General features: G+C 59.0%; 46 protein-coding genes and 1 pseudogene. 29 read left to right on the forward strand and 18 right to left on the reverse strand.

Going from position 1 to position 57,671, the window contains the following annotated elements; translation table 11 throughout:
* Positions 1-180 precede the first annotated feature (180 nt).
* The 4 genes from AAA021_RS06630 to AAA021_RS06645 all read right to left on the reverse strand — a co-directional run bounded on the left by AAA021_RS06630 (position 181) and on the right by AAA021_RS06645 (position 6,196).
* Positions 181-1,212: a 3-deoxy-7-phosphoheptulonate synthase gene (locus AAA021_RS06630; protein WP_022094323.1), complete on the reverse strand. Its 1,032-nt coding sequence runs from the start codon at positions 1,210-1,212 to the stop codon at positions 181-183.
* A gap of 306 nt (positions 1,213-1,518) precedes the next feature.
* Positions 1,519-3,384 carry an ABC transporter ATP-binding protein gene (locus tag AAA021_RS06635; protein WP_349088540.1) on the reverse strand — a complete coding sequence of 622 codons (1,866 nt, stop codon included), beginning with the start codon at positions 3,382-3,384 and terminating at the stop codon, positions 1,519-1,521.
* Positions 3,384-5,750 carry an ABC transporter ATP-binding protein gene (locus AAA021_RS06640; protein WP_349088542.1) on the reverse strand — a complete coding sequence of 789 codons (2,367 nt, stop codon included), beginning with the start codon at positions 5,748-5,750 and terminating at the stop codon, positions 3,384-3,386. The genes AAA021_RS06635 and AAA021_RS06640 overlap by 1 nt, the downstream gene beginning before the upstream one ends.
* Positions 5,747-6,196, reverse strand: a complete 450-nt coding sequence (locus tag AAA021_RS06645; RefSeq protein ID WP_349088544.1) for a MarR family transcriptional regulator — start codon at positions 6,194-6,196, stop codon at positions 5,747-5,749. Before AAA021_RS06645 ends, AAA021_RS06640 begins: the two co-directional genes overlap by 4 nt.
* Before the next feature lie 248 nt (positions 6,197-6,444).
* On the opposite strand from AAA021_RS06645, the gene AAA021_RS06650 reads away from it, so the two are divergent.
* The 11 genes and pseudogenes from AAA021_RS06650 (at position 6,445) to yihA (ending at position 20,717) form a co-directional block, all read left to right on the forward strand.
* The gene (locus AAA021_RS06650; RefSeq protein ID WP_006234857.1) at positions 6,445-7,194 is read left to right on the forward strand and encodes an SDR family NAD(P)-dependent oxidoreductase; all 750 of its coding nucleotides are present in this window, start codon (positions 6,445-6,447) and stop codon (positions 7,192-7,194) included.
* 108 nt (positions 7,195-7,302) lie between these two features.
* A complete protein-coding gene (locus AAA021_RS06655) occupies positions 7,303-8,322 on the forward strand; it encodes a 2-keto-3-deoxygluconate permease (protein ID WP_349088546.1) in 1,020 nt (339 codons plus the stop codon).
* A gap of 466 nt (positions 8,323-8,788) precedes the next feature.
* Positions 8,789-11,167 (forward strand): annotated as a pseudogene (gene pflB / locus AAA021_RS06660) (formate C-acetyltransferase); the annotation flags it as partial.
* Positions 11,168-11,478: 311 nt separating this feature from the next.
* Positions 11,479-12,489 carry a LacI family DNA-binding transcriptional regulator gene (locus AAA021_RS06665; RefSeq protein WP_225093894.1) on the forward strand — a complete coding sequence of 337 codons (1,011 nt, stop codon included), beginning with the start codon at positions 11,479-11,481 and terminating at the stop codon, positions 12,487-12,489.
* Between the two features lie 184 nt (positions 12,490-12,673).
* The gene (locus AAA021_RS06670) at positions 12,674-14,056 is read left to right on the forward strand and encodes a family 43 glycosylhydrolase (protein WP_117743236.1); all 1,383 of its coding nucleotides are present in this window, start codon (positions 12,674-12,676) and stop codon (positions 14,054-14,056) included.
* A gap of 45 nt (positions 14,057-14,101) precedes the next feature.
* Positions 14,102-15,553 carry a PTS transporter subunit EIIC gene (locus AAA021_RS06675; RefSeq protein WP_040358954.1) on the forward strand — a complete coding sequence of 484 codons (1,452 nt, stop codon included), beginning with the start codon at positions 14,102-14,104 and terminating at the stop codon, positions 15,551-15,553.
* Positions 15,554-15,654: 101 nt separating this feature from the next.
* Positions 15,655-17,097: a glycoside hydrolase family 32 protein gene (locus tag AAA021_RS06680; protein ID WP_349088549.1), complete on the forward strand. Its 1,443-nt coding sequence runs from the start codon at positions 15,655-15,657 to the stop codon at positions 17,095-17,097.
* Positions 17,098-17,372: 275 nt separating this feature from the next.
* A complete protein-coding gene (locus AAA021_RS06685) occupies positions 17,373-18,227 on the forward strand; it encodes a DegV family protein (protein ID WP_349088551.1) in 855 nt (284 codons plus the stop codon).
* Positions 18,228-18,401: 174 nt separating this feature from the next.
* Positions 18,402-19,220: a pyruvate formate-lyase-activating protein gene (gene pflA, locus AAA021_RS06690; protein WP_117766536.1), complete on the forward strand. Its 819-nt coding sequence runs from the start codon at positions 18,402-18,404 to the stop codon at positions 19,218-19,220.
* Positions 19,221-19,346: 126 nt separating this feature from the next.
* Positions 19,347-20,087 carry a 5'-methylthioadenosine/S-adenosylhomocysteine nucleosidase gene (gene mtnN / locus AAA021_RS06695; RefSeq protein ID WP_117766538.1) on the forward strand — a complete coding sequence of 247 codons (741 nt, stop codon included), beginning with the start codon at positions 19,347-19,349 and terminating at the stop codon, positions 20,085-20,087.
* 39 nt (positions 20,088-20,126) lie between these two features.
* On the forward strand, positions 20,127-20,717 hold the full coding sequence (gene yihA, locus AAA021_RS06700; RefSeq protein WP_006234871.1) for a ribosome biogenesis GTP-binding protein YihA/YsxC: 591 nt from the start codon (positions 20,127-20,129) through the stop codon (positions 20,715-20,717).
* 258 nt (positions 20,718-20,975) lie between these two features.
* Here the strand turns inward: yihA and thrB are convergent, their stop codons facing one another.
* Complete coding sequence (gene thrB / locus AAA021_RS06705; protein WP_271747773.1) at positions 20,976-21,857, reverse strand: homoserine kinase; 882 nt, start codon at positions 21,855-21,857, stop codon at positions 20,976-20,978.
* A gap of 203 nt (positions 21,858-22,060) precedes the next feature.
* Positions 22,061-23,578 (reverse strand): threonine synthase, encoded by a 1,518-nt coding sequence (gene thrC / locus AAA021_RS06710; RefSeq protein ID WP_349088553.1) that lies wholly within the window; start codon positions 23,576-23,578, stop codon positions 22,061-22,063.
* Between the two features lie 104 nt (positions 23,579-23,682).
* Here thrC and AAA021_RS06715 point away from each other — a divergent pair, with 104 nt between their 5' ends.
* From AAA021_RS06715 to AAA021_RS06725, 3 genes are all read left to right on the forward strand, one after another.
* On the forward strand, positions 23,683-25,071 hold the full coding sequence (locus tag AAA021_RS06715; protein ID WP_349088555.1) for an aspartate kinase: 1,389 nt from the start codon (positions 23,683-23,685) through the stop codon (positions 25,069-25,071).
* Positions 25,072-25,245: 174 nt separating this feature from the next.
* Complete coding sequence (locus AAA021_RS06720) at positions 25,246-26,271, forward strand: aspartate-semialdehyde dehydrogenase (protein ID WP_349088557.1); 1,026 nt, start codon at positions 25,246-25,248, stop codon at positions 26,269-26,271.
* A gap of 400 nt (positions 26,272-26,671) precedes the next feature.
* Positions 26,672-27,250, forward strand: a complete 579-nt coding sequence (locus tag AAA021_RS06725) for a methylated-DNA--[protein]-cysteine S-methyltransferase (protein ID WP_349088560.1) — start codon at positions 26,672-26,674, stop codon at positions 27,248-27,250.
* Positions 27,251-27,561: 311 nt separating this feature from the next.
* Here the strand turns inward: AAA021_RS06725 and AAA021_RS06730 are convergent, their stop codons facing one another.
* Entirely contained in the window at positions 27,562-28,200 is a 639-nt protein-coding gene (locus AAA021_RS06730) for a GyrI-like domain-containing protein (RefSeq protein ID WP_349088561.1), read from the reverse strand.
* A 270-nt stretch (positions 28,201-28,470) separates the two neighbouring features.
* Here AAA021_RS06730 and AAA021_RS06735 point away from each other — a divergent pair, with 270 nt between their 5' ends.
* Positions 28,471-29,172, forward strand: coding sequence for an ABC transporter ATP-binding protein (locus AAA021_RS06735; protein ID WP_055310763.1), 702 nt, complete (start codon positions 28,471-28,473; stop codon positions 29,170-29,172).
* Between the two features lie 5 nt (positions 29,173-29,177).
* Positions 29,178-31,943, forward strand: coding sequence for an ABC transporter permease (locus AAA021_RS06740; RefSeq protein WP_349088562.1), 2,766 nt, complete (start codon positions 29,178-29,180; stop codon positions 31,941-31,943).
* 539 nt (positions 31,944-32,482) lie between these two features.
* Here AAA021_RS06740 and AAA021_RS06745 read toward each other — a convergent pair.
* Together AAA021_RS06745 and AAA021_RS06750 are read right to left on the reverse strand one after the other, a co-directional pair.
* Complete coding sequence (locus AAA021_RS06745; RefSeq protein ID WP_349088564.1) at positions 32,483-33,562, reverse strand: ATP-dependent 6-phosphofructokinase; 1,080 nt, start codon at positions 33,560-33,562, stop codon at positions 32,483-32,485.
* Positions 33,563-33,702: 140 nt separating this feature from the next.
* Positions 33,703-34,788, reverse strand: a complete 1,086-nt coding sequence (locus AAA021_RS06750; RefSeq protein WP_349088565.1) for a carcinine hydrolase/isopenicillin-N N-acyltransferase family protein — start codon at positions 34,786-34,788, stop codon at positions 33,703-33,705.
* A 161-nt stretch (positions 34,789-34,949) separates the two neighbouring features.
* Here AAA021_RS06750 and AAA021_RS06755 point away from each other — a divergent pair, with 161 nt between their 5' ends.
* The 3 genes from AAA021_RS06755 to AAA021_RS06765 all read left to right on the forward strand — a co-directional run bounded on the left by AAA021_RS06755 (position 34,950) and on the right by AAA021_RS06765 (position 37,421).
* A complete protein-coding gene (locus AAA021_RS06755; RefSeq protein ID WP_349088566.1) occupies positions 34,950-36,335 on the forward strand; it encodes a M18 family aminopeptidase in 1,386 nt (461 codons plus the stop codon).
* 218 nt (positions 36,336-36,553) lie between these two features.
* A complete protein-coding gene (locus AAA021_RS06760) occupies positions 36,554-36,934 on the forward strand; it encodes a hypothetical protein (RefSeq protein ID WP_161115069.1) in 381 nt (126 codons plus the stop codon).
* Positions 36,927-37,421 (forward strand): PIN domain-containing protein, encoded by a 495-nt coding sequence (locus AAA021_RS06765; RefSeq protein WP_349088567.1) that lies wholly within the window; start codon positions 36,927-36,929, stop codon positions 37,419-37,421. Before AAA021_RS06760 ends, AAA021_RS06765 begins: the two co-directional genes overlap by 8 nt.
* Before the next feature lie 232 nt (positions 37,422-37,653).
* Here the strand turns inward: AAA021_RS06765 and AAA021_RS06770 are convergent, their stop codons facing one another.
* The 3 genes from AAA021_RS06770 to AAA021_RS06780 all read right to left on the reverse strand — a co-directional run bounded on the left by AAA021_RS06770 (position 37,654) and on the right by AAA021_RS06780 (position 40,441).
* Positions 37,654-38,589, reverse strand: coding sequence for a D-2-hydroxyacid dehydrogenase (locus AAA021_RS06770; protein WP_349088568.1), 936 nt, complete (start codon positions 38,587-38,589; stop codon positions 37,654-37,656).
* Between the two features lie 132 nt (positions 38,590-38,721).
* Positions 38,722-39,609: a type I methionyl aminopeptidase gene (gene map, locus AAA021_RS06775; RefSeq protein ID WP_349088570.1), complete on the reverse strand. Its 888-nt coding sequence runs from the start codon at positions 39,607-39,609 to the stop codon at positions 38,722-38,724.
* 55 nt (positions 39,610-39,664) lie between these two features.
* Complete coding sequence (locus AAA021_RS06780; RefSeq protein ID WP_349088571.1) at positions 39,665-40,441, reverse strand: radical SAM protein; 777 nt, start codon at positions 40,439-40,441, stop codon at positions 39,665-39,667.
* 225 nt (positions 40,442-40,666) lie between these two features.
* Here AAA021_RS06780 and AAA021_RS06785 point away from each other — a divergent pair, with 225 nt between their 5' ends.
* The 7 genes from AAA021_RS06785 (at position 40,667) to AAA021_RS06815 (ending at position 46,792) form a co-directional block, all read left to right on the forward strand.
* Positions 40,667-41,464 (forward strand): alpha/beta hydrolase, encoded by a 798-nt coding sequence (locus AAA021_RS06785; protein ID WP_349088573.1) that lies wholly within the window; start codon positions 40,667-40,669, stop codon positions 41,462-41,464.
* Between the two features lie 211 nt (positions 41,465-41,675).
* Positions 41,676-43,556, forward strand: coding sequence for an HD domain-containing phosphohydrolase (locus tag AAA021_RS06790; protein ID WP_349088574.1), 1,881 nt, complete (start codon positions 41,676-41,678; stop codon positions 43,554-43,556).
* 23 nt (positions 43,557-43,579) lie between these two features.
* Positions 43,580-43,936 carry an Hpt domain-containing protein gene (locus AAA021_RS06795; protein ID WP_349088575.1) on the forward strand — a complete coding sequence of 119 codons (357 nt, stop codon included), beginning with the start codon at positions 43,580-43,582 and terminating at the stop codon, positions 43,934-43,936.
* A gap of 230 nt (positions 43,937-44,166) precedes the next feature.
* Positions 44,167-44,727, forward strand: a complete 561-nt coding sequence (locus tag AAA021_RS06800; RefSeq protein WP_349088576.1) for a hypothetical protein — start codon at positions 44,167-44,169, stop codon at positions 44,725-44,727.
* An 8-nt stretch (positions 44,728-44,735) separates the two neighbouring features.
* On the forward strand, positions 44,736-45,065 hold the full coding sequence (locus AAA021_RS06805; RefSeq protein ID WP_089572320.1) for a helix-turn-helix domain-containing protein: 330 nt from the start codon (positions 44,736-44,738) through the stop codon (positions 45,063-45,065).
* 144 nt (positions 45,066-45,209) lie between these two features.
* Positions 45,210-45,971, forward strand: coding sequence for an ATP-binding cassette domain-containing protein (locus AAA021_RS06810; protein ID WP_349088578.1), 762 nt, complete (start codon positions 45,210-45,212; stop codon positions 45,969-45,971).
* Positions 45,968-46,792 (forward strand): hypothetical protein, encoded by an 825-nt coding sequence (locus tag AAA021_RS06815; RefSeq protein ID WP_349088579.1) that lies wholly within the window; start codon positions 45,968-45,970, stop codon positions 46,790-46,792. The genes AAA021_RS06810 and AAA021_RS06815 overlap by 4 nt, the downstream gene beginning before the upstream one ends.
* A 914-nt stretch (positions 46,793-47,706) precedes the next feature.
* Here AAA021_RS06815 and AAA021_RS06820 read toward each other — a convergent pair.
* The 6 genes from AAA021_RS06820 to AAA021_RS06845 form a co-directional block, all read right to left on the reverse strand.
* A complete protein-coding gene (locus tag AAA021_RS06820; protein WP_349088581.1) occupies positions 47,707-48,516 on the reverse strand; it encodes a gamma-glutamyl-gamma-aminobutyrate hydrolase family protein in 810 nt (269 codons plus the stop codon).
* A gap of 87 nt (positions 48,517-48,603) precedes the next feature.
* Positions 48,604-49,368 carry an amino acid ABC transporter ATP-binding protein gene (locus AAA021_RS06825; protein WP_117746439.1) on the reverse strand — a complete coding sequence of 255 codons (765 nt, stop codon included), beginning with the start codon at positions 49,366-49,368 and terminating at the stop codon, positions 48,604-48,606.
* Positions 49,369-49,404: 36 nt separating this feature from the next.
* Entirely contained in the window at positions 49,405-50,238 is an 834-nt protein-coding gene (locus tag AAA021_RS06830) for an amino acid ABC transporter permease (RefSeq protein WP_022094658.1), read from the reverse strand.
* Positions 50,235-50,894, reverse strand: a complete 660-nt coding sequence (locus AAA021_RS06835; protein WP_006234894.1) for an amino acid ABC transporter permease — start codon at positions 50,892-50,894, stop codon at positions 50,235-50,237. Before AAA021_RS06835 ends, AAA021_RS06830 begins: the two co-directional genes overlap by 4 nt.
* Before the next feature lie 138 nt (positions 50,895-51,032).
* Complete coding sequence (locus tag AAA021_RS06840) at positions 51,033-52,028, reverse strand: glutamate ABC transporter substrate-binding protein (RefSeq protein WP_349088583.1); 996 nt, start codon at positions 52,026-52,028, stop codon at positions 51,033-51,035.
* A 458-nt stretch (positions 52,029-52,486) separates the two neighbouring features.
* Complete coding sequence (locus AAA021_RS06845) at positions 52,487-54,268, reverse strand: 1-deoxy-D-xylulose-5-phosphate synthase (protein WP_349088629.1); 1,782 nt, start codon at positions 54,266-54,268, stop codon at positions 52,487-52,489.
* Between the two features lie 227 nt (positions 54,269-54,495).
* Between AAA021_RS06845 and AAA021_RS06850 the strand changes: the two genes are divergently transcribed.
* From AAA021_RS06850 to AAA021_RS06860, 3 genes are all read left to right on the forward strand, one after another.
* Positions 54,496-55,032, forward strand: a complete 537-nt coding sequence (locus AAA021_RS06850) for an HD domain-containing protein (RefSeq protein WP_349088584.1) — start codon at positions 54,496-54,498, stop codon at positions 55,030-55,032.
* A 3-nt stretch (positions 55,033-55,035) separates the two neighbouring features.
* Positions 55,036-56,055, forward strand: coding sequence for a putative ABC transporter permease (locus AAA021_RS06855; protein ID WP_349088586.1), 1,020 nt, complete (start codon positions 55,036-55,038; stop codon positions 56,053-56,055).
* Positions 56,056-56,253: 198 nt separating this feature from the next.
* Positions 56,254-57,531 carry an ammonium transporter gene (locus AAA021_RS06860; RefSeq protein WP_349088587.1) on the forward strand — a complete coding sequence of 426 codons (1,278 nt, stop codon included), beginning with the start codon at positions 56,254-56,256 and terminating at the stop codon, positions 57,529-57,531.
* Positions 57,532-57,671 lie beyond the last annotated feature (140 nt).

Consider the following 57,671-nt stretch of genomic DNA (forward strand, 5'->3'; position numbering starts at 1 on the left):
CCATTGTGGCTCTTGACAGCGGATTGGGTCATATGAGCGAAAGCCCGCCAGAGCGAGCAAGGTGCCTTAAAACGAGGCGGCATTGACCTTCTGGTCATGCCGCCGAAGTTGAAAGGCAGATTGCCGCCCTTGCGGGTTTGCAGCGTCGAGCCGTTACGGCGTTTGGTAAAACGCCGTAACCTACACCCGTTCCGCGATCTCGTGGATGAGGTAGTCGGTCTTTTCCCAGCCCAGGCACGGGTCGGTGATCGACTTGCCAAAGACGCCGCCGTCGACCGGCTGGTTGCCGTCCTCCAGGTAGGACTCGATCATAAAGCCCTTGACCAGCTTAGAGATGGACTCGTTACGGCGGCAGCTGTCGAGCACCTCCTTGCAAATGCGGTACTGCTCCAGCGGGCGCTTGCCCGAGTTGTCGTGGTTGCAGTCGATGACCGCCGCCGGGTTGGCGTAGCCGGCGTGCTCGGTATAGCGCTCGGCCAGGCGCTCCAGGTGCTCGTAGTGGTAGTTGGGGTAGGTGCGCCCATCGAGACCGATGTAGCCACGCATAACGGCGTGTGCGAGCGGGTTGCCGTCGCACTCGACCTCCCAGTTGCGGAAGATGAAGCTCTGGTGCGCCTGGGCGGCGTAAATTGAGTTGAGCATAACGGTGGTAGAGCCGGCAGTGGGATTCTTCATGCCGACGGGTACCGAAATGCCGCTCGACACCAGACGGTGCTCCTGGTTCTCTACCGAGCGTGCGCCCACGGCGACATAGCTCAGCAGGTCAACGAGGTATTGGTAGTTGGACGGATAGAGCATCTCGTCGGCGGTGAAGAAACCCGTTTCCTCAATAACGCGCAGGTGCATATGGCGGATGGCCTTGACGCCCTCGAGCAGGTCGTCGGGAGCCTCGGGGTTGGGGTTGTGCAGCAGGCCCTTGTAGCCGGTGCCCTTGGTGCGCGGCTTGTTGGTGTAGACGCGCGGAATGATGATGAGCTTGTCCTTGACCTCTTCGGCGGTCTTGGCCAGTCGGTTCATATACTCGAGCACCGAATCCTCGCGGTCGGCAGAGCACGGGCCGATGATGAGCACCTTACGTGCGTCCTCGCCGGTAAAGACTTTGGCGACCTCGGCGTCAAATGCCTGCTTTTTGGCGGTAAGCTCGGCAGAAAGTGGCATTTCCTCGCGGATCTCCATGGGGATCGGCAGCCTGCGTTTGAATTCCATGGCCATAGGGGCCTCCTCAATCTATAGAAAGAGCAATAAGCGTATTCTCGAATGCTCGGCATTATCCGCTGTCGCACGCTAAAGTGCAAGCCCTTGCCACCCCGAAACCTACCAAAAAGGGACAGGTTTATTTTGGCAGGTTTTATCTGGGCAAACGTTGACGGGCCCCAGAATGGAATGATGTCACGTGGCTTGGGAGAGGCCGTCGATCGAGTTCCAGGGGAGGCGGTTCGAGGCCGCAGAACAAAATACGGGGGCGCAGGTTGTCCTGCGCCCCCGTTCTCGGGCGTTATTCGTTCCCCGCGGCAGAATTTACGCCGCCTCGTCGAACTGCGAGTTGTACAGATCGGCGTAGAAGCCGCCCTGGGCGAGCAACTCGTCGTGCGTGCCCTTCTCGACGATATCGCCGTCGCGAATTACCAAGATCACGTCGGCGTTGCGGATCGTGGACAGGCGGTGCGCGATAACAAAGCTGGTACGGCCCTGCATCAGCGCATCCATGGCGCGCTGAATAAGCTCCTCGGTGCGGGTGTCCACGTTGGAAGTCGCCTCGTCCAAAATCAGCGCCGGACGGTCGGCCAAAATGGCGCGGGCGATGGTCACGAGCTGGCGCTGACCCTGCGAGAGGTTGGTACCCTCCTCGTTGATCATAAAGTCGTAGCCGCCGGCGAGCGTATGGATAAAGTGGTCGCAGCGCGCAGCACGAGCGGCGGCCTCGACCTCGGCATCGCTCGCATCGGGGCGTCCGTAGCGGATGTTCTCGCGGATGGTGCCGTTAAACAGCCAGGTATCCTGCAGCACCATGGCAAACTCGCCGCGCAGTGCCGCGCGATCCCAGTCGCGCACGTCGATGCCCTCGACGCGCAGCGAACCGCCGTCCACGTCGTAAAAGCGCTGCAGCAGCTTGACGAGCGTGGTCTTGCCGGCGCCGGTGGGGCCGACGATGGCGATGGTTTGGCCGGGCTGTGCCTCGCAGCTAAAGTCGTGGATGATGGTCTTGTCGGGCGTGTAGCCAAACTTGACATGGTCAAACTCCACGTGGCCGGGGCGCTTCTCGGGAATCTGCGCGTCGGCCTTCTGCTCTTCCTCGGGCGCGGCCAGGAACTCAAAGACGCGCTCGGTGGCGGCGGCCATCGACTGCATCGTGTTGCTTACGTTGCCCAGCTGCTGCACGGGTTGCGTAAAGTTGCGAACGTACTGGATAAAGCTCTGGATGTCGCCGGGCGTGGCATTGCCGGTCAGCGCGAGCTGCGCGCCCACCACGACGACGCCCACGTAGCCCATGTTGCCCACCAGGCTCATAAGCGGCATCATCAGGCCCGACAGGAACTGCGAGCGCCAGCCACTAATAAAGAGGCGGTCGTTTTGACGGTCGAACTCCTCGATCGAGGCCTCGGCGCGGTCGAACACCTGAATGACGTTCTGGCCGGCAAAGTCTTCCTCGATAATGCCGTTGACGGTGCCCAGGACCTGCTGCTGCTCGCGGAAGTACGGCTGCGAGAAGTGAATCATCACCATCAAGATAATCGCGGCGGCCGGCAGCGTGAGCACGGTGACGCCGGTGAGCGGCAGGCTGATCGACAGCATCATGACGAGCACGCCGATAATCTGCGTCACCGACGTGATAAGTTGCGTCACGCTCTGGTTGAGCGACTGGCCGAGCGTATCGACGTCGTTGGTGATGCGGCTGAGCACGTCGCCCTTGCTGTGGCCGTTGAAGTAGCTCATCGGCACGACGGCAATCTTGGCGGCGATCTCCTTGCGCATACGGTAACAAATCTTTTGCGTGACGCCGGTCATGAGCCAGCCTTGGATGAGGCTGCAGACAGAGCTTGCCAGATACAGGCAGAGCAAAAAGCCGAGCGTCTTGGCAATCCAGACAAAGTCAACGTCGCCGGTACCGTTTACCTTGGCAACCAGTCCCTCGAACAGCTTGGTCGTAACCTGGCCAAGTACTTTGGGCCCCACAATGTTAAAGATGACCGAGCACACGGCAAAGGCGACGGCGGCAAACACGGCAATCTTGTGCTGGCCGATATAGCCGAGCAGCTGCCTCATGGTGCCCTTAAAGTCCTTGGCCTTTTCGCCGCGACGCATGCCGCCCATGCGGCCCATGCGGCCCATGGGACCACGCTGGCGGGTGGGCTTGGGAATCTGAGTCTTGGTCTCGTCTGCCATTAGCGCTCGCCTCCTTCCGTGACGGCTGCAATTTCTTCTTGGGTAAGCCCCAGCTCTTCGGCGGAAAGCTGCGACTGTGCGATCTCCAGGTACGCCGGGCAGCTGTGCAGCAGCTCCTCGTGCGTCCCGGTGCCCACTACGTGGCCGTCGTCGAGCACGATGATCTGGTCGGCGTGCATGATGGTCGCGATGCGCTGGGCCACGACCACGAGTGCGGCGTCGGTAACGTTTTTGGCCAGCTCCTCGCGTAGGCGCGCGTCGGTCTTGTAGTCGAGGGCACTAAACGAGTCATCGAACACCACGACCTCGGGCTTTTTGGCCAACGCGCGGGCGATGGCCAGACGCTGGCGCTGACCACCCGAAACATTGGAGCCGCCCTGGCTGATGGGGGAGTCGTACCCGTCCTCGCGCTCGGCGATAAAGTCCTCCGCCTGGGCGACGCGTGCTGCCTGGCGCATATCCTCGTCACTCACCATGTCGCCGGCAAACTTGAGGTTGCTCTCGACGGTACCCGAGAACAGACGACCCTGCTGCGGAATATAACCGATGCGGCGGCGCAGCTCGGAAAGGGTCATGTCGCGCACGTCGATGCCGTCGAGCGAAATGCTGCCGCCCGTGACGTCGTACAGGCGCGGGATGAGCTGCACAAGCGTGGACTTGCCCGAGCCCGTGGAGCCAATGATGCCGAGCATCTGGCCGGCGTGCGTGGTGAAGTTTACACCGCTAATGACGTCGGCGCGGGCATCGGGATACTGGAAACTCACGTCACGGAAGGTGAGCTCGCCGCGCGGCGCGCTGGCAGCGGGCAGTTTGGGCGAGGTGGGGTCGTTGATGCTCGTGGGGCAGGTGATGACCTCTTCCACGCGCTCGGCTGCGACCTCGGCGCGGGGCAGGATGACCGAAACCATGGTGAGGATCATAAACGCCATGACGATTTGCATGGTGTAGGAGATGAACGCCATCATGTTGCCGACCTGCATTACGCCGTCGGACACGCCCTGCGCGCCAAACCAGACGATAAGCACGGTGATGCAATTCATGACCAGCATCATGAGCGGCATCATAAAGCTCATGGCTCGGTTGGTGTAGAGCTGCGTGGTCATCAGGTCGAGCGAAGCCTTGTCAAAACGTTCGAGCTCATGCTCCTCGCGGTTGAACGAGCGGATAGGCATAAGGCCGTCGAGCAGCTCGCGGGCGGTAAGGTTCACGCGGTCCACAAAGCTCTGCATCTTTTTGAATTTGGGCATGGTGAGGCCCATAAGCACGCCGACGACGGCCGATACCGCGATGATGGCCACGGCGATGGTCCACTCCAGGCCGGTGTGGTTGGCCAGGACGCGCATGACGGCGACGATGCCCATGACGGGGGCCATCAGGCACATGCGGATAAACAGGGTTGCGGCCATCTGAATCTGCTGAATGTCGTTGGTGCAGCGGGTGATGAGCGAGGCCTGGCTAAACTTGCCCACCTCGGCTGGCGAGAAGTGCATAACCTTGTTGAAGGTCTCGCGGCGCAGGTCGCGGGCGATGGAGCAGGCGGTGCGCGAAGCCACGGCGCCGGTCAGGATGGTGGCGACCAGCGACACCAGACACAGACCAAACATCGTGGTCGCCATGCGGCCCAGGTAGGCGTTCTGCACGTCGGCGGGGTCGATGCCTTGCGCCTTGTACTCGTCCTGTACATAGCTCACGGCGCGCTGAGTGACGATGGAGCCCGACATGGAGCCCATTTTGTCCGCCATATCGTTGGCGCCCTCGACGAGCTTGCTTTGGTCTACCAGACCGCCCTCGACACCCAGGCGCAGGCTCTTCATGGTGATCTTGCCGCCGTCGGCGTCGATCTGCTTTTGCATATTCTGCGCCGCTGCGGCCTTCTGCTGCATCTCGGCGAGCTGCTCGGGCGTCATCGCTGCCATTTGCTCGGGCGTGGGCATGGCCTGAGCGGCGTCGCTGTCTTTCTCGCTGGACGTGCCGGTCATGTCTCCCATGGAGTCGGCGTCGATGCCCTGGTTGAGCGAAAGGACGACGGTTTCGGGCAGGCTCATAATGTCGGTAATTTTGCCTCCATCGGCACGCTCTTCCTCGGTGCCCTTGTACGTTCGAATGCCGTTTTTGTCAGCCTTGCTAAACACGGCCTCCACAGCCTTGGCGTCCTTGGCGCTCATGAAGAGTTCGAGGTCGTCGAGCGATTCGGCGTGAATGGTGTCGGGCACGGGCGAGGCGATGCCGCCTTGCTGCACGCCCACGTCGACGATGTCGCTCATATAGGTAGGCAGCGCCAGATCGGCGTTGCAGCTGATTACGATAAGTACGATAGCTGTGAACAGTGCCAGGACGTGCTTTTTAAAGAGCTTGAGAATCCTCACTCGGCATCTCTCCTTTCTTGATTGCGGTCGATAATTTCGTTGGCACGTCTTAGAAGGCGCACCATCTCTTGGGTATCTGTTTCGCCGAGCTGCTCGAGGAAGGCCGCGGTGCGCTCCTCGAATTCCCGTCGTTTGATTTTGAGATCCTGGAATCCCTTGTCGGTCACCGTGACGTGTACGCGACGACGGTCGGTCTTTGAGTGCTCGCGCTCGACCCAGCCCTTGGCTTCGAGAGCGCGTAGGATATTGGCGATGCGGGCGCTCGAGACCCAGGCGCGATCGGCGAGTTCGCTCGGCGTGAGCGAACCGCCAGCGAGCATGAGGGCGCGCATGACGGCCATCTCGCCGCCGAGGGCTTTGTCCGCAAAGCGCGAAATGCGCTGATGCATGCTGCCGAACTCGGTAAGGAGCTGACGCCCAAGTTCACGGAAATCGGTATCTTCCACCGAAAACCCCTAACACTAGAAACTATTTTCGGTGAAAGATGATACCCGCGTATTCGGGTCTCATGCAGTGGGCAATATAAAGAGCGCATAAAGAGTAAAAAATTCAATCGCTGAAGCGTTTCAAAGAACTATTATGCCCGCGGTTAGGCGAGGGGTTGTCACCACCATGACGACTGGGACTCATTTATCGCCACGTGCGATGCTCCAACTTCCCGCAAGGAGACACCTGAATCAAGGGGGTTGGAGTCATGGCATTTGACTTCACGGGCAAAACCGCGATCGTTACCGGCGGCACTCAGGGCATTGGCCTCGAGATTGCCAAGGGCATCGTTGCGGGCGGCGGACACGTCGCGCTCATCGCAAGGAACGCTGCTAAGGGCGAGGCCGCGGTGGCCGAGCTTGGCGAGGGCAACAAGTTCTATCAGCTCGATGTCGCCGATGCACCCAAGGCGCGCGAGACCGTCGAGCAGATTTTTACGGACCTGCCGCAAACCAACATCCTGATCAACTGCGCTGGCGTCATCAGCACCAAGAAGTTCGACGAGATCGATGACACCGAGTGGCGTCGCACCATCGACATCAACCTCAACGGTACCTTCACTATGATGAACGCCGTGTACCCGCACTTTAAGGCGGCCCATGCCGGCACTATCGTCAACGTGAGCTCTGTCGCTGGCAAGATCGGTGGCGGCCTGCTCGGCACCGCGGCCTACGCGAGCTCTAAGGCCGGTGTCAACGGCCTGACCAAGGCAGTCGCCAAGGAAGGCGGCAAGTTTGGCGTCCGCTGTAACGCCGTGTGCCCGTCACTTACCCTTACCGATATGACTTCGATTCTCTCTGACGAGAACTCTCAGCGCATCATCAACGGTATCCCTCTGGGCCGCGCCGCCCAGGCCAGCGAGCCTGCGCAGATGGTGCTGTTCTTCGCTTCCGACCTCGCCAGCTTCGTGAACGGCGAGATCGGTGACTGCGACGGTGGCATCGTTCTGGACGGGTAATACTCCGCGACGATTATTCGGCGACGGCTCCTGCGACTCGGGACCGTCGCCTTCTTTCTGATATAGGCGCATGCGGCTACGATTCGCATGCATCCAAAGGAGATATATATGAGTGAATCGGCTGCGGTGGAGGCGCCGGCGGCAAAGGAGCCGTTCTTTAAGATGTCCTCCATCCCGGGCGCCAATATCTTGGTGCCGCTTCTGTTGGGCTGTCTGCTCAACACGCTATTCCCCGACCTGTTCAAAACGCTCGGCAGCTTTACGCTTGGCATGACCCAGCAGGGCGCTGGCCCGCTCGTGGGCGCTTTTTTGCTCATCGTCGGTACGACGATTTCGTTTAAGAGCGCTCCTGCCGCCGCTGCCCGCGGCGCCATCATCATCGCCGTCAAGCAGATCGTGGTCGTTGCCATGTCGCTGCTCATCCTTTATGTGTTCAACGACAACTTGTTTGGCATCTCTGCCATGGTGATGCTGGCGGCTTGCACCGGCGCCAACAACGCTATGTACGCTGGGCTGATGGGTACCATGGGCAACGAGGCTGAGCGTGGCGCTGTCGCCATCACCACGCTGGTTGTCGGCCCTCCGGTCACGATGATCGTGCTCGGCGTTGCCGGCCAGGCCCCGATCGGCTGGTCGCTCGTGGGTGCCATTCTGCCGATCGTCGTCGGCATTATTCTGGGTAACCTGTTCCCCAGCTTTAAGAAGATGATGGCACCGGCACTTTCCGCCATCATCGTGCTCGTCTTCTTTGCCATGGGCTCGACCATGACCTTTGGCCAGCTCATTAATGGCGGTCTCCCCGGTATTCTGCTCGGCGTGATCTGTTCGGTGGTCTTTGCAATTCCCGTTATCGCGGTCGATAAGCTCACGGGCGGTACGGGTGTCGCAGGTGCGGCCATTTCGAGCTGCGCCGGAGCCAATGTGGCCACGCCTGCTGCCATGGCAAGCGTCAACGGGGCCATGTACGGCGGTGCGGTGCTCGCGACGGCTACGGCACAGGTTGCTGCCTGCGCAATCGTTACGGCTATTTTGACCCCGCTGGTCACCAGCTGGTGCTACAAGCATTTTGAGGGCCAGGGCAACGGCAATAGCAAGGCAACGACCGACAAGGCCGCCGCAGCCGCCTAATGCCAAGCGGCAATCAAAGCTAAAAACTAGCTACGCCACAGGGCGGCCACGGGGGATCCCGTGGCCGCCCTGCAGTTTCTGTAGGGTCTCTGAGACACTTTACCCTGCTAAAGCTGGCATAACAGCTAGAGCGAACGTCGTACAAAGGCAAGGAAAAATAACATACAAATCGGTGAACGGTAGTTGTTTGCACTCGCATTTCCTGCGGGTTTGTAAAAAACGTCCTTATGATATAAAAAAAGAAACATATAACAGCCCAGATGGAGAGGGTCGCTATGTTATCCTTCTCAAACGGGTGAAATCTTGGGTTTTGGGTTGTAGTTCCAAGGTGGACAAACGTTTTCCCTGCACCAATGTGTGGTGAAGAACGGAAGAAGCCGGTAGTGCAAGCCGAACATTCAAGAATTCAATAAGCAGCGGTGTGAGAGAGCGCCGCATTACACGTAACTAGGAGCGTGGTTACACAATGCAGGAGGCATGGGAAGGCTTCAAGGAAGGCATTTGGACGGGAGAGGTTGACGTCCGAGACTTCATCCAGAAGAACTACACCCCCTACGAGGGCGACGAGTCGTTCCTCGCCGGCCCGACTGAGCGTACCAAGGAGCTGTGGGGCGAGGTTCTCGACCTGCTGCTTAAGGAGCGCGAGCAGGGCGGTGTCCTCGATATGGACACCAAGACCGTCACGGGTATCGTGAGCCACCCCGCTGGCTACATCGATAACGCCCACCGCGAGAAGGAGACCATCGTCGGCCTCCAGACCGACAAGCCGCTCAAGCGCGCGCTGCACGTCAACGGCGGTATCCGCATCGCTTGCCAGGCTGCCAGCCAGCACGGCTATAAGGTCGATGAGAACGTTGTCGAGCGCTACACCTTCGAGCGCAAGACCCACAACGCTGGCGTCTTCGATGTCTACACCCCCGAGATGCGCGCTTGCCGCTCGGCTCACATCATCACCGGTCTGCCCGATGGCTATGGCCGCGGCCGCATCATCGGCGACTACCGTCGTGTTGCCCTGTACGGCGTCGACTACCTGATCAAGGACAAGGAGGCCCAGAAGGCTTCTACCCCGACGGTCATGACCGCCGACAACATCCGCGATCGCGAGGAGCTGCAGGAGCAGATCCGCGCCCTCGGCGAGCTCAAGATGATGGCCGAGACCTATGGTTTCGACATTTCTAACCCTGCTACCAACACGCAGGAGGCCATCCAGTGGATGTACTTCGCCTACCTCGCTGCCGTTAAGGAGCAGAACGGCGCCGCTATGTCCATCGGCCGTACCTCTACGTTCATCGACATCTACGCTGAGCGCGACCTTGCCAACGGTACCTTCACCGAGGAGCAGATCCAGGAGTTCGTGGATCACTTCATCATGAAGCTCCGCATGGTCAAGTTTGCCCGTACCCCCGAGTACCAGGCCCTGTTTACCGGCGACCCGCAGTGGGTCACCGAGTCCATCGGCGGCATGGGTGTCGACGGCCGTACGCTCGTTACCAAGATGAGCTATCGCTACCTGCACACGCTCGAGAACATGGGCACCAGCCCCGAGCCCAACATGACCGTTCTGTGGTCGACCCGTCTGCCCGAGAACTTCAAGAAGTTCTGCGCCAAGACTTCTGTCGCCAGCTCCTCGATCCAGTACGAGAACGACGACCTCATGCGCGTTTACCATGGCGACGACTACGGCATCGCCTGCTGCGTGTCCTCCATGCGCATCGGCAAAGAGATGCAGTTCTTCGGCGCCCGCGCCAACCTGGCCAAGTGCCTGCTGTACGCACTCAACGGCGGTGTTGACGAGGTCTCCAAGAAGCAGGTCGGCCCCAAGTATCGTGCCGTCGAGGGCGATACGCTCGATTACGACGACGTTGTGGCCAAGTACAACGACATGATGAAGTGGCTCGCTGGCGTGTACGTCAACTCGCTGAACATCATTCACTACATGCACGACAAGTACTGCTACGAGCGCATCCAGATGGCCCTGCACGACAAGCACGTGCACCGCTGGTTCGCTACGGGCATCGCTGGCCTTTCCGTCGTGGCTGACTCCCTGTCCGCCATCAAGTACGCCAAGGTCCACCCCGTCCGTGATGAGAACGGCATCATCGTCGACTTCGAGACCGAGGGCGAGTTCCCCAAGTACGGTAACGACGACGACCGCGTCGACCAGATCGCTCACGACGTTGTGCACCAGTTCATGGAGTACATCCGCATGAACGACACCTACCGCAACTCCGTGCCCACGACCTCGGTTCTGACCATTACCTCCAACGTCGTGTACGGTAAGAAGACCGGCTCCACGCCCGACGGCCGCAAGGCTGGCCAGCCGTTCGCCCCGGGTGCTAACCCCATGCACAAGCGCGATAGCCATGGCGCCATCGCTTCGCTGTCTTCGGTTTCCAAGCTCCCGTTCCGCGATGCTCAGGACGGCATCTCCAACACCTTCTCCATCATCCCGAGTGCGCTCGGCAAGGAGGACCAGGTGTTCTTTGGCGATATCGACCTTGATCAGCTGGGCGAGTAACTATTGTTAGTGCTATACTAACAATAACGATTACTGATAGCGCGCCGGTTTCGGCCGGCGCTTATTAATCGAAGGAGACACATTATGAAGGTTTCTGAAGTTTCCGAGACCCAGGCCGATAACCTGGTCCACATGCTCGACGCTTATGCCGAGAAGGGTGGCCACCACCTGAACATCAACGTCTTCAACCGTGAGACGCTGCTCGACGCTCAGGCTCACCCCGAGAAGTACCCGCAGCTGACCATCCGCGTTTCCGGCTATGCCGTGAACTTCCACACGCTCACCAAGGAGCAGCAGGACGAGGTCATTGCGCGTACCTTCCACGACAAGTTCTAAAGGGGTTTAACTCCTGCAGGATCGCCGGGCCGCTTTGGGTTACTTTCCAAAACGTCCTCGGACATGCAAAGAGGCTCCGCTGCGCGCGTTGCGCGGCGGAGCCTCTTTGCGTCCTGCGGGATGTTTTGGGAAATAACCCAAAACCGGCCATGTGGGGTCCTGTGTAGTCACCCGTTAGGCGGAACTCTCCTAATTATTTGGATGAGTCGTTTACTTACTTGTACTGTTACCGTCTTCCCGCTCTTGTTGGGGTATGCTTTGTTCGTATGTAAACGTATGACATGTTGATGGGGGAGGGTGCTATGGCTCGCGAGAGTGCTCGTTCTAAGGATACGGCTAAGCCTGGCATCAAGGAAGTTGCGGCGGTGGCGGGGGTTTCGCCTACTACGGTATCTCGTGTGCTTAATAATCGTGGCTATATTAGCCAAGAGACCCGCGATAAGGTCCATGCCGCGATGAAGCGCATCAACTATACGCCCAACGATATCGCCCGTGCCATGCTCAACGGTCGCCTGAATCTTATCGGTATGATCGTCCCCTATGTCAGCAGTCCGTTTCATGCCCAAGTGGTTCAAGTCATTGAGCATACCCTGGCCGAAAACGGTTTTAAGATGCTGCTGTGCAATAGCGCCAATCGACCCGAGCTTGAGCGCTCTTATATCGACATGCTTCGACGCAATATGGTTGATGGCGTCATCGTCAACTCGCTTAATATCGGTGCCGAGGCGTATGCCGAGATGGGCTTGAGTCTGGTTGGTATCGACTGCGACCTTGGCGAAGCCTCTGTTCAGATTGCGAGCGACAGCTATAGCATCGGCGAACTTGCCACGCGTCGCCTGATCGATGACGGATGTTCACGCATCCTGTGCCTGCGCAGCAATAGCCGCATGCGCATGCCTGCCAATAAGCGTACCGATGCCTACCTCGATGTTGTTGAGCAGGCCGGTTTGCCCGCGCTTGTCCGTGAGGTTGAGTTCGTTAAGCCCGACGACGAAAAGAGCGCGGTCGTTGCGAAGATCCTCGATGAGAACCCCGATATTGACGGCATCTTTGCGGGAGACGACACGATGGCGGCTATCTGTCTTAACGTGATGAAGCAGCGCGGCTTGAGCGCTCCGGGCGATATTAAGGTCGTGGGCGCGGATGGTGCCCGCCGCACTATGACGTTTATGCCTGACTTAACAACCGTACGCCAAGATATCGATCGCATCGGAGAGCTCGCGGCGCAATCCATCATTGCTCTTATTAACGGCGAAAAGCCCGAATCGAATATCAAGCTCCCCGTTGAACTCATTGAGGGTAAAACCGCGTAGTTCATCCCGTGCCAAAAGAATTCCTCAAACACCTCTGATGACCGTTCGCCGGCATATGTCAACCGTTTGCCGACGACTGGAACTGCGAAAAGACGTATTGGTGTGAAAACGTTTGACATATGAAAACGATTGACATATCTTGCAGTTGTACCGAGTTAGTATCTCGTGAGAAAGGAAGTCTCGGATGCACAAGGTGTATTACCAGCCTGAGGGAATTTGGGTAGGCGACATCATGCCGTACGGCGAGGACGGCACGTTCTATCTCTATCATCAGCGTGACACGCGAAACCCCGGACCTTTCGGAGAGCCGTTTGGCTGGGCACTCGCGACAACCAAGGACTTCGTCAATTACAAAGACTTTGGCGAGAGCCTTGAGCGTGGCGGCGACGAGGAAGTCGACCAGTATGTTTATGCCGGCACGGTGTTTAAGGTGGGCGACAAGTACCATGCGCTCTACACTGGTTGCAATCGCGATAAGGTCAAGGCACGCTTGATGAAGCAGGTTCTTCTTCACGCAACGAGTGACGACGCCGTCAAGTGGGAGAAGAACATCGCCGAGACGCTGCTTCCGCCCCAGGAGGGTTACGATGACCGCAACTGGCGCGATCCCTTTGTGCTTTGGGATGAGGAGAACGAAGAGTACATGCTCATCCTCGGCACGCGTGTGGGCGAGGACAAGCGTCTGATGACCGGTCGTCTGGTCAAGTTCACCTCCAAGGACCTGGATACCTGGGAGTTCCAGGGCGACTGGTGGAATCCGGGCCTGTACACCATGTTCGAGATGCCTGATCTCTTTAAGATGGGCGACTGGTGGTATCTGGTGTTCTCCGAGTACAGTGATGGCAACAAGACCCGTTACCGCATGTCTCGCTCTATCAACGGTCCTTGGATCACTCCTGCGGACGATTCCTTCGATGGCCGCGCGTACTATGCCGCACGTACCGCATTTGATGGCGAGCGCCGCGTTCTCTTTGGTTGGGTTCCTACGCGTGACGAGGGCGGTGACCCCAGCTCTTACCTGTGGGGTGGCACCTTTATGCCTCTCGAGATCGTTCAGCGTGCTGACGGAACGCTCGGCACCAAGCTCCCCGACAGCATGCTTGGCGCCTTTGGCGAGGCTAAGGCAGTCGAGGCCTTTGAGCTTTCCTGCGAGTCGGGCAAGGTCGAGCAGGTGCTCGCCGCGGATGCCGGTTCCACCTATATGCTCGATGCCGACATCGAGCTCGCCGGTGACGCTGCCGGCTTCTCGGTGAAGCTTGCCGAGGACGCCGAGTCCGGTCTTGCCTATGAGTTCCGCGCCAACCTGCGTGAGGGCAAGCTCGAGTTTACGGCGGCCCCCCAGTATCCGTGGTTCCAGGTCAACAACATGGGCCTCGAGCGTCCGTTGTTCTTTAAGGGCGAGGGCACTCATCATGTGCGCCTGGTCGTTGACGACGATATCGCGACCATCTTTGTCGATGATGTTGCGCTTAACGCGCGCTTCTGCAATAAGCAGGGCCAGGGTGTGGCACTGACGGTCACCGACGGTACGCTCAAGTGCGCAAATGCAACGATCGCGTCTCTGTAATGGCATCAAAACGTTTTATGATTTCGTAAGGGAATGGAGAGGAACATGGACTACAAAGTAGTGTCTCAGCAAGTCGTCGATAACGTCGGCGGTCTGGAGAACATCGAGGGCGCCACGCATTGCGTTACGCGTCTGCGTCTGGTGCTCAAGGATACGAGCAAGTACAACAAGGCCGAGCTCGAGAACATCGATGGCGTCAAGGGCGTGCTGTACAACAGCGGCCAGCTCATGATCATCTTCGGTACCGGTACCGTCAACAAGGTCTACGATGAGTTTATGGCTCTGACGGGCGTTAAGGAGATCAGCGCTTCCGAGGTCAAGGGCGCCGAGGCGGACAAGAAGGGCAAGTTCTTCTCGGTCCTCAAGGTATTCTCGGATATCTTTATCCCCATCATTCCCGCTTTCGTCGGCGCTGCTATCATCATCGGCCTTAAGTCGCTGATCGTTGCCAACGGCCTCTTTGGCATGGAGGGCAGCCTTGCCGACCACAGCGAGTTCCTCAAGAACCTCGCAAGCTTCTTTGCCATTATCGCCACCACGTTTGACTACCTGCCTGTCCTGGTTATGTACAGCGCGGTGAAGCGTTTTGGCGGTAACCCGATTCTGGGCATCCTCGTCGGTATCGTCATGGTTCACCCGAGCCTTATGAACCGAAACACGTTCGTTATGGATCCGACGGGTGCTGAGTACTGGAACTTTGGTCCGCTCTCCATCCCCATGGTTGCTTTCCAGGGCGGCGTGTTCCCTGCAATCCTGACTGCCTGGTTTATGGCCAAGGTCGAAAAGATTGCCCAGAAGTACATCCCCGAGGTCGTCTCGTTCGTCTTTGTCCCGACCGTTACCCTGATTCTTGCTAACGTCGCCCTGTTCACCGTGTTCGGCCCGCTCGGCAACCTGATCGGCGACGTCCTCGCCGGTGTAATCGATATCCTGTACAACAGGATGGGCGTCTTCGGTGCCTTTGTCTTTGCCGCATTCCTGCAGCCGCTCGTCGTTACCGGTACGCATCAGTTCATCCAGGGTATCGAGGCAAACCTCGTCGCCACGACTGGCTTCAACTACATCCAGGCCATCTGGTCGGTTTCCATCATCGCCCAGGGCGGCGGCGCCATCGGCATGTACCTCATTCACAAGAAGCATTCCAAAGAGCGCAACATCTGCATGTCGTCCTTTATCCCGACGCTGGTCGGTATCTCCGAGCCCGCAATCTTTGCTGCAAACATGCGCTACTCGATCATCCCGTTCATCTGCGCTTGCATCGGTGCAGGCTGCGGCGGTGCCTTCGTGAAGCTCTTTGAGGTGCGCGCCATCGGTCAGGGTCTGACCGGCGTGCTTGGCCTGCTCATCGTCACGCCCGAGACGCTCGTGTGGTATGTGGCTGGCAATCTCATCGCCTTTATCGTGCCGATCGTCTTGATCTTTGCCTACAACAAGGCAAAGGGCGTGCCGACCACTGATGAAGAGGGCGCTGGTGCTGGCTTTGATGTCAGCTTCTAGTTGAGCCGTTCAGCGTAATCTGAGGATAAGTCCATTTGGGGAAGGGCGTTCGACTCGTGTGAGTCGAGCGTCCTTCCCCATAGACGAGAAAGTCAACGGCGATGTTTAATCAAAAAAATAAGGTGACACGCGCGGACTATGAGCAGTGGCGTGCCGGACAGGATGAGACGGCGGGTCGCATCGCGTCCGACCCCGATAGGCTCCTGTTCCATGTGGAGCCTGAGCTTGGCTGGCTCAACGACCCCAACGGTTTGGTGCAGATTGGTGATACGTATCACATCTATCACCAATACGATCCATTCGATGCTGCGCATGGCGGTCCAGTGCTTTGGAATCATCTGACAACAAAGGATTTTGTGACGTACGAGAATTGCGGCCCTGTGCTGTTCCCCGATTCCGATTTGGATTCGAGCGGAGCGTATTCTGGTTCTGCCTTTGTACACGACGGCAAGATTCACTACTTCTATACCGGCAACGTCAAGCATTTTGACCGCGATGATTACGACTACGTGTTGACGGGCCGTGAGCAAAACCAAATTCATATGGTTGCCGAGAATCCCGACGAATTGGGCAAGAAGCGTGTGGCTGTTGGGCCGGTCGATTACCCCGACGATATCGGTACGCACGTACGCGACCCCAAGATCCTTGAACACGATGGTATCTACTACATGGTTCTGGGCGCTCGTACGAAAGACGACCGCGGCTGCGTGCTTGTCTATACCTCGAGCGATCTAGAGGACTGGAGCTATGCGACGCGCATTGAGTTGGGCGAGAAGTTTGGCTTTATGTGGGAGTGCCCCGATCTGTTTGAGCTCGATGGTGAGCTTATTCTCGTTTGCTGTCCGCAGGGTGTGTCCGCCGATGGTTGGCGTTACCGCAATCCGCACCAGTGCGTGTGGTTTCCCATCGAGGCCGATTGGGAGGCGCCGAGTTTTAAGATCACCGGGCAGGGCATGCCCCCGATGGTCGATGCCGGCTTTGATTTCTACGCACCGCAGTCCTTTGAGGATGCTGCGGGTCGGCGTTTGATGATCGGATGGTCGGGATGCCCCGATGCGACGGCAGAAAGCCCGACGGTGGCACGCGGGTGGCAGTGCGCGTTGACGGTGCCGAGAGAGCTGAACATGCGCGATGGTAAGCTCTGTCAGCAGCCGGCGCACGAGATTGAGGGGATGCGCGGCGACTGCGTTCGCGCGACAGGCGGTGAAACCGTTGAGGAGCCGGGCCGCCTGTTTGATCTTGTGGTTTCCTGTGAGGGCGCCCAGGTGATCGAGCTCGAAATCCGCAAGGGTGTCTTTGTGCGCTATGCAGACGGGATGCTTACCCTCGACATGGGTGACGAAGGCTATGGGCGCGACCGGAGGTCGATCGAGCTCAGCGAGCTTCGCGACCTGCGCGTGCTTTCGGACACTACGATGGTCGAGATTTTTGCAAATGGCGGCGAGGCAGCACTTACGAGCCGGACCTATTCGCCGGCGGTTCCGGCGATGGAGCTGCACGCCGAGGGTGCGGTATCGATGAATTTCTACCGCCTCGTGCATTAACCGTGCATGGAGTACGATTGGACTTGCTGGGCGGAATGTGTCGCAGTTACCGCGGCCAGCTACCGTTTATCGCGTATAGCGACCGTTTGCGGAATAAGTAACACTCCTTAATAAACCGTGTAGAATCTCAGGATGCACGGAGTTTTCCAGGGAGACGCTGTCCTTTGTTGTGTGCAAGGGGCGGCGTCTCTTTGGCGCTTGGACGCCGTTGTGCAACAGTGCGGCGGCGCGTGCCATGTATTGAAAAGCCAATGTTGAGATGGGTCGTGATAATAATGGGCAAGTACGTAATCGTGGTTGAGTCTGGGTCGGATGTGACGCCGGAGCTTTGCGAGCGCTACGGCATCGTGCGCGTGCCCATGCATGTCACGATTGGTGACGAGACCGTCGAGGACGGCTCCATCGATCCGCTTGAGATTTACTCGCGCTGCAACGAGTTTGGTGTGATGCCCAAGACCAGCGGCTGTGCGCCGGCAGATTTTGCGCACGTATATGACCGTATCCATGCCGAGCAGCCCGACGCGACTATTCTGCATCTCGCGTATTCCGAGGCAACGACCTGCTCCCATCAATCATCGAAGATCGCCGCCAAGGGTCGCGACTACGTCTACTCCATGGACACGCGTTTTGTCTCGGTGGGCCAGTCGCTCGTTGTCGTCGAGACTGCCAAATACATCGAGGCTCACCCCGATGCCACCGTCGACGAGATCTTTGCTTTTACGAATTCCGTCATGGACCGTGTGCTGCTGGGCTTTGTTCCTACCGACCTTGCCTTCCTTAAGGCAGGCGGTCGTTTGTCCAACGTCGCGTTCCTAGGCGCCCATCTGCTCAAGATTAAGCCCTGCATTGAGGTGACGGGCGGCAAGTTCGTGGCAACCAAGAAGTTCCGCGGCTCTATGCTCAAGTGCGCCCGCGCCTTTATTGACCACATGGTTGCGAAGGGCGAGATCGACTACTCACACATTGGCCTGGCGTATTCGGTAGGCCTTTCCCAGGAGCTGCGCGACGACATGGAAGTCTATGCGCACGATCTGGGCTTTAAGGACGTTACCTGGACTCAGGTCGGCGGCGTCATCTCGAGCCATTGCGGCCCGACCGCCTTCGGTGCGGTGCTCACGCTTAAGGCGTAAAGGCCGCAGGCGAGCGTTCTTCAGCCTGACATCTCGACGTAGCCCCCAGCCATGGTGATGGGGGATAGATTAAAACGTGCCGTTCTAGTCCGAGACGTTTAAACGCAAACGCATGGGCTAGAATGACTCTGGCATTTTAATTGGTTGCATCCAAGGAGAGGCAAGGTAGCGCGAATGGCAGAAATGACGCTTGAGGGTGTGGACGCTCGTCCCGAGGACTCTGCGTTTGCCCTTGGCCGCGTGCATTCGATCGAGACGATGGGAACGGTCGACGGACCCGGCATCCGCTTTGTGGTGTTTGTTCAGGGCTGTCCCATGCGCTGCGCGTATTGCCACAATCCCGATACCTGGTCGGTCAACGGCGGCACCATGGTGACCGTCGAACACCTGATGGATGAGTTCCAGAGTAACCACGAGTTCTATCGCAGCGGTGGCATTACGGTGTCCGGCGGCGAGCCGCTCCTGCAGCCCGAGTTTTTGGCCGATCTGTTTCGTGCTATGCATAACAACCCCGATGGCCGTGTACATACCTGCCTAGATAGCTGTGGCTATGCATTTGACCCCAACCACCCCGAGAAGTTCGATGCCGTGCTCAACGAGACCGACATGGTACTGCTCGATATTAAGCATGCCGACCCGGTCGAGCATAAAAAGCTGACCGGTTGCGATCCCGCACGCATCTTGGCGTTCGGCGATGAACTTGCACGTCGCAAGATCAAGGTCGTTATCCGCCACGTGGTGGTGCCGGGCATTACCGACACGGTGGAGGAGTGCGAGAAGCTCGGTCGCCTCATCGCTCCATGGCACAACGTGGTGGGCCTGGAAATGCTGCCGTATCACACGATGGGTGTCGTCAAGTACGAGCAACTGGGCATTCCCTATAAGCTTGAGGGCGTACCTCAGATGGATACCGCGCGCATGCCCGAGCTGCGCAATGCCGTTATGGCCGGTATGAAAAAGCGCCGTGCGGAGCTCAGGTCGGCCATCGGCTAACAAGCCATTTTTGCCCCTTTATGATACCCGAGCTGTACTGGCCTAACGGCTTGGTGCTGACACGGTTGAGCCAAAATGCTGGTACCATACCGTGGATAAGCAATTTGCACGGATTTGGGGGATGGCATGGCAACCATCGCGATCATAGGCGCACTCGAAAAAGAGGTTGCGCAGATTAAGGAAGAGCTGAGTGGCACGCATGAGTCGCAGGAGGCGGGCTTGACCGTTGTGAACGGTGGGCTTTCGGGTCTGACAGTAGTCGCCACGACGGCAGGCATGGGGACCGTGAACGCCGCTGCCGCAACGCAGCATCTCATCAGCAAATACGCCCCGCAGGCCGTTGTGTTTTCGGGCATTGCGGGCGGCCTAAACCCTAAACTCCATATTAACGACGTGGTTATAGGCAAGTGCCTGCGCTATCTGGATACCGATACGGCACTCATCGCCGAGTCCGCGCCGGGGCTCGAGGAGTTTGTCTCGACACCGGCGTTGGCTGATGTTGCCGCCGCCGTGCTTGCCGAGCATGGATTTGTGGATGCCTCGGCGGATGAGACTTCTGCGGAGAAGGACCCCAAGCAGTTCCTGTGTGGCACTATCGCCACGGGTGATCGCTTTGTTACGGGTGACGCCATGCGTAACGCTGCGATTGAGGCCACGCATGCCGATTGCGTCGAGATGGAGGGCGCGGCAATTGCGCACATCGCGGCCAAGAATGGTGTCGATTGCCTGGTACTGCGCGCTATCAGCGATAATTGTGACGAGGCATATGACGCGTTTTGCGAGCGCGAGTTCGATCTGGACGAGTACGCTCGCACCGCGAGCGGCATCACGCTTGACATCGTTCGTCGTATCGCCGCCGCGCAATAGCACGCCCGTTTTGTAAGAACCTACGACCAAGGAGTGTCCATGGCCGATTCAATTAACTACCAGCTTGCCAAGTTCGTCGCCAGCTACGGCAAGGTTTCGCAGATTCCCGAGTCAACCTGTCCCGAGGTGAGCTTCGTCGGCCGCTCGAACGTGGGCAAGTCCTCCATCATGAACAAACTCTTTGGCCGCAAGAACCTGGTCAAGGTTTCGAGCACGCCGGGCAAGACGAGCAACATCAACTTTTTTGAGGCCGATGACGTGCATTTCGTGGACCTGCCGGGTTACGGTTTCGCCCGTCGCTCCAAGGCCGAGCGCGACCGCTGGGCCGAGCTTATCGGCGACTTTTTCGACTCCGAGCGCAGCTTTAACTTGGTCGTCTCACTGGTGGACATTCGTCACGACCCCAGTAAACTCGACCATGACATGATCGACTACCTGCAGGGCAACGAGTTCAACTTTATCGTCTGCCTCACCAAGGCCGACAAACTCAGCCGCACCCAGCAGGCCCGCCAAGCAGCAGCCATCAAAAAGCAGCTCAACGTCCCGGCCGAAAACGTAATCATCACAAGCTCCCAAACCGGCACCGGCATCGACGAACTAAAAAAGCGCATCGCCGAGGCCTGCCTCTAGTCAGGGCTCCAGCCTAGCAAGAGCCCCTATCAATAAAAAACAAAACTATCAGCCCGGAGCCCCTTCAAAGCGTGGGTCCCTGTAGACATCCTCAGCAAGGTGGGCGCAGGGACGGTCGGGATGTTCCCTCAAAATCATTCCGCAGCGCGAAGGCCCCTTGTCCGTCGCTCCGCAGGAGCAGGACAAGGGGCCTTCATGCGCGAGGACGATTTTGAGGGAACATCCCGACCGTCCCGGACAGGTATATGAGGAGGATGTCTACAGGTACTCGATTTGAGCGCCTTCCGTGTCGCACGTCAGAATATGCGTATCACACTTAGGGAACTGCTCGCGCAGCTTGACCTGCAGGAACTTTGCCACGATGGTATCGTCGGTCACAGCCATAAGGGTCGAGCCCGAACCGCTGATCCAGATGGTCTTGGCACCGCCGTTAAGGCAGGTGTCGCGCACAGCGTTGTAGTCGGGAATCAGACGGCGACGATAGGGCTCCTGGATGCGGTCGTCGTTGGCGGCGGCAATCAGGTCAAGGTCGCCAGTCTCCAGGCCGCGCGTCATGCCGGCGATGCGGCCCATTTGCCATACGGCGGTGGAGAGTGGAATCTCCTGCGGCACAACCTTGCGCGCCTCGCTCGTATGCACCTCGTAGGGCGGAATCACGGTAATAAAACGCAAGCGATCGCTCACCTCGTAGCGCAGGCACTGGGGGAGCGAATCAGTCGGCGTAAAGGAGCAAACGGCACCGCCCAGGATAGCGGGGGCGACGTTATCGGGATGGCCCTCGACCTCGGTGGCGATGCGGACGAGCTCGGCGCGGTCGACGGTATGGCCCGTCAACGCGGCGGCAGCCATGATGCCGGCGACGACGCAGGTGGAGCTGGAACCCAGGCCGCGGGCGACGGGCACGTCGGTCTGAATGTCGATGGCAACGGGAAAAGCCGGCTCGCCCCAGGCGGCCAGAGCATCGACAAAGCTTACATAGACCAGGTTATTCTCGTTTTGGAACTCCTCGGGGCAGCCCGTGATGGTGAGCTTGTCGGCGCACTCAAAGGTAAAGTGCGAGTAGAGGCTGACGGCCATGCCGAGGGTATCGTATCCAATGCCCAAGTTGGCGCTTGTTGCTGGGACGGTGATTTTGATCATGTGGGTCCTCCTGGGCGGGTCTGGCCGTTTAGTTCGCTGCTCGGGCAGTCCTGGCTCGCTCGGAAAGCACATTAAGTGCTTTCCGGCTCGTGCGGAACTCGCGACGAACTAAACGGCCAGACCCGCATGTCAGCTCGTCATCATCCCGGTGGGTATCTGATAAAAGAAGGTGCGCCGGCTTGCGCCGGCGCTTAATAAGGGGTTTAGTCGGTAGCCATCTTTTTTGCTGCAGACTCGACGTAGCTTGCCATCTCATCGACGTCGCAGACGTCTTCGAAGCGGACGGGTTTGGACTCGAGTTCGGCGAGCTGTGCCGGGGCGACCGTGTTGGTTGCCTGCTCGAGCACGCGCATGGCCTCAAAGTCGTCTTCGGGAACGTTAAGCCCCAGGGCGTCGCAGCAGGCGCGCGGGAACTTGTAGGGGCTGGCGGTCGAAAGCAGCACGCGAGCCTTGGCGCCCTCGGCGGGAGCGACCTTTTCAAAGACGTGATAGCCGCAAGCGGTGTGCGGGTCGATCACGTAGCCGTTGGCGTCCCAGCAACTCTTGATGGCAGCGCGGACCTCGTCCTCGCTGGCCCAGCCGCAGCCAAAGACGCTCTGAATCTTGGCCAGCAGCTCGGCGGGTACCTCGTAGCGACCGGTCTGTGCCAACTGCTCCATAAGGCCGGCAACGAGTTCGCAGTCGCCATCGGACAGGAAGTACAGCATGCGCTCCAGGTTAGAGCTGATGAGGATGTCCATCGACGGCGAGATGGTCGTGAAGAACGGGCGGTTACGGTCGTAGACGCCGGTGGTCAGGAAGTCGGCAAGCACGTTGTTCTTGTCGCTCGCGACGATGAGCTTGGCGACGGGCAGGCCCATGCGCTTGGCGTAGTAGCCGGCCAAGATATCGCCAAAGTTGCCGGTGGGCACACAGAACTCTACGGCGTCGCCAGCCTCGATAGCGCCGGCGCGCAGCAGCTGCGCATAGGCGGCAAAGTAGTAGACGACCTGCGGTACCAGACGGCCGACATTGATAGAGTTGGCGCTCGAAAGCACCGTGCCGGCGGCTTCCAGGCGCTCGGCAAGCTCCTTATCGGCAAAGATGCGCTTGACGGCGCTCTGGGCGTCGTCAAAGTTGCCGCGGATGCCGCAGACGGCGACGTTGTCGCCCTCCTGCGTGGACATCTGCAGGTTCTGGACGCGGCTAACCTTGCCCTCGGGATAAAAGACGGTGATGCCCGTGCCCGGAGCGTCGGCAAAACCGGCGAGCGCAGCCTTGCCCGTGTCGCCCGACGTGGCGGTGACGATCATGATGCGCTCGGCGCCGCCGTCCTTGGCGGAAGTGCGGGCCATCAGACGGGGGAGCATCTGCAGGGCGACGTCCTTGAAGGCGCTCGTGGGGCCGCCAAAGAGCTCCATCACATAGGTCTGAGGGGCGTCAGCGCCCGGCGCAGCGTCGAGTTTGACGAGCGGCGTAACCTCTTCACTCGCGAACGTGCCGCGGTATGCCTCGTCGACACACGCCGAAATTTCTTCGGCCGTGTAATCATTCAGTAACATTCCCAACACATCTTGAGCGATTTCAAAGTACGATTTATCTGTAAGCGAGCTGATATCGACCTGCTGGGTGCCGAGCTCGTCCGAGACAAACAAACCCCCGTCGGGAGCGATGCCGGTACGGATTGCCACCTTACTTGAGCACGATAAAGTGCGTCCTCGTGTACTATGATAAGTTCCCATATAACACTGCTCCTCGGATGCCTTGGTCCCAATCGGTGAAACCATGGTATCAGAGCGCGCAAAATAGGTTCGCAGAGGCTTTTTAGAAAGGTAACCTCCAGCCCATGATTAAGATTGCCAAGTTTGGCGGCTCGTCGGTCGCCGACGCCGAACACTTCAAAAAGATCAAGGCCATCGTCGACGCCGACCCTGCCCGCCGTTTTGTGGTGGTTTCCGCCTGCGGCCGCCGCTTTAAGGGCGACACCAAGGTGACCGACCTGCTCTACCTGGTTAACGCGCACGTTAAGTATCACGTGTCGTGCGAGGAGCTACTCGAGGACATTGGCCAGCGCTATTTTGATATCGCTGACGAGCTGGAGCTCACCTATCCCATCCGCGAGGAGTTTGCGGCCTTTGCCGAGCGCGCCCGCTCAGGCGGCTACTCCACCGAGGAGCTTGTGAGCCGCGGCGAGTACTTTACCGCTCGCCTGATGGCCGAGTACCTGGGCCTGCCGTTCCTGGACGCCGCGACGGTCGTTGCGTTCCATCACGACGGTACGCTCAGCATGAATCGTACCTCCGAGCTGGTGCAGGAGTACGGTCAGCAGGGCGGCTTTGTTATGCCCGGTTTCTACGGCGCGACGCGTGAGGGCCAGATCAAGCTGCTCGACCGTGGCGGCGGCGATATTTCCGGCGCGATTCTGGCCAAGTGCCTGGGCGCCGATCTGTACGAGAACTGGACCGACGTCTCGGGCTTCTATTCTGCCGATCCGCGTATTGTTCCCGAGGCTCAGCCCATCGCCCGCGTTACCTACGAGGAGCTGCGCGAGCTTTCGTACATGGGCGCAAGCGTCCTGCACGAGGAGGCTGTGTTCCCCGTGCGCGAGGCGGGTATTCCGCTGGTCATCAAGAACACCAATGCGCCGCAGGACCCCGGCACCATCATTAGCGAGACGGCTGACGAGGGCGAGGCGGAGCCCATCATTACCGGCGTGACCGGCAAGCGCGGTTTTGTCGCCATCAACGTCGCCCGCGACCGCACCAAGCCCCGTGTCGGCTTTATGCGCCGTGCGCTTTCGGTCTTCGAGCGCTATGACGTTTCCGTTGAGCACATGCCCACCGGTGTCGACCGCTTTGGCGCCGTGGTGCAGGAGCAGGACGTTCACGATTCGCTGTACTCGCTTGTGAGCGACATTCAGCAGGAGGTCGAGCCGCTCGAGATCGAGGTTGTCGAGGGCTTGGCGCTCATCGCTACCGTCGGTCGTAACCTGCGCGGCCGCGCGGGTATCTCGGGCCACCTGTTTGGCATGCTTGGCCAGGCCGGCGTGAGCGTGCGCATGATTTCGCAGAGCTGCGACGAGATCAACATCATTATCGGTGTTGAGGAGAAAGACTTCGACCTGGCGATTCAGACCATTTACCGTGCCTTCTCCGACGAGAACGGCATTGTGAAGGTCTCCGACTTGGAGGCTCCCACGCCGGTCGATCCCACCCTGGCTGCGCTCAAAAAGTAGCGACTGCTCGGTAGATTTTTTGGGTCATGTCTCAAAAATCTACGGCGGGGCGTTTCGTTTCGGTTTCGTTTCGACGGGGCGGGTTTCGTGTCCGCCCCGTTCTTGTATACACTGGCAACAATAATCAGCCTGCTCGGCGTGCGGGCAAAAGCCAAAACCTTTAAAGGGGGAAGCATGAAACAGTATACGGTTGCTATTTTGGGCGCGACGGGAGCCGTGGGCACCCAGATGCTCGAGTGCCTCAACGAGCAGGAGTTCCCGGTCGGCAAGCTTAAGCTGCTGGCGAGCGCGCGTTCTGTGGGCAAGACCGTCGAGTTCCGCGGCGAGCAGATCGTGATCGAAGAGGCTTGTCCCGAGGCCTTTGAGGGCTGTGACATTGTGCTTGGAGCCGCCGGCGACGACATCGCGAAGGAGCTACTGCCCGAGGCCGTCAAGCGCGGCGCCGTCGTGGTCGACAACAGCCACGCCTTCCGCATGGATCCTGAGGTGCCGCTGGTCGTGCCCGAGATCAATGCCGACGACATCAAGTGGCATCACGGCCTTATCGCCAATCCCAACTGCGCGACCATCATCGGCCTGGTTCCCACGTGGCCGCTGCATCAGCTCGCCGGCGTGAAGCGCATGATTGTCTCGACGTATCAGGCGGCTTCGGGTGCTGGCGCTCCCGGTATGGCCGAGCTCGAGGCTCAACTGGCCGCCCTAGGCCGTGGAGAGGAGATTCCCGAGCCGCGTGCATTTGCCGCCCAGCTCGCGAGCAACCTGATTCCGCAGATTGGCGGCGTCAAGGAAGAGGGCTTTACCTCCGAGGAGATGAAGCTGCAAAACGAGGGCCGCAAGATCATGCACCTGCCCGAGCTGCGCGTGAACTGCACCTGCGTGCGCGTGCCCGTGCTGCGCTCGCACTCCGAGAGCATTACGCTTGAGTTTGAGCGCGACATTACGGTTGACGAGGCCCGTGCTGCGCTGGCTGCCGCTCCCGGCGTCAAGCTGGTTGACGATATGGCTGCCGAGGATGCACACGACCGCTTCCCCATGCCGATGGACACCTCCGATCAGGATCTGATTTGGGTCGGTCGCGTGCGCCGCGACATCTCGAACCCCGAGGCTGCGCGCGGCATCACTTTCTGGTGCTGCGGCGACCAAATCCGTAAGGGCGCGGCAACCAACGCCGTCCAGATCGCTAAGCTGCTCTGCGAGTAAGTTGACCTGTCCGGCGGGGGCCGGGCTTAGTTTTCAGAACGTCCTCGACCATGTGTGGCGCCTTGTCCTGCTCCTTCGGAGCCGCGGACAAGGTGCCACACTGGTCTGCGGAGTGTTCTGAAAGCTAAGCCCGGCCCCCGCCTGCGGTGACTCGGCTGCGAGCAGTCTGCGATGGGACCGTTGTTGGTTGGGGCCGCTGGGCTGATGGGAGCACGTGGCTGTTGTGGGCCCTGGTCCCGGCGGCGGCCTCGGCGCTTCGCGCCTGCCGCCTTTGGGGACTTTGGGGTCGTGCGGCAGCTGCGGCGCTGCACGCCTGCTGCTTTGGGTGACTTTGGGGTCGATTGGGGTTGTCTGCACAGTTCGCGGTATTATGTTTGCGGAGTTTTGAAAGGAGCCGCTGGTGGTCACGACGACGTTTGCTTCGCCTTTGGGCGAAATCCTGCTTGCCGCTGATGGCCGCGGTTTGACGGGGCTTTGGTTTGAGGGGCAGGAGCACTTTGGCTCCACGCTTCTCAAAGAAGATCCCGAACATGTTGAAGGCGCCGATGCGGTTTCTGGTGCTGGCGGCATGTCTTCGGTGAATCCGACAAACGGTGCTGCCTCGTCGGTACTTGAGCGTTCTTGGGCTTGGCTGAATGCTTATTTTGCGGGGCAGGAGCCTCGGTTTACGCCGCCGTTGCATATGATTGGTACGGCGTTTCAGCGCGAGGTTTGGTTTGAGCTGCTTTCTATCCCGCGTGGCGAGGTCGCTACGTATGGTGAGATCGCCCAGCGTGTTGCGGCTCGACATCGTGTACCGGGAAACGAAGCACCCGTTGCGTCTCCCCGTGCTGTGGGGGCCGCGGTCGCGCGTAATCCCATTTCGATTATTGTGCCGTGCCATCGCGTGGTTGCCGCCGACGGTTCGCTCAACGGATATGCCGGCGGCCTCGACCGCAAGGAGTGGCTGCTGCGGCTTGAGGGCGCGTACGAAGAGTAACGCTCGAGTACTTTGCCTGTAGTAGCCGACTTCGACCAAAGCTCGCTCGAGTTCGCTTTGATCAGAGCACTTAAGACCCTTGTTTTCTGTCAATAGTGCTATCTGTTCGTTGATGGATATCCACGACTTCTGGTATTTCATTTAAGCCTCTTGATATAAAAAGAGCTGGAGTTGCGCATCGTTGAGAGGCTTTCCAGCTTTAGAGACATAAAATTATAAGATACGATGACCTGCGTCAAGGAAGCCGCCAGATGACCTTGGAGCGGCTGGTTGGCTGGCTTAAAACCTAGCGCGTGAAATGACGCTCCACGCTATTCAGCGCGCTTGATAGGATGACGAACCACGGTCTTTAGTTTCTCCGGCGCACACTTGCGTGGATCGGAGAGATAGATTTCGTGATGTAAACGGGTATCTGAGAAGTCGGGGACATAGCCCTGCTCGGTCGTGTATTCATGCATAGCGTTTACGGTCGCCGGTTCGTTGTCGTAGGGCCCGGTGTGCATGCATTGAACGCAGAGGCCCTCGTCAACTTTAAGCAGCTCGACGGCAGAAAAGTCAAGTTTCTTTTTGGTCGTGGCTTCCGCGACTGCCCAGTCAAAGTCATCTCGGGTGACGAAATCGGGCAGGCGAATGCACGAGATAAAGTTGAAATCGTCCTTGCGTACATAATCGATGTCGCCGCTCGGGGAGTCTTGCCACCAGAAACCCTCGAGCGGCGGTACCACAAAGTCGAAATAGCCCTTGATACTCCTTGAGCCTTTCTTCGACATCTTGACGGTATAGGCGATGCCGTAAAGCAGCGGCAGGGCGTTTTGATACTCGCCACCTTCGGTATTTGGGTCGCCCTTTCCGCGAACGGCAACGTAGCTCATAGGCGGGACAGTTACGATGCTCGGCCTGCTTGCAGGTTTGTAGAGCTCCTTGCATTCCTTCTTAAAGTCGAACGCCATGTTGGCCGCCTTTCTGCGTATTGGCCTGCTTAGATAACGGAATCATATCATAGAAACGAACAGCTGTTCGAATGATTTTGCTGACAGATAGAGATGCGTGCGTTGTGTTTGGCGGTCGGCCTGACCCCGTCGATGATTTCTCTGCCTTCCCGGCGCTTGCCTGCGCTCCCCGTTTCCCCATATAAAACCTGCCAAAATGAACCTGTCCCTTTTTTGTCGGCGTGTAATGGGTAATACTAAAGAGTTATCCGACCAGATGGGAATTAATCGATGGCTTATATCGAATTCAAAGACGTCATCAAGGCGTACGGAGAGGGCGATGCCCGCATTCACGCGCTCGACGGCGCGAGCTTTACCGTTGAGCGCGGTGAGCTCGCCATTATCCTGGGCGCCTCGGGTGCCGGCAAGACCACGGCGCTCAACATCCTGGGCGGCATGGACACGGTAACCTCCGGCACCGTAACGGTGGACGGGCGCGACGTGAGTGCTGCCAACGAGGCGCAGCTTGTGGAATACCGCCGCGCCGACGTGGGCTTTGTCTTCCAGTTCTACAATCTGGTTCCCAACCTGACGGCCCTCGAAAACGTTGAGCTCGCAGCTCAGATCTGCCCCGATTCGCTCGATGCCGAACAGACGCTTCGCCAGGTTGGCCTGGGCGAGCGCCTCGCCAACTTCCCCGCGCAGCTTTCGGGCGGCGAGCAGCAACGCGTGTCCATTGCCCGCGCACTGGCCAAGAACCCCAAGCTACTTTTGTGCGACGAGCCCACGGGTGCCCTCGACTACAAAACTGGCAAGCAAATCTTACAGTTGTTGCAGGACACCTGTCGCAAGCAGGGCATTACGGTCATTATCATCACCCACAATTCTGCACTGGCGCCCATGGCCGACCGCCTGATCCGCTTTAAGAGCGGCCGCGTGGAGAGCGAGACGGTCCAGCAAAATCCCGTGCCTATCGAGACGATCGAGTGGTAGCGCCCATGGATCAGGACCGCCAAAACAGCCAAAGCCGCGACGCGCAGAACACGGAGCGCGAGCAGGATTTTACGACCTACCGCGCCGCTCAAAGCTCAAACGATATGGTGCCGACGGTATTTCGCCGTGGCATCTACCGCACGATTCGTGGCAGTCTTAAGCGCTTCCTATCTATCGTGGTCATCACCGCGCTTGGCGTGAGCGTGATGTGCGGCCTTAAGGCAGGCTGCGAGGATTTGTGCGATTCGGTCGACGCCTATTTTGACCAGCAGAATGTCTATGACATTAACGTGCAGTCGACCTATGGCCTTACGCGCGACGATCTTGCGGCTATCCAAGAGGTCGACGGCGTCGAGACGGCCGAGGGCATTTACACCGAGACCGCCTACACCGCCGTGGGCACAACGCGCGAGCGCGTGGTTGTGCAAAGTCTTTCCAAGGAGAACATCGATCAGCCAGTGCTCGTGAACGGCGATTTGCCCGAGAGCGCCGATGAGGTCGCGGTAACTTCGAAGTTCTTGAAGGCTTCGGGCAAAAAGCTCGGCGATACCGTGAGTTTTGCCGCCAATGACGCAAGCTCGTCGAACCAAAGTGCCAAGGATCAGTTTGCCGCGGGCGATTACACCATTACGGCCGAGGTCCTCGACCCCACCGACGTGAGCTCCGACTCGACCGTCAACGCCTTTCGCGCTGCTTCGGCGGCGGACTATAAGTTCTATGTGAGCGAGGACGCCGCGACATCTTCTTCCTACTCTGCGGTCCACGTGATCGTCGAGGGAGCCAAGAGTCTTAACTCCTATTCAGATGCCTACACGACAAAGATCAACGAGGTTAAAGGCAATATCGAGAAGATCCGCGAGGAGCGTGAGAAGGCGCGCGCTCAGGAGCTGACGGTCGACACGCCGGCGAGCCTTGACGCGGCCGAGCGCCAGGCGGAGATGCTCTTTGGGGTTGAGCAGAGAAACATCGATCGCATGGCCGAAGGCAGCGAAGAGCGCGCCCAGGCGCAGGCCGATTTGGACCAGCGTCGCGCCGCTGCCGACCAGCAGTTCGCCGATGCCCGCGCCGAGCTCTCTGACTTGGGCGAATGCACCTGGTACATCCAGGATCGCGGCAACATCGCAAGCTACTCGAGCGTGGAAAGCGATAGCTCGTCAATTGAGGCCATCGCCACGGTGTTCCCGTTTATCTTCTTTATCGTCGCCGTGCTCATCAGCCTTACCACCGCTACGCGCATGGTCGAGGAGGAGCGCACGCTTATTGGCCTGTACAAGGCGCTCGGCTATTCACGTGGGCGTATTCTGTCCAAATACGTGGACTACTCGCTGTGGGCGTGTCTGATCGGCGGCGTGCTCGGCAACATCATCGGATTTGTGGGCCTGCCGCTGTTCCTGTTTACGGTGTTCGACGACATGTACTCGCTGCCCCAGATGCTGCTTTCGTACGACATCGTGTCGTCGCTCGTGTCGGTGGCGCTGTTTGCCGTGGGCGTGGTGGGCGCTACGATTATCGCCTGCCGCCACGAGATGTCCGAGACCCCAGCCTCGCTTATGCGTCCCAAGGCCCCGCGTGCCGGCTCGCGCATCTTGCTTGAGCGCATCGGCTTTATCTGGCGTCGCATGGGCTTTTTGAACAAGGTGGCGGCGCGTAACCTGTTCCGCTACAAAAAGCGCGCCTTTATGACCATCTTTGGCATCGCGGGCTGCACAGCGCTTGTAATTTGCGGCATGGGCATTCGTGATACGTCGGTCGCGCTGTCGCCCAAGCAGTACGGCCACGTCACGCGCTACGATCTGCTGGCGGTCGCCAATCCCGACGATTTTTCGCAGACGTGCGCGGCATTGGATGGGCGCAGCGCGGCCAATGATTCCAACGTGACCGTGACTTCGACGCTGCCGATTATGACCGACAACGTCACCTTTACATTCGGCGGAAAGAGCGAGACCGTGCAGCTCATCGTGATTCCCGACGACCGCACGGGTGACTTGGGCGATTACGTGCGCCTGGAGGATGAGTCCAAAGAACCGCTGTCTTTGCGTGACGGAGACGTGTATCTGAGTAAGAGTTCACAGCTGGTGCTGGGGATTCAGCCGGGCGATACGGCTCACGTCCAGGATTCGTCGCTCAATGTTGCCAAGGTCAAAGTCAGCGACATTTCGCTTAACTATCTGGGCAACACGCTTTACATGACGCAGGGCACCTATGAGCGTACGTTCGGTCGAAGCGCACGCCTTAACGGCGTCTTTGTGCTGCTTAAGGGTTCGTCGGTCGACCAGATTGCATTTAGCAAGAATCTTAAGAGTGACGGTTGGCTCACGATTTCGAGTACGGCCGAGCATTGGGAGAACTATGAAGCGAACTTTACAATTATCAATTCCGTCGTGGTGCTCGTGACCTTTATGGCGGCGTGCCTGTCGTTTGTGGTGGTGTTTACGCTGTCCAACACCAACATTTCGGAGCGCAAGCGCGAACTGGCAACCATCAAGGTGCTGGGCTTCCGCCGCGGCGAGGTGCACCACTACGTCAACAAGGAGACGTTGATCCTCACGGCGATCGGCGCTGCGCTGGGCGTGCCGCTGGGCGGCTTGCTGGCCGAGAGTTTTACGTACATTTTGCAGATGCCGTCGCTGTACTTTGACGTCGAAGTCGAGCCGCTGAGCTACGTGCTTGCCGTGGTGCTTTCCTTTGGCTTTACGTTTATCGTCAACCTCGCTACCAATCGTACCCTCAACAAGATCGACATGGTCGGCGCCCTCAAAAGCGCCGAGTAACCTGCCTGGGATTCAAGCTGTAGCGAGCTGTAATGTACCACAACCGCATTTTTGCATAAACCGCCCCGCCGATTGCATATTTCGGCGGGGCGGTTGCTTTTTGCCCGCGGGTACCCCAGGGGGCGACGTGCAAATTCCGGAGTATTCAGCATCCCGGAGCCCGCGGGTGCGGGAGCGGGCGCACAAAAGCGCATTGAAAGCCTGACTTTGAGCTCCGGCGCCTCGAGGACCGCTCATTTTTTTTGCAGAATGCGGCCCGCGGCGCCTGTCTCTCGTCCAAAATCCAGTATGCAGGCACCCTCGGCTGCTGAATACTCCCAAAAATGCACGCCGCATCCTACCCCAGGCACTTGCAGCAAGAAGACGAATAGCCTCGGCCTCCCCGGTTACCGCAGGAGGCCCCAGGGCTTACCTCCCAAATCTTTCCGCAGGACGGAAGGACCCCGCCGCGCGAAGCGCACAGCGGGGTCCTGACATGTCCGAGGACGATTTGGGAGGTAAGCCCTGGGGGCCTCCGATGGGGGCGGTTCCAGCCGAGGCTATTCGTCGCCGAAGCTGATGCCCAACGCCTTGGCCTCGCGCACTAGATCGCTCTGGGGGTCGACGTACTTGAGCTTGCCAGCGACCTCCTCGAGCGGCATGTGGCACATCTTGCCGTCACGCAGGGCAATCATGTAGCCAAACTCGCCGCGTAGGCAGCCCAGCGCGGCCTCGACGCCGCACTGGGTCGCAAAGATGCGGTCCTGGGCGTCGGGCTGACCGCCGCGCTGCGTGTGGCCGGGGATGGCGACGCGGGTCTCGCGACCGGTCTTGGCCTCGATCTCCTTGGCGATGTCGTAGACGATCGACGGGCTCGTGCGCTCGGCGAGCTTTTTCTTGTACTCCTTCTTGGACAGCGCCGCGTCCTCCTTGGAGATAGCGCCCTCGGCGACGGCTACAATCGTAAAGCGGCTGCCGGTTTCCATGCGATGCTCGATGGTCTTGATGACGTTATCCATGTCGTAGGGGATCTCGGGAATCAAGATGACATCCGCGCCGCCCGCGACGCCGGCATACAGCGGGATCCAGCCAACCTTGTGGCCCATGATCTCGATAACGAACACGCGGCCGTGGCTCGAAGCGGTGGTGTGGATGTCGTCGATGCACTTGGTGGCGACGTCGATGGCGCTCGTAAAGCCAAACGTCAGCTCGGTGCCCCATGTGTCGTTATCGATGGTCTTGGGCAGCGCGATAACGTTGAGGCCCTCTTCGCGCAGGCGGTTGGCGGTCTTGGTGGAGCCGTTACCGCCCAGCATAAACAGACAGTCGAGCTGTAGCTTGTGATAGGTGTGGACCATTGCCGGCACTTTCTCGACGCCGTCGGCCTCGGGAATATCCAGGCGCTTGAACGGCGTGCGGCTCGTGCCAAGGATAGTGCCGCCGCGGGTGAGGATGCCGCTAAAATCGGCGGGCGTCATGACGCGGAACCTGCAGTAGATAAGGCCCTGGTAGCCGTCCTCAAAACCATAGATCTCGATAGGTTCTTCGCTATTGGTCATAAGCGTTTTGACAATGCCGCGCATGGTGGCATTGAGCGCTTGGCAGTCGCCGCCACTGGTAAGAAGACCGATCCTAAGCATGATGAATCCTTCCGGGCAAGTTATAACATGCGCATAAGTTTACCCCCGTACACTGTTGATACGGGGGTAAAACGTGTTAGCTCAAGCGTATAGAAATGTAAACAACGTCAGGCGAGCGTAAGGTCGACGGGCCTGGCTCCTTACAGTGCGAAGGCGTCGACGTCGCCCCAGTGGCGGCGCAGCGTAATAGCGGCGGCGGGTTCGGTATTGTCAAAGACGACCGACCATTGCGTATTGCTGGTGATGTCTTCCGGATTGGGCTCTTGCGCTGCGGCGCGCAGGGCTTCCCAGGCAATCGTTTCGTCCTGGGCACCGACATGGGCGTCAAGGACATCGGCGATTGCGACGGCGCGCTCTTTACCATGGCCCAGCTCGCCATTCTTTTGGTTGGGCAGCACTTCGTCGCCATAGCAGGCGTAGAAGTTCGTAACCTGGCGTACAGGAGTCGCGTTGAAAGCGCGGTCCGGATCGCGCAGATCCCACTCTACTACGCGCGCGTCACCGGCGGCGTCGTTGATAAAGAAGTGGTAATCGCGTCCTGCCATGGCGTGCATGTCGTAGGCGGAAAGCAGGTCGACAGCTTCTTGCGTGGTGGCGGCACGGTCGAGCACCAGGCGGATGGCGAGCGAGGTATTGATGACGGGGCGTTGCGTGTCCTGGTCACAGGGCTTGGAATCCAGAGTGAGTACGGCAATGGACACGCCGCATTCGTTAACACCGTCGAGCTGGGCAAACGGGCCCATGAGTGCGGCGGCGCGTCCGGCGACGGAGCCAAGCGGAGTGTTATCGCCCAGGTTGTTAAGGGCGGCAAACCCGATGGAGGCATAGCCGCCGCGTGGGTGATTGCGCACCAGCAGCGCCGAGGTGTCGTCCTTAAAGTCGTAATTGCGACCGGTGCGCACGCGGCCTTCGGCATCTACGGCGACAAAAGCGCTGCAGGCAAACTGGGGCGCCTGGACATGTGCCGGCACACCGGGCAGCATCTGCGCCACCACGGCATCGATGTAGGCCTGGTCGTCGCGCACGCCAGCGGCGATGATGCGATCAAGATCGTAGTCGTAGGCGATGTCGATTGCGTACAGGTCATAGCCATCCGCGTAGCCGGTCAAGCGTTTGAGCGACGCGGCGGACTTGATTTGCTTGTGATAAACGATACCGGTGGCAGCGGCAAGGCCGACGGCGGCTCCCGCGACACCGCAGGCGATGGCAATGTTACGTGGCTTCATAACGGCTCCTCTCGTCCTGTTAGCGTAATTGTCGCAAAAGGAGCGCGGGCATGATGGCTCAACTTGGTGAGCGGCGCGGGATTAAACATGGAATGAAGACCGCGGCGCTGGCGTGGCGGGGTATGCTGGAGGGGACCATCAACCCAGCGAAAGGGGAGAGCATGACGGATCAGGAAACGCCCGAGTGCGCGCATGTGACGGCCGACGATATCGAGGCCGCCAACGACCTTATCGACTTTATCGAGGCATGCCCCAGCATGTTTCATACGGCGGCGACCATTATGGCCGAGCTCGATGAGGCGGGCTTTACCTACCTGCCCGAGAATGCGGCGTGGGACATCGAGCCGGGCGGGCGTTATTACACGCAGCGTAACACCTCGAGCGTTGTTGCCTTTAAGGTGGGCGAGGACCTGGCCGCGACGTGGGGCGAGGACGGCGTTGCCGGTGACTATCATTTTCAGCTCACGGCGTCGCACAGCGATTCGCCGACGTTTAAGGCCAAGGCCGTGCCTGAGCTTGACGGCGCGGGCGAGACGCTGCGCTTGAACACCGAGGCCTACGGCGGCATGATCGACTACACCTGGTTCGATCGCCCGCTGGCGCTCGCGGGCCGCGTGCTGGTGCGCGAGGGCGACCGTATTGAGAGCCGCCTGCTTGCCACCGAGCGCGAGGTCGCTATTATCCCGAGCCTTGCCATCCACATGAATCGCGGCGTTAACGAGGGCTTTGCGCCCAACCGAGCCATTGATCTGTGCCCGCTCATCAGCGCTGGCGCGCTTAAGCAGGGCGACTTTGACGCCCTGATCGCTGACGAACTGGACGTTGAGCCCGAGCAGATCCTGGGTCGCGACCTGTTCCTGGTCAACCGCCAGGATGCACGCATCTGGGGCTGGGCCGACGAGTTTATCTCGACGCCCAAGCTTGACGACCTGGCCTGCGCCTATACCTCGCTACAGGCATTTTTGGGTGCCGAGAACGCGCACGACATTTCGGTCTTCTGCTGCTTCGATAACGAGGAGGTTGGCTCCGAGACCAAGCAGGGCGCCATGTCGACCTTCTTGGCCGACGCACTGCGCCGCATCAACGGATCGCTGGGCTTTGACGACGAGTCGTACCATCGCGCACTTGCCGCCTCGATGCTCGTGAGTTGCGACAATGCACATGCCGTGCACCCCAACCATGTCGAGAAGTGCGATGCGCGCAACCAGGTTGTGCTCAACGGCGGCATCGTTATCAAGGAAGCTGCCAACCAGCACTACTGCACCGATGCCTTTAGCCGCGCAGTGTTCCAGGCTATTTGCGATGACGCCGACGTGCCCACGCAGGCCTTCGCCAATAAGAGCGATATGGCGGGCGGTTCCACCCTCGGCAACCTGTCTAATATGCAGGCGAGCATGCATGCCGTGGACGTGGGCCTGCCGCAGCTGGCCATGCACTCGAGCTACGAGACCGGCGGCGTGCGCGACGTGATGTACGCCATCCGCGCCCTCACCGCCTTCTACGAGCGCAACCTAACCATCAACGGCGCCGAAAGCGTGGAGCTCTAAAACCTGCCAAAAAGGGACAGGTTTATTTTGACAGGTTCTATTTGGGCAAACGCAAAGGGTGAAACCGAACTAGATCGGTGATACGTAGCCGCCGAGGTACAGTGTGCCTCGGCGGCTTTTTGCGTACAGAGTACGGCTAATGCTTATAAATGCTATACATGCTTTACGTATCAACCATTGTATTTTATGATTGGCATAGGAGATGATAAGGAGGAACCATGACTACGGCGTCAGCTCAGATCAACGTGCGTCTCAATGCCGATCTCAAGCGGAGCGGTGATGCTGCGCTCTCTAGCGCTGGCATGACACCGAGCCAAGCGGTGCGTGCGCTTTGGCAACTTGCGGCGTCTCTGGCTGATCGGCCCGGCGCGCTCCAGGACCTCCTTTCGCCCAGTCGTGCCCGGGCGGAACAGCGCGAGCGGGAGAAAGTCGCCAAGCACAAGTTCGAACTCATCGACCGGGGTTCGCAACTGTTCGCTGCTGCTTGCCGTGAATCGGAAATTGACTTGGCTAAGGTGCAGCCCTCGGGCGATGAAGAACTCAAACGGAACGCCTACGCGGATCGCTACGGCGAGGAGATGAGCTGGCTCTGTGAATGAGAATCCAAAGCGCATCTTGGTTGACACCAACGTGTGGCTCGATTACTTCATTCCCCGGCGACGCGGTCGTTCAGCGGCGATTGAGTTTCTACGTGATGCATGCGCGGCTCAAGTTGATTTGCTGTATGCGGCGACATCGTCCAAAGACCTGTTCTATTTTATTTCGAGCGAACATAAGGCGTGGTATCGGCGCGAGCATGGCTCGCTATCCCAAGATGCCTCCGTGGCGGCGACATCACTTGCATGGGATTGCCTCGACGTGTTGTCGCAACTTGCCACGCCGGTACCCTGCGACCTGAGTGACATATGGATGGCGAGCAAGCAGCGTAATCTCCATAGCGATTACGAAGACGATTTAATCATTGCGGCAGCGATACGCTCCCAAGCAGATTTACTGGTCACCAACGATGCCAAGCTCTGTTCGCATGCGCCCGTCGCAGTAATGAACGTCGAAAACGCAAGAAACTATCTAACAACACTTAAATAGCGCTAGACCCCTCTGGTCGAATAATGGCCAGCGAGAGCCCACAGGTAGGGCCGCGCCAGCAAAGCGCCGCAGGTCGAACAAAAGTCAGCGAGAGCCCGCCGTTTGAGACAAGGTGCCGTGAAATGAAAAGGCGCTGACCTTCTGGTCGCGCCTTTGAAATTGAACGGCAGATTGGCCAAACGGCGGGCTCGCAGCGTCGGCTCATTACGCCGTTTGTAAAACGGCGTAATTCTTAGTGTTCGATCCAGCAGCGCAGGGTCTCGCCGGCTTGCAGGTGACGCAGATTCTCTGCGGCAATGTCGACCACATTATTGAGCGTGGCTGCCAGGTGGAACCAGCCGGAGACGTGCGGCGTGATGAGCATGTTGGGCGCATCCCACAGGGGGCTTGTCTCAGGCAGCGGCTCGGGGTCGGTGACGTCGACCGCGGCGCCGGCGAGATGTCCCGACTCCAGGGCGGCAACCAAGTCGTCGGCGACCACAAGGTCGCCGCGGCCGCCGTTGGCAAAGAAGGCGCCCGGTTTCATCGCGGCGAAGAACTCGGCGTTCGCCAGGCCGCGGGTCTCGGGTGTGCTGGGCATAAAGGATGCGACGATGTCAGCCTCGGCCAGGCGCTCGGACAGGGCGTCCATGCCGTCCATGTCCTCAAACACAATGGGGTAGACGAGTGGATGGCGCTTGATGCCGCGGACGTGCGCGCCCATGTTGCGGCAGAGCGTGGCGAAGTGGCCGCCGATATCGCCCGCGCCCAGCACCAGCACATTGGCGTTTTTGAGCGAGGTGACCGGCCCCAAATCCTCCCAGCGATGCTCGCGCTGCAAGTCGTGATAGCCGGGCAGGCGCTTCATCATGGAAAGGACCATGGCAAACATGTGCTCGCTTACGGCCTGGCCGTAGGCGCCCACCGAGCAAGACAATTTGGCGTCGGCCGGCACGGTGCCGGCGGCCAAGTAATCGTCATAGCCAGCGGTCTGCAATTGCAACAGCTGGAGATGTTCGCATGCCGTGAGCATGTCAGGGTCGATGTTGCCCAAGATCACGTCAGCATCGGCGACCTGCTCGCGCGTGGCGGCGTCGGCGCTCGTGTAGATAAAGTCCTCGCCCGGAGCGCTCGACTCAAGAATTGCACGATGACGGTCGTTGACGGGCAGCAAAACCAGGATGTTCACAAGCAGTCCTCTCCGCTCGACCTACCAAAAGGGGCAGGTTTATTTTGGCAGGTTTTATCAGGCAAAACGCTATAAAAACGCCGGGCTTTGCGATGGTTAACATATCCATCGCGAAGCCCGGCGCATCCACGGCTACCAGCTTAGCAGCTCGTAGCCGTCCTCGGTCACCACGAGCTGTACCTCGCACTGGGCCGAATCGCTGCCGTCCTTGGTGCGCACGCACCAACCGTCACCCTTGCTAATCTTGATGTCGGGCGCTCCGGCATTGACCATGGGCTCGATGGTAAAGACCATGCCCGGAGCCATGATGGTGTCTACATCGGGCGCCTCGGTGGTAAAGCCTACAAACGGGTCCTCGTGGAACTCCTTGCCGATGCCGTGCCCGCCGTACTCGCGCACCACGCTAAAGCCGGCGTCCTCGACCGTCTTTTGCACGGCCTCGGCCATAACGGACAGCGGCAGCCATGGCTTGACGGCCGCCAGGCCCGCCTCCACGCTGGCGCGGGTGACGTCGACCAGGCGCTGGCGCTCGGCCGAGACCTCGCCGATGCAGAACATACGGCTCGAGTCGCTAAAATAACCGTCCAGGATTGTGGAACAATCCACGTTGATGATGTCGCCCTCGTGCAGCACATCTGCATCGCAGGGGATACCGTGGCAGACGACGTCGTTGATCGAGGTGCACACGCTCTTGGGATAGCCCTCGTAGTTAAGATCGGCCGGCGTGCCGCCGTGCTCAACGGTGTAGTCGTAGATCATCTGATCAATCTGGTTGGTGGTCATGCCCGCGGCGATGCGTTCGCCTACGTAATCGAGCACGCCCACGTTGATAGCGGCCGAGCGCTTGATGCCCTCGATATCGGCGGGCGTCTTGTAGAGCGTGCGGGGCAGAACCTCCCAGCCCTCTTCCCACAAGCGCTCGAGGCGCTCATCAAAGGCGCTATGGCATTTCTTATATTTTTTGCCGCTGCCGCACCAGCAGACGTCGTTGCGGCCGGGCACGGGTCCATTGTCAAACATGGCTAACTTCCTTTCATTCGCAGCTAGTATAGCCCACTCACAGGGCAGCTGCGCGCTAGTAGCTCACCTGGCAGGGAATGCCGAGGGCGCGCACGCGCGCGGCAATGGCGTCGAGGACGTCGGGTGCTGCTTTGGCAAGGCCGGTGACCGGTGTCTCGCGCGCCACCGTGTAAATGGTCGCCTCCTGTGGGCGAATGCGCTCGAGCGCCGAGAGCCAAGGGCTAACGTACTCCTCGCCGGTGTTATCGAGAGACTTGCCCCGGTACTCACCGCTCAAAAAGATCGTCTGGATAATAACGTGACCGTCAAAGCTCGCGAACGTCTCGATTTGGTGCTCGACATCGTAGGGGCCAACAGGCTGGTCGAGCAGCTGGATAAACGCCGGGTCGACGGTATCGAGCTTAAGAATGTTGTCGTCGACCATCATGAGCGCGTCGTGCACCTCGGGGCGGTCGGCGCGCGTGCCGTTGGAGAGCACGGCGATCTTGGAGTTTGGGGCAAGCTCGTCGCGCAGCGCGACGGCGCCGGCGATGGCCTGCGGAAACTCCGGTGCGGCGGTGGGCTCGCCGTTGCCTGCGAAGGTGATCACATCGGGGAGCTCGCCCTCGGCTGCCATCTCGCGCAGCTTTGCCTCGAGCGCGTCGAGTACCACGGCAGCTGTGTTGTGCGGCTCATGGCAGGGGCGCTCGGCGTTGAGGCCGTTTTCGCAGTAAATGCAGTCGAACGTGCAGATTTTGCCGCTGGCCGGCATCATGTTGACGCCGAGCGAGAGACCAAGGCGACGGCTGCGAACGGGCCCAAAGATGGGGCTGGCATTCAAAAACGTAGACATAGGCATATGCTCCTCAAGACAATTGTGTCTAAGCATAGCATCGGCTCCAAAGCAGGGTGCGGGCTCTTGCTTTACAAGTTTCGTTTTTTCACGTCGCTCATTATGCCGTGTCATGAAAAGCCTCGGGTCGGGTAAAGTGAATCTGTTAACAAGGTGTAAGGCGATGTGGGTCCATCCAACCGCGCTGACGCGCAACTGGATGGGCGTTGATGATGAGGGCACAACATGGATTTTACGGTCGAGAATGCGGGCACCACGATTGCCTGTCGCGAATATGCCGGCCCGGATGTGTCGCCTGATACTCCTGCCTTGGTGTGCGTGCACGGCGCTTGTGTCGACGGCACATTTTTCGACGGCATCGCATGTGAGCTCAGTCGCAACTACCGCGTAATTGCCTATGACCGCCGCGGCTGTGGCGGCAGCAGCGAAGCGGCAGACGGCAGCTATGATCTTGCCGCTCAGGCCGCCGACCTGCAGGCCGTGATCGAACACGTTGGCGCTCCGACAAATGTGCTTGCGCACAGCGCCGGTACGTTGGTGGCGCTGGAGCTTCTTCGCACCGAACCCCATCTCGTCGCCCGTGCGATTCTGCATGAGCCGGCTGTGTCGGCCGAAGGCGTCGGCATGGGCGCAGCTCCGATTTTGCTCGATATGATTGCGGCTGGAAAGGTTTCAAGGGCGCTCCGGCTTTTCTTGGGAGCCCTCGGCGACTTGGACCCCGAAGCTCCCGGGACGACCGAAGCGGAAGCCAAACATGCCCTGCGCAATGGTCGTTGCTTTATGGCCAATGAATACGGAACAAATATGACATATGCTCCCGACTGGGAGCGCGCCCGCGCGTCAAAGGCGGTGTCGGCCGTGTTTTTGGGCGAGCTTTCGGTCGATACGCCCCGCGAGGCTGGCACACGAGCGGCTGCCGAATATCTCGATTGCCCCCTCGTGGCGATCCCGGGCGCGCATAACGGTTTGCGCGATCGCCCCGTTACGGCGGCAAACGCCGTTCGCGATGTCTTGGAGCGTTAGCACGCTCGATGACCTGCGGGGAGAGGGGTCGTTAGCGTTTCGTCATTGTTAACGAATGCGCTCATAACCGCGCGCCCGCGGCTCCATTACCGCCGCTTGCCAGGTCAGAAAAATGTAACGATAATCGCGCGTTTGCCTTCAGCTGTTAGATGTTACCCTTGTACCAATTGATATGCACCGTTGCCGTGCGTAACGATAGAAAGGGCCCCATATGCTCAATAATCACGAGGTCAATCTAACCGACGAGGAGGCTGCCGCCGAGGTCGCCCGCGTCGCGAAGACCTACCCCGTGGTGCGTTTGCTGTCGGCCGATCAGATTAAGAGCGAGCCTAACTGCCTGCTCGCCGGCAATCGGTGCCCTTGTCTGCGTCAGTCGAGTCTTGAGGCCTTGGCAGATTCCGATGAGGTGTCGGAGCAACTGCTCAACGATGGTGTTGAGTACCGCGCCCGCCTACGCCCTCTGAAGGTCGAGGGCGAGCCTCACGTCTTGCTGATGGTGCGTCCGATCGATGAACAAGAGGCTGCAGAAGAGGACCTTGTCTACACCGACGTGCTGACGAGTGTGCGCAATCGCCGATATTACGAGGAAAAGCTCCGCAACGCCCGCATGAATGCCGGCGTTGCGGTGATCGACCTTGATGATTTTAGGGTCTTCAACGATACGTGTGGCCGTCATGCCGGCGACCTTGCGCTCGGTGCTGTGGCGACAGCCATACGCAGCGGAATTCGTTCGACTGACGAGCTCGTACGCTATGGCTGCGACAAGTTTGTGGTCGTCATGCCCAATATTCCTTCCGATGACTTCACCCGTCGCCTGCATCAGGTGTCCGATGCCGTTCATGCCACGATTGTTCCGGGCCATGAGTACGTGAGCCTGACGGCATGTGTTGGTGGCGTTCGTATTCATGGCGAGACGGTCGATGAGGGCGTTGGCCGCGCTGTCCAGTTATTGAGCCGCGCTAAGGCAAAAGCCGGTACGGTCGTGACCGATGCCGATTCCATCGAAGCCTTCCAAAGCGAAAAGCCTTTGGTGCTTATTGTCGATGACTCCGAGATGAACCGAGCCATTCTCAGCGAGATGCTCAAGGACGAGTATTGCATCCTCGAGGCCGACCACGGTCGTGCGGCGCTCGACATGGTCGACCGCTATGGCGATGAGTTGTCGCTCGTGCTGCTGGATATTGTCATGCCGGGCGTAAGCGGCTTTGAGGTGCTGGCCGATCTGTCGCGCCGATCGGTTAGTGACAATCTGCCCGTCATCATGATTTCGAGCGAAGATTCCGATGATATGGTTCTGCGCGCGTACGAGCTGGGCGCCTCGGACTATATCAACCGCCCGTTTGACTCCCGTGTCGTGCGCCGCCGTGTGAGCAACACCATCCGCCTATACGCCAAACAGCGCCGCCTGACGAACCTGCTGTCCCAGCAGTACAACGAGCGCGTCAAGAACAGTCGCATGCTCATCGACATCATGGCCGGCGTCATGGAGCTTCGCAACGGCGAGAGCGGCAGGCACGTTACGAACATCGAGAAGCTGACCGAGCTGCTGCTTGGCTGTCTGGTCCAGCGTAGCGGCACCATCTCCCTCGACAATGAGGAACGCTCCACGATCGCCCTGGCTTCGGCGCTACACGATATCGGCAAGATGTCGATCGACGATGCGATTCTCAACAAACCCGGGCGCCTTACGCCCGAGGAGTTCGAGATTATGAAGACGCATACTACGATTGGCGCCGACATGTTGCTTGAGCTGGGCCGCCATCACGTCGGCAATGCGCTTATGGAATATGCGTACCAGATTGTACGTTGGCACCACGAGCGCTGGGACGGCAAGGGTTATCCTGATGGCCTTAAGGGCGACGAAATTCCCATTGCCGCACAGGTGGTTTCGGTGGCCGACGTGTACGATGCTCTGACGAGCGTGCGCGTGTACAAGGACGCTATCCCGCACAGGGAGGCAATCCAGATGATCATGGACGGTAAGTGCGGCACCTTTAACCCGCTGTTGCTCGACTGCCTGCTCGAGGTGCAAGACCGTATTGCCGAGACGTTGGCACGCCCCGCCGACGTTGTCGCGTTTCCCACGATTTAGTTTGACCAAAGGAGTTTTAATCCATGATTTCCATGCGTGAAGCGTATGAGAAGATCGGCGCCAATTATGATGACGCGTGCGCTCGGCTGATGGGCGGGGAAATGCTTGCCCACTTTGCCCTCAAGTTTTTGGATGACGAGAGCATGGACAAGCTGGAGGCCGCCATGGCGGCAGGAGACGCCGAAGGTGCGTTTATGGCAGCGCACACGCTCAAGGGCGTGAGCCAGAACCTGGGATTCGATAATCTGTACGAGCCGGCGGTCGTGGTGACCGAGGCGCTGCGCGGCGCCGATGCCGTTGACGGCGCTCGCGAGGGAATGCATGCGCTGCAGCAGCAATATGCGGCTACGATGTTGGCCCTGCGCGAGGTGGCCGAATAAGAGCTTGCGAGCCTTGATGACTATGAGAGTGGATAATCTCCCGTTTTAGGCCCGGTGGCGGCCTCAAAGTGGGAGATTATCCACTCTCGTTCGATATGTGTCCAAAAATCCACGCTCACTCCTTCGGATTAGCAAATGGCCTATGCGCACCGTCTGGGCTTTCCGCATGCAATCCATATCGTTGTTCGATAAACTGTTCGAATAACGATAGAGTCGATGAGGGTGAGTGTATGTCCAACAGCGTTCAGCGTATGGCCAAGGCGGGCGAAAATATCAGGAAGCTTGGTTTTTGCATGGCAGCCGTTTTTGCAGGGATGCTCGTCGCTTTTACCGCGTTGGTTGTTTACGTGATCTGGTATGCGATTGCAAACGTTGCTTCTGTCGATTCTTTCGGTGTCGTGACGCTTCTCAATGGCGGGTGCATCGTTATCCCAAGCGGACTGTGCCTGGCACTCGTTGTGGGTATTTCGCTTGTCGTTTTGTGTGGGATCAGCCGTAACATCTCGCGGGGCGCCTCGCCTTTTACCAGAGCGCATGTGCGGCTTATCCGTGTTCTTGCCCTTGCTCTTGCTGTTAACGCCGCGGTTTCGTTTGTTGGTGCCTACGGATCGGTCAATCTCGCCATTGGCGGACTGAAGCTTTACGTCGTTCCTCATTCCTTCGTTATTGAGATTTGCCAAGGCGTTACCCTTGATGCGGGATCGCTTATCGGCGCGGTTGTCTGTCTGTTTATCTCGGCGATCTGGAGCTATGCCTCGCTGCTCCAGGAGCAGTCTGACGAGCTTGTGTAGGAGGAAACATGAGCTATCTCATCATCGAGCTTGAGACGCAGCTGCTTAAGACCGGAAAGACCAGCGCTGATCTGATTCGGGCGACGGGGCATACTCCGGCTAATATTTCAAAGCTTAGAAACGGAAAGATAAAAGCTATTCGCCTAAAGACGCTTCTCGATATCTGTGATGAGCTTGATTGTCAACCGGGAGATATTATTCAGCGCGTGAGCGAGAAAGAGCTTGAGGAGCTTATTGTCGAGCGCGCAAAAAATGTCGTGAGACAGATGCGGGATGGCGGAGGCAACGAGGCGTCGCTTCCGACATCAGTCTTTGCTGTCGATTTGAGCGACGAGTAGCATAAAGCGAACAACTATAACGAAATATCAGCGTAAAGGGGCCCGTGTCTAACACGGGTTTTTCCTTTTAGATTATCTTGACAAATATGAGTTATCGAAAAACAATAACAAACAGGAAAAACGATAAAGGAAAGAAGGAACGATATGAGCGGTTTTGCTATCAAGCAGAACGGGAGGCCAATGAACGCATCAGCGATAAAGCTATCAAAGCTGTCAAAGCGCTACGGGAAACGGCGCGTTTTGCATGACGTTTCCTTCGAGGTGCATCAGTCTGAGCTCTGTGCCCTTGTCGGTGCAAACGGTGCGGGCAAAAGCACGCTTATTAAAATCGTCTTGGGCCTCTGCGAGCCATCGTCGGGGAGCGTGGAGCTCTTTGGAGGCAAATCAAAAAGAGACCTGAGCCTGATGCGGACGCGTGTCGGCTATGTGCCAGATTCCAGCGGAGCATACCAATCTCTCAGCGCGGTTGAGAATCTTCAAATCCGATGTGCGGAATGGGGGCTTGATGAGAAACGTGAGGTTCCTCGCGTCTTGGGCCTAGTCGGGCTGGACGTCGATGAGAAAAAGAGCGTGAGCAGTTTTTCTCTGGGAATGAAACGGCGACTGGATATAGCTACGGCTTTGTTGGGCGACACCGACTTGCTGATTTTCGATGAGCCGGCAAATGGATTGGATCCGTTGGGCATCGAGAGTATATGGACCCTTATCGGTCGATTGAATCGGGAACAGGGCAAAACCATGCTTATCTCTAGCCACGACTTGGATGAGCTGGCATCGGTTGCAACAAGCTGCCTGTTTCTTCATGACGGCGAACTGCTGAAAAAGGAATCTATGGATGTCATAAGGGACGAGGCGCCATCCCTAAAAGAGTATTACAGGCGCTTGATGAAGGCGGTCTCGCTATGAAGCGGGCGATCCATCCCATAAAGGCAGATATGATGCGTTTGCACAGGATGTTTCCGGCGAAGTTTGGTCTTGCGCTTATGCTGGCGTTCGGCCTTCTCTTCGGTGTCTTTCTAAAAAACGGAACAACGTTGCTCGCCTTTGGCAATAGCGTTTTTGGGGAGGATATTGGTTTCCTCTGGAATCTAATCGATCCTTCTGCACCCGATGAGTCCCTTGTGCGCAGTGCTTTTGCCGGTACCTCTCTGTTCGTTCCGCTCATCGTTTGCCTGGCGATTTTACAGGAGCGCGGCTATGAAGAGGGATACCGAATTTCTTCAGCAAGAGGTCTTACCCGCTTTAATGGGGCCCTAGCACATGTGCTTTCGTCTGCTTTAATAATTGGCGCAGCATATAGTGCGCTTTGCCTTCTTCTTTTTGCAATAGCCATAATACGTGGAGGGCATAACTACTCGCACGACATGCTAACTGCATTTTTACCGGCAATGATGATTAACGCTGTATTGGTGATATCGGTTGCGTTGGAGACGGTGACCATCTATCGGATTACAGGCAGCGCTGTATTGAGCGGGGCTGTGGTAATAATCGGATTTGTCATGAGCTTGACGCTCTACGGAACTTACCTTCAGATGCCCATACCGTCCTTGCGATGGATCTTCTTTCTTCCGGGGCCGTACCTTGGAGTCGGATGTGCCTTTGGGTATAGCGATATGGGTCAGCTGACACTTCTGGGATATGGCGTGGCAGCCAGCTGTCTATCGGTATTGATTTACGCTCTCGTGAGCTTTCGTGCTGGGGGTGTGCTCAATGGCTCGTCAGACTAGAAGATTCCTTCATTCAGAATTGAAGCATGTGAGCAAATGGACGTACGCCTTAATCCTGGTAATTTATGCGTGCATGGTGGTATTGCAGCTTAATTCTTTCCCGATGTGGTTCTGTAGCCTCCGTGAGAACAGTTTCTTGGGCTTTTTCCCAGACCCGACGCTTCGGCTATCGGCAGAGGATGTCCTTCTATTTGGTAATGCAGAGGTTTTTCGCGGTCTGCTGTTCAACGTAGCCCCGTTGGCTCATGCATTGTTCTTTCCGTTCATCGCGGCTTGCATTGTGCCTCGCTTTGTCAGTTCGGGCTTTATTGAGGAACCCTGGGGATTGTCGGAGGCTCGGGGAGGGAAGCGTGTGTGCGCTATCGTTGCGCGAGTGGCGCTGTCTTCTTTTGCCCTTTTGGGCGCGTTTATCCTGTCGAGTGTCGTTTTGTACTGTCTTAACTGCGTAATCGTTTTGGATGCTCAGCAGTATTTCAACCTGAATATATTTTGCTATCGACTTCTTCTGGCGAGTGTCGTCTGCCTTGCATACGTGGTCTCTTGCGTGATCGCTGTTTCCTATTTTGGGTCCGGCTTCGGTCCTATTGGCATGCTGCTGCTTGTCAACGTCGTAGCGGTCTACATACAGCTCGGGGCCATTCCCATGCTTCCGCTTCCAGCCTCGATGCTCATGTGGATTTGTGGCGTGACCCCGTTGGGGAATAGTCAATGCATTTCGATTCTAATTGACTGCCTAATAAACGTAGCAAGCGTTTTTGCCATTTGCTTTACTGTAGACCGATTGCGGTCGAGATTTCTTTGATTGTTTGTGAGGGATGATCATACCGAGCATACCAAATATAGGGGGGGGCGGGCACCGTGGCTGGTGTCCGCCCCCTCTGGCTTAGGAGGCTTTAACCTGAGTGATTCGCGAGCTAACGGGCCTGCTTAACCTTTGCCGCTGCCTCGACAAACGACTTCCACAGGTTAAAGTCGGTCTCGAGCGTCTTCCATGTGTACTCAGGGTGCCATTGCACGCCTAGACAGAATGGCTGGCCTTCGACCTCGATGCACTCAGGAACGCCGTCGGTTGCCTTGGCGACCAAGCGTGTGCTTTTACCCAGACGGTCGACGCAGCAGTGGTGTGCGGAGTTGGTCTGGATTAGCCTGTGCCCGCCAACCGCGCGTTCCAGCAGCGAGCCCGGCACGACCTCGACGGGATGCACGGGGTCGTTGAGCACGTGGGTGTGGCGCCACTGCGTGCGGCCCTCGCGCGCACCCAGGCTCGGCACGTCCATGCACAGGGTGCCGCCAGTGGCGACGTTGAGCAGCTGCGTGCCGCGGCAGGTGGTAAAGAGCGGCTTCTTGGCGCGGAGTACCTCGTCGACCAGCTTAAACTCAAAACTATCGCGGATCTCGCAGCAGAGGGTGGGGTCGTAGGGTCGATCATCGCCCCAGCGCTTGGGGTTGACGTCCGGGCCGCCGGGAATGGCGATGCCGTCGGCGATATCGACGTAATGACGGATAACCTCAATGTCCTCGGTGATGGACATCTGCAGCGGTAGGCCGCCGGCGGCAAGGATGGCATCGACAAAGACGCTCGCAATCTCCTCGTTGGGGGAGAGCGTCTCGCTTAAAAACGGCTTTGCCTCTTCCCAGCGCGGTGCGACGAGGATGAGTGGGCGGTCGGCGGGGGCGACGTCGACGTGCGGGGTGTAGGACGATGAGGTGCGGGTTCCGATCATAGGTGTTGCTTTCGAATCTGAAGGTGACAGGGCGCATGAGAGACGTGGGACAACGCTTCCGATGGATTTGTCCCACGGGGTGGCTGGCTAGTGGCCCTTGATAGAGTTGAGGAAGTCCTGGGCGCGCTTGGTCTGGGGGTGGTCGAAGAACTCGTCGGGCGTGCCGGTTTCCACGATCTGGCCGTCGGCCATGAACACGACGCGGTCGGCCACGCGGCGGGCAAAGTTCATTTCGTGCGTGATGACGATCATCGTCATGCCCTGCTGGGCCAGACGGACCATGACCTCGAGCACTTCGTTGATCATTTCGGGGTCAAGGGCACTCGTGGGCTCGTCAAAAAGCATGGCCTTGGGCTGCATGGCGAGTGAACGGGCGATGGCCACGCGCTGCTGCTGGCCGCCCGAAAGCTGTGCGGGCACCTTGTCGGCCTGCTCGGCCACGCCCACGCGGCTCAGCAGGTCCATGGCGCGCTCACGAGCTTCCTCCTTGGACACGCCCAGCACGTCGACCGGTCCCAGCATGACGTTCTGCAGTACCGTCATATGTGCAAACAGGTTGAACTGCTGAAACACCATGCCCAGTTCGGCGCGCATGCGGGCAAGGTCCTTGCCTTCCTGCGGCAGGGGTTCGCCCTCGATGAGGATCTCGCCCGAGTCGATAGTTTCCAGGCGGTTGATGGTGCGGCACATGGTCGACTTGCCCGAGCCCGAGGGACCGATCACAACGACGACCTCGCCGCGGTCGACCGAGAGATTGATGTCGTTGAGGACGTGAAGATCGCCATAGTGCTTATCGACGTGTCTGAGCTCGATCAGCGGCTGATTGCCGGTGGAAGAGGTGCTCTGTGCCATGGTGCTCGGCTCCTTATGACTCGAAATGGTAAAGCGTTAGCGGATGATGGTCGCGCCGGTCTTGTGTGAAACGTAGACAGCGGCCTTGTTAATTGCGACGTTGATGAGGATGTAGATGACCGCGATTACCAGGTAGACCGACACGAGGGCGTCGTAGTTGGTAATGAGCACGCGGGCATTTTGCATGAGGTCGGGGTAGCTCACCACATAGGCGACGGTGGTGTCTTTGACTACGACCACAAGCTGCGAAATCAAGGACGGAATGATAAACCGAATCGCCTGCGGCAACACGATTTTAAAGGTGATTTTAGCTTTGGAGAGACCGAGTGCCTGGGCAGCCTCGACCTGGCCGCGCGGCACGGCGTTGACGCCGGCACGGAAGATCTCGGCGAGTACGCCGGCGGCAGCGAGCGCGACGGGAAGCGTGAGCATCCAAAACGACGGCAGCGCGATCTTGTACTGGGGCAGCACCAAAAAGAAGAAGTAGATGAACAGCAGGCTCGGCACGCCACGGAAGAAGTCGGTGAGCACACGGCAGACCAGCTGCAGCGGCTTAATGTCGCTGGTACGGCCGAGCATAAGGGCTAAGCCCAGCACCAGCGCGATGGCGCCGGCGGTGAGTGCGACTTTAACGGTGCCCTCAAAGCCGGCAAGCAGGAACTTCCAGGTGGTGAGGTGCGTAAAGAAATACCAATAGTGGACCGAAAGCTGACCGGTCACATAAAAGCGCTGCAACACGAGGACGACGAGCGCGGCGACGGCAACAAGCGAGATGGCGGTGCCGATGCGAATCTTGGCGCGCATCTTGGGGCCGGGAGCCTCGTAGAGCGCATCGCGCATGGTGAGCGCGGAGGTGGAGTGCTTGCTCATCGGAGGATCCTCACCTTCTTATCGATGTAGTTGCCAATGTGGCTCACCACAAAGGCCGTGCCCAGGTAGCCGAGCGCCGAGATAAAGAACGCGGCGACGCCGCCGAGCGAGCGCGTGTTGATGTAACTCACCACGCCGGTGAGCTCTTGCGGCTTAAGCGGCACCTGGCTGCCCAAGGCGGTAGTGAGCATGACGGCGATAAAGAGGTTCGTCATGGGCAGCACGCTCGAGCGCAGCGCCTGCGGAATCACGATTTTGGCGAGGATACGGTTAAAGCTCATGCCCAGCGAGCGGGCGGCTTCCACCTGACCGACGCCGACGGTGTTGATGCCGCTCATAAAGTTTTCGGAACCAAAGGCCGAGCCCAAAAGGACCGTGGCGACGATAACGCAGGTGCGGTAGGGCAGGACGACTTTGAGCGGCGGCAGCGCGTAGACGACGATGATAAGCAGCGCGATGCCGGGGATGTTACGGAAGACCTGGACATACAGGTCGCCAAAGACGCGCAGCGGCTTGAGCGGCGACACGCGCATCACGGTGACGGCGACGGCCAGTACCATGGCGATGGCAAACGACTCAAGCGTCATGCCCCAGGTTGCTAGCAGCGCGTCGATATAGTTCTGGCCATAGAGCGACCAGAGCTCGGAGAGACTCATGCGGACCTCCCGCCGATAAGGAAAGGGGCTTCCGCGTGTACGGAAGCCCCGACAACTCATTGAGGAAACAGTTTATCGCAATAAAGCGGATCGTGCGTTTCCATATGGTTTCGTTGCGGCCGTTACCAGGCTCGCTGCCTAGGCGCCGATCTCGGGCAGCTCGGGAACATTGGTGTCGCCCGTACGGTCACCGATGCAGATCTGCCACAGCTCGGTCCAGGCGCCATCGTCCTCGATCTTCTTAAGGAAGTCGTTAACGAAGGCGACGCCGTCGGAATCGAGCGGCAGGCCGATACCATAGGGCTCCTTGCTGCCGAAGGGCTTGCCGGCGATCTTGTACTTACCGGGCTCGCGGACCAGGGCGCTCTGCTGCATGTTGTTATCGATGACGTAGGCATCAACGCGACCCTGCTGGAGTGCCTGGCGGGCCTCCTCGTCGGTCTTGAACTCCTGCTGGCTGGCCTTGGGAACGAACTCCTCCAGGATGGCGGGGCCGTTGGAGCCGGACTGGACGGCGACGTTCTTGTCGGCCAGGTCGTCGACGCTCTTGATGTCGTCGTTATCGGCGAGCACCAGGATAGCCTGCTGGGTGTAGTAGTAGGGACCGGCAAAGGAGACGAGCTTCTTGCGCTCGTCAGTGATGGTGTAGGTGGCAAAGACGGCGTCGACCTGGCCGTTCTGCAGGACCGACTCTCGCGTGTCCGAGGTCACCTGGGTGATCTCGACCTTGTTCTCGCCCAGAATGTAGTTGGACAGGAGCTGTGCGATACCGGCGTCGAAGCCGCGGGTCTGACCGTCTTTCTCGTTGAGGAGGGAGAAGAGCGTGGAGGTCTGAACGCCGCCGATCTTAAAGACGCCGGCATCCTTGACGGCCGTCGCCCAGGTGCTGGCGGCGATGGCATCGTCGTCGGCTTTGGGGCCGTTGTCGACGAGCTTGTCGAATGCCTTGGCATCGAGCGTAGCGGAAACCTCGGTATCCTCGGAGCCCTTGGAGGAGCCGGCGGCGGAACCCTTGTCGGCCTCGGCGCTGGTGTCGGAGCAGCCGGCAAGACCAAGGCCGGCGACGGTTGCGAAGGTAGCGGCGACAAAGCCGCGGCGGTCGAGAACGACCTGCTGGGAGAGGTTCTTGCTCATGGTAGAACACCTTTCTCAATAAAATCCCTAGCGGTTGAGTAGAGTTATACCCTATCGCGCTCAAATGGGTCAACACGAAATAACTCAGAAACATACTTACCTTATGGGTAATTCTACCTACCAAAAAGGGACAGGAACCTTTGTGGTGGTTCTGGCCGATGCGGTGGCATGCCTTGCTGCTTTGTCTCAATCTGTAACATCTGCAGCCGTTTTTGCCGAGTAACTGTTACAGATTGAGATTTTCTCTTCAGGGGGATTCGAATGTCTCGATCTGTAACATCTGGACGGGCAAAAGGTCTCTATCTGTTACAGATTGAGACAAAGGTCGGGGACTAAGACGTCTTGTCTCGATCTGTAACAGTTAGACGAGAATTCGGGCCATAGATGTTACGGATCGAGATAATCGCGTCGCGAAAGCAAAAACCTCCGCAGGGGTGCTTTCCTTGCGGAGGTTTTTCTTACTCGTTGAGTAGCCTTACGGCTTCAGCGGCCATGTTCTCGACCGTCATGCCGTTCTGCGCGAGCAGCTCGTTGGGGTCGTAGCGGTCGGGGAAGCCCTTGGCGATGCCGAAGGTGCGCGTGCGCACTGGCGTGCAGGCCAAGTAGCACGCGACGCGCTCGCCCCAGCCGCCGTCCAAGATGCCGTCCTCGAGGGTGACGACAACGCGATGCTCGGCGGCAAGGCTGTCGAGGAACTCGCGGTCGAGCTCGGTTGCAAAGCGCGGGTTGACGAGCGTGGCCTCGATGCCGTGCTCGGCGGTCAGACGGTTTGCCACGCGCTCGCCCAGCTCAAAGAAATCGCCGAGCGCGAGCACTGCTACGTCGCGACCCTGGCGCACCACGTTGTAGCGAACGGCGCTGTAGTCGGTGTCTTCGGCAGGCGCAAGGTCGGGACGGCTCACCAGGCCAATACCAGGCACACGAATCGCCACGGGATGCTCGCGGTGGTCGAGCGACCAGCTCAGCATGGACAGATATTCCTCCATGCAGGCCGGCGCCAAGTAGTGCATGTTGGGAAGACCGCCCAGCATGGAAATATCAAAGAACGAAAGATGCGTCTCGGACGTGGTGCCAAAGATTGACGCACCAAACACCAAAATGGTTGCGGGGGCGTCGTTGAGGCACAGGTCGTGCCACAGCTCGTCGTAGGCGCGCTGCAAAAACGTACCGTACACACCAAAGACTGGCTTGGCGCCCGAGCGCGCAAGCGCGGTGGCAAAGGTCACGGCGTGCTCCTCGGCGATGCCCACATCGACGAACTGTTTGCCGGCGGCAGCGCGAAGCTCGGGTGTAAAGCCCATAATGTAGGGCGTGGCGGCCGTGATGCCAACGACCTGTGGATCGCGCTCGATGGCGGCGCTGAGCGCCTCGCCCGTAATGTCAGCATAGGTGCGCGGCGCGGGCTCGCTCGGATGGCCCGGGCAAAGCTTGCGCCCAGTCGCCATGTCAAACGGACCCACGTGGTGCCAGCGTTCGGGGTCGCTCTGGGCCGGCTCAAAGCCCTTGCCCTTGGCGGTGGAGACGTGCAGCACGATGGGATGATCGATATTGCGCAGTTTCTGCAGCGCGTCGACCAGGGCCAACACGTCGTTGCCGGCGTCCAAATAACGGTAGTCGAGTCCCATCGCGCGGAAAACGTTGCGCTCACAGGTGCCGTTGCTGGTGCGCAGCTCGGCCAGATTGCGATAGAGGCCACCGTGGTTCTCGGCGATGGACTGGTCGTTATCGTTGACGATGATGATCAGGTTGCTGTCGAGTTCGGCGGCATTGTTGAAGCCCTCAAACGCCAAGCCGCCCGAAAGCGAGCCGTCGCCAATGATGGTGATGACGTTGTAGCTGTCGCCCGCCAGATCGCGGGCGTGTGCCAAGCCGCAGCCCAGGCTCACCGATGTGGAGGTGTGGCCCATGGCGAACAGGTCGTGCTCGGACTCGTCGGGATTGGCAAAGCCAGAAGCCTCGCCAAAACGTTCCGGATCGATATAGGTATACGCGCGCCCGGTCAGCGCCTTGTGGGCGTAGGTCTGGTGCGAAACGTCAAAGACAATCTTGTCGATAGGGGAGTTAAACACGCGATGAAGCGCAACCGTAAGCTCAACGACGCCCAGGTTGGGGGCAACGTGCCCGCCGACGGCGGCGGAGCTTTCGAGGATGGCGTGGCGAATCTCGCCGCAGAGCAGCGGAAGCTCGGCGCGGTCGAGAGCCTTGACGTCCTCGGGCGTTGTCGTTTGCGTAAGCAGCATCATTGTGGGTTACTCCATGCGAATCGAGCGCCGGCGCTCCCCCGGCCGACACAATTGCACAAGACAGTCTCGCACATTTTGGCGTTTGATATGTGACGCCGGCGCGGTAATTCGACAACTGGTGGGGCAAAACGTTTTGTCCGATGCCATACTGATAGATTCGATGATGATTTTTTCAATACGTGCAGGCCGTGGCTTGCCGCCGTGAGCCGCTGGAAGGAGGCAGCATGTCCGATGCCGTTCGTGCCGAGAAAATCGCGCACGAGGTCGACGATGCCGCCCGCCAGCTCGCCCAGGCGGGCCGCTTGGACCTGACGCGCGAGTTTATCCAGCATGGCGACGTGACGGTCTATGCACATGTGACTTCAGTAGCACGGGCAAGTCTGTCCTTTGCCGAGCACTTGGGCCGTGCTGGCATTTCGATCGACCGTGCCTCGCTGCTGCGCGGAGCCTTGTTACACGATTACTTTCTCTATGACTGGCACGATCCCGATCCGAGCCATCGCCTGCACGGATTTCGGCATCCGTTTTTTGCCCTGGCGCGTGCCGAGGAAGATTTTGAGCTGACGTTGCGCGAGCGGAATATCATCGTGCGGCATATGTTTCCGCTGGTGCCCGTGCCGCCGACGTGTCGCGAGGCGTGGATTGTTTGCCTGGCGGATAAATGGTGTGCTCTGCGTGAGACGGTCGCAGGCCGCCTGCCGCGCAAGGACGAGACGGACGATAGCGTGAGTAAAGCATCGAGCGAAAAGAGGAGAGGGTAGACGGTGGGGACCGCGATTGATATTGCGTTTGGCGGCGCGACGCTTGCCGCCTGCCCACTCTCGGCGCTGGTGCTCTCGTTTGCCTTTTACGGGTTTTGCGGTTGGGCATGGGAGTCGACAGTATGCGCCATGCTCAATCACGGACGATTTGCCAACAGTGGCTTTTTGCTGGGGCCGTGCTGCCCCATCTATGGCGCGGGCGGCATTGCCTGCTGGCTGCTGTTGCGCGGGATTCCTGACGCGTCGAGCCAGTTTGTCGCTGCAGCGCTCGTATGCAGCGTGATTGAGTACAGCGTGGGCGTGCTGCTGGAAAAAACAACAGGCGCTCGCTTTTGGGACTATTCGCACCTGCCGTTTAACCTGCACGGACGCATCTGTCTGTACTGGGCATGCGCGTTTGGCCTGGGTGCGTTGTGCATTTGTCGCGTGGTGGAGCCGGCGGTGTTGGGCCTGCTTGCCCATCTGCCGGTGCTGATTGTGCGGCTGTCCGCCTTTATCGTCGCGGTCGCGATGATGGTCGACGCGGTGTGCTCGTTGGCGAGCTGGCGGCGTCTATCCGATCAGCTGGAGCGCGTCCGGGCCGACCTTGCCGACCGAATCAACGAGTCGCTTGCCGATGCGTCCGACTCCATGCTCGAACGTATTCCCGATTCGGCGATCGACTCGGTGGCACAGACGCATATCCGCAGTCGTGCCGTTAACGCGTGGCTGGCCGAGCTGGGCGATGCGACGCTCGATGCCCTGCGCGAGAAGGCTTCGATGCCGACGTTTATCGCGGATGGTGCTCGCGGCCTGGCACTTGCTGCCCGCCGCGTGGCCGATGCCGCGCCGAGCATGCCGCGTCCGTCGCTCAGTCGTCGCCTTGCCGGCAAGGGCATAAGCCGTCCGGTGCCGAGCGTGTCACTCAGCCGCCGCGACCTGCGCTTCTTCAATGCCTTCCCGCGCTTGCGTATCAACCGCTACGAGGGCGTCATCCGAGCTACCGACCTCCGCGACCGAGCCCGCGAGCTGTTCCGGCGCTAGCCGGGACGGGCGCGCTCGCGGCTTCCTTGCTCGCGTATTTCCCGTTGGTTTCGCGCCCGTTGCCGCGCCGTTTCCAAGATTGCGGCACCGTTTCCATTCGACAACGCAGCGTTTAACAACGCCGTATCTGGTCTACACCAGTTGCCCCTCGGCCGCATTATGGGCGCCGACAACGTTCATGCGATCAAGGGGGAGCGAATGTACGATACGGGATCGATAACGTTTATGCTCATCTGCACCATGCTCGTGTTTTTAATGACACCGGGTCTGGCGTTTTTCTATGGCGGCCTGTCCAGGCGCAAAAATGTCATCAACACCATGCTCATGTGCTTTGGCGCCATTGGCCTGGTCGGCGTGCTGTGGATTGTTGCCGGCTGGTCGCTGGCCTACGGCGGCGACGGTTCCAGCCCGTTTATTGGAGGCCTTGACCAGCTGCTGTGCTTGCCGGTGCTCAACCAGGTGCTGCAGGCGGCTGAGGGCACCGCGTCGGACGGTGCCGTCTGCCCTCAGATCATCAACATCGCCTTCCAGATGGCATTTGCCATAATCACGGCCGCTATCGTCACGGGCAGCCTGGCCGGCCGCGTTAAGTTTGGTGCCATGGCGGCCTTCCTGGGCATTTGGCTGCTCGTGGTCTATGCGCCGCTCGCCCACATGGTCTGGGGCGGCGATGGCTCCTTTATCGGCGACATCATCGGCGCACTCGACTTTGCCGGCGGCGACGTGGTGCACATTTCGTCCGGTCTTACCGGCCTGATCCTCTGCTTAATGCTTGGCCGCCGTCGCGGCTTTGGCATGGTGAGCTACCGTCCACATAACGTGCCGTTTGTGGCGTTGGGCGCCGGCCTGCTTTGGTTTGGCTGGTTTGGCTTTAACGGCGGCAGCGAGTTTAAGGCCGATGCCGTGGCGGCACTCGCCATCCTCAACACCGTGACGGCCAGCGCAGCGGGTATGGTTTCGTGGCTTGCTGTCGAGCGCGTGCACACCGGTCGCCCCACGCTGGTGGGTGCCAGCACCGGTCTGGTTGCGGGCCTTGTGGTGGTCACGCCGGGCGCGGGCTTTGTCGAGCCGTGGGCAGCGCTGGTCATGGGCCTGATCGTCTCGCCCGTCTGCTACTTGGACATCAGTCATCTTAAGACCAAGTTCGGCTACGACGATGCGCTCGACGCGTTTGGTTGCCATGGCATCGGCGGCATCTTGGGCGGCGTGCTCACGGGCCTGTTCTGTGTGCCGGAGCTTTCGTGGACCGGTAAGGGTGGTCTGTTCTACACGGGCGACGTGTCGCTGCTCATCTCGCAGATTTTGGGCATTGTGGTGACGGTCGCTATTGTGCTGGTGCTCGATTTGGTGATCGCCGCGGTGGTCAAGGCGCTGTTCCACGGCAGCCTGCGTGTGGACGAGGCCGACGAGGCGCTGGGCCTGGATGCGAGTCAACACGGCGAGAGCGCGTATCCCTCGTTCTCGGGACTTGACTAGCGGCTTCCCCGGGCTCCGCACCTTGCCGTTCAATCGTCGCGCGGCTTTCCCAGGCACCCGACCTTGCCCCTCAAACCGTCGCTTGCGTACCGAAGTACGCGGCGCTCCTCTTTCGGGGCAATCTCGGGCACCTGGAAAAC

Source organism: Collinsella sp. CLA-JM-H32, from assembly GCF_040098165.1.
GTDB lineage: Bacteria > Actinomycetota > Coriobacteriia > Coriobacteriales > Coriobacteriaceae > Collinsella.

What these genes read in the sequence shown, in the direction of transcription:
- AAA021_RS06630 (WP_022094323.1), bottom strand. Translation starts at nt 1,212, where the DNA reads ATGGCCATGGAATTCAAACGCAGGCTGCCGATCCCCATGGAGATCCGC.
- AAA021_RS06635 (WP_349088540.1), bottom strand. Translation starts at nt 3,384, where the DNA reads ATGGCAGACGAGACCAAGACTCAGATTCCCAAGCCCACCCGCCAGCGT.
- AAA021_RS06650 (WP_006234857.1), top strand. Translation starts at nt 6,445, where the DNA reads ATGGCATTTGACTTCACGGGCAAAACCGCGATCGTTACCGGCGGCACT.
- AAA021_RS06655 (WP_349088546.1), top strand. Translation starts at nt 7,303, where the DNA reads ATGAGTGAATCGGCTGCGGTGGAGGCGCCGGCGGCAAAGGAGCCGTTC.
- AAA021_RS06665 (WP_225093894.1), top strand. Translation starts at nt 11,479, where the DNA reads ATGGCTCGCGAGAGTGCTCGTTCTAAGGATACGGCTAAGCCTGGCATC.
- AAA021_RS06670 (WP_117743236.1), top strand. Translation starts at nt 12,674, where the DNA reads ATGCACAAGGTGTATTACCAGCCTGAGGGAATTTGGGTAGGCGACATC.
- AAA021_RS06675 (WP_040358954.1), top strand. Translation starts at nt 14,102, where the DNA reads ATGGACTACAAAGTAGTGTCTCAGCAAGTCGTCGATAACGTCGGCGGT.
- AAA021_RS06680 (WP_349088549.1), top strand. Translation starts at nt 15,655, where the DNA reads ATGTTTAATCAAAAAAATAAGGTGACACGCGCGGACTATGAGCAGTGG.
- AAA021_RS06685 (WP_349088551.1), top strand. Translation starts at nt 17,373, where the DNA reads ATGGGCAAGTACGTAATCGTGGTTGAGTCTGGGTCGGATGTGACGCCG.
- pflA (WP_117766536.1), top strand. Translation starts at nt 18,402, where the DNA reads ATGGCAGAAATGACGCTTGAGGGTGTGGACGCTCGTCCCGAGGACTCT.
- mtnN (WP_117766538.1), top strand. Translation starts at nt 19,347, where the DNA reads ATGGCAACCATCGCGATCATAGGCGCACTCGAAAAAGAGGTTGCGCAG.
- yihA (WP_006234871.1), top strand. Translation starts at nt 20,127, where the DNA reads ATGGCCGATTCAATTAACTACCAGCTTGCCAAGTTCGTCGCCAGCTAC.
- thrB (WP_271747773.1), bottom strand. Translation starts at nt 21,857, where the DNA reads ATGATCAAAATCACCGTCCCAGCAACAAGCGCCAACTTGGGCATTGGA.
- thrC (WP_349088553.1), bottom strand. Translation starts at nt 23,578, where the DNA reads ATGGGAACTTATCATAGTACACGAGGACGCACTTTATCGTGCTCAAGT.
- AAA021_RS06715 (WP_349088555.1), top strand. Translation starts at nt 23,683, where the DNA reads ATGATTAAGATTGCCAAGTTTGGCGGCTCGTCGGTCGCCGACGCCGAA.
- AAA021_RS06720 (WP_349088557.1), top strand. Translation starts at nt 25,246, where the DNA reads ATGAAACAGTATACGGTTGCTATTTTGGGCGCGACGGGAGCCGTGGGC.
- AAA021_RS06730 (WP_349088561.1), bottom strand. Translation starts at nt 28,200, where the DNA reads ATGGCGTTCGACTTTAAGAAGGAATGCAAGGAGCTCTACAAACCTGCA.
- AAA021_RS06735 (WP_055310763.1), top strand. Translation starts at nt 28,471, where the DNA reads ATGGCTTATATCGAATTCAAAGACGTCATCAAGGCGTACGGAGAGGGC.
- AAA021_RS06740 (WP_349088562.1), top strand. Translation starts at nt 29,178, where the DNA reads ATGGATCAGGACCGCCAAAACAGCCAAAGCCGCGACGCGCAGAACACG.
- AAA021_RS06745 (WP_349088564.1), bottom strand. Translation starts at nt 33,562, where the DNA reads ATGCTTAGGATCGGTCTTCTTACCAGTGGCGGCGACTGCCAAGCGCTC.
- AAA021_RS06750 (WP_349088565.1), bottom strand. Translation starts at nt 34,788, where the DNA reads ATGAAGCCACGTAACATTGCCATCGCCTGCGGTGTCGCGGGAGCCGCC.
- AAA021_RS06755 (WP_349088566.1), top strand. Translation starts at nt 34,950, where the DNA reads ATGACGGATCAGGAAACGCCCGAGTGCGCGCATGTGACGGCCGACGAT.
- AAA021_RS06760 (WP_161115069.1), top strand. Translation starts at nt 36,554, where the DNA reads ATGACTACGGCGTCAGCTCAGATCAACGTGCGTCTCAATGCCGATCTC.
- map (WP_349088570.1), bottom strand. Translation starts at nt 39,609, where the DNA reads ATGTTTGACAATGGACCCGTGCCCGGCCGCAACGACGTCTGCTGGTGC.
- AAA021_RS06780 (WP_349088571.1), bottom strand. Translation starts at nt 40,441, where the DNA reads ATGTCTACGTTTTTGAATGCCAGCCCCATCTTTGGGCCCGTTCGCAGC.
- AAA021_RS06785 (WP_349088573.1), top strand. Translation starts at nt 40,667, where the DNA reads ATGGATTTTACGGTCGAGAATGCGGGCACCACGATTGCCTGTCGCGAA.
- AAA021_RS06790 (WP_349088574.1), top strand. Translation starts at nt 41,676, where the DNA reads ATGCTCAATAATCACGAGGTCAATCTAACCGACGAGGAGGCTGCCGCC.
- AAA021_RS06795 (WP_349088575.1), top strand. Translation starts at nt 43,580, where the DNA reads ATGATTTCCATGCGTGAAGCGTATGAGAAGATCGGCGCCAATTATGAT.
- AAA021_RS06800 (WP_349088576.1), top strand. Translation starts at nt 44,167, where the DNA reads ATGTCCAACAGCGTTCAGCGTATGGCCAAGGCGGGCGAAAATATCAGG.
- AAA021_RS06805 (WP_089572320.1), top strand. Translation starts at nt 44,736, where the DNA reads ATGAGCTATCTCATCATCGAGCTTGAGACGCAGCTGCTTAAGACCGGA.
- AAA021_RS06810 (WP_349088578.1), top strand. Translation starts at nt 45,210, where the DNA reads ATGAGCGGTTTTGCTATCAAGCAGAACGGGAGGCCAATGAACGCATCA.
- AAA021_RS06815 (WP_349088579.1), top strand. Translation starts at nt 45,968, where the DNA reads ATGAAGCGGGCGATCCATCCCATAAAGGCAGATATGATGCGTTTGCAC.
- AAA021_RS06820 (WP_349088581.1), bottom strand. Translation starts at nt 48,516, where the DNA reads ATGATCGGAACCCGCACCTCATCGTCCTACACCCCGCACGTCGACGTC.
- AAA021_RS06825 (WP_117746439.1), bottom strand. Translation starts at nt 49,368, where the DNA reads ATGGCACAGAGCACCTCTTCCACCGGCAATCAGCCGCTGATCGAGCTC.
- AAA021_RS06830 (WP_022094658.1), bottom strand. Translation starts at nt 50,238, where the DNA reads ATGAGCAAGCACTCCACCTCCGCGCTCACCATGCGCGATGCGCTCTAC.
- AAA021_RS06835 (WP_006234894.1), bottom strand. Translation starts at nt 50,894, where the DNA reads ATGAGTCTCTCCGAGCTCTGGTCGCTCTATGGCCAGAACTATATCGAC.
- AAA021_RS06840 (WP_349088583.1), bottom strand. Translation starts at nt 52,028, where the DNA reads ATGAGCAAGAACCTCTCCCAGCAGGTCGTTCTCGACCGCCGCGGCTTT.
- AAA021_RS06845 (WP_349088629.1), bottom strand. Translation starts at nt 54,268, where the DNA reads ATGCTGCTTACGCAAACGACAACGCCCGAGGACGTCAAGGCTCTCGAC.
- AAA021_RS06850 (WP_349088584.1), top strand. Translation starts at nt 54,496, where the DNA reads ATGTCCGATGCCGTTCGTGCCGAGAAAATCGCGCACGAGGTCGACGAT.
- AAA021_RS06860 (WP_349088587.1), top strand. Translation starts at nt 56,254, where the DNA reads ATGTACGATACGGGATCGATAACGTTTATGCTCATCTGCACCATGCTC.